The sequence below is a fragment of the Synechococcus sp. W60.3 genome, assembly GCF_047502615.1.
Taxonomy (GTDB): domain Bacteria; phylum Cyanobacteriota; class Cyanobacteriia; order Thermostichales; family Thermostichaceae; genus Thermostichus.
On the sequence record NZ_JANSHJ010000007.1, the window covers coordinates 1 to 55,654 of the forward strand.

Genomic DNA, 55,654 nt, shown 5'->3' on the forward strand with positions numbered 1-55,654 from the left:
GCCAGGCGGAACCAGCGGCGAAAGTGGTGCAAGATCTCGTTGTGGCGTTCGCTGCGCTCCAACTGACGGCGACGGCGGCGCTCTGCCATCAGCGGGTCTGTCCCGGCACAGGCAGGGATCCCGCTGCTGCGAAACTGGGGCGGCTCATCCGGATCCAAAACCACCTTGCCCCCAGCAGGGTGATGCAAGAGGGGGGGCATAGGAGGCAGGAGCTCGGCGGATCCCCACTCCACCTCCGGCTGCGCAGCCAGGGCGAGCAGATGGCGATTGAGAGGGTGCTCAGGGTGGGTGTCAAACAACAGCTTGAGTTGGGAGTGGCTGAACTGAAAATCCAGGCGAAACTGCTCCACCGAAAGGCTGCTGCGCCCCTTTTGCAGAGTCTCCTGGCCAAAGTAGAGCATCACCAGCAGAGGATAGATGGGCAGGGGGCGATGGGGCGGGATCAGCATGGCCCACATCGCGTCAGTCCAGTGGGGGAGCAAAATCTCCGCCTGTTTGCCCTTGCCCACCACCTGCAGCATTTTGGGGTGTCCCGCCTGCCAGCCACAGGGGTGGTCGTCGAAGCCACAGGTTTGCCGCCCCTGATCCACGCTCAAGGGGTAGCGCCCGTCGTAGAGGCGAAAAGGACAGAGATCCCGGTCTTCGGCCAGAAAACGCTCGTCCTGCCACAGATGGGCGGCCAAAGCATGACAACCAATGCCCTCCTGGCTGTTGCAAGCCTTAAGCCAGCGCCGTTCCGCCAATTTGCCGCCCACTTTGCTCGGCGCCAGGGGTTGGACAAGGCCGTTTTCCCCTTGGTTAAACAGGGGCCACACCAAGGGCTCCCCCGTCTCCGGCAGGGTGGGCAGCAGGGGGTGGACTTTGCTGTAAAACGGGTCGCAAATGCGCTGGGCCACCTGCTGCAGAGGCAGGCCATGAGGGGATCCCACCGCCGGCAGAAGAGATCCCGAGCCGGCCTGGGCGCGATGGTACTGGATGGCCAGGGCCACTTCTACTCCTATTGGACGCAGTTCCGGCGTCAACTGCCGGTAACGCTGCAGCAGCCGCGAGGCTTGCACAAACAGGTCGTAGCGCCGAACTGGGACTGCGTCAGCCATAGGGTTGCCGGAGAAATTCCTCGCCGACTTGAGCAAAAGCTGGCTATGGACGAGCTTCTCGGTCTCAAACAGGATCGAGATTGGGTTTGTTGTGTCTGCAAATGCTGATTTGCCGAGCGCAGCGGCAGGAAGGCCCGTTTCGCTTGGCACCAGGTCAGTTGTCAGTGTAGTAGAGAAACCCCGGCGCGGAAAGATTTTGCGACTTGCTCCCGCCAAAACCAGCGGCAACAGGCTAGCAGGGAACGATGCTCCGGCCCTAACTCGGTTACCGAGAGCCGGTGCGGCGGTTTCGCTTTCGGCAATCCCATACCTTTTCCGGGATCCCCGGCTGCCTGGGCTACCATAAAAAGCTGTAGGGCTTTTGCATGAAGCATCACAGGTCATGGCCAATATTCAGCGGGATCCTGAGGTCAACGGGTCGGCGGCCACCGCCCTTTCTTCACAGCCTCAGCCTTCGGCGCCCCCCTTGCCTTTGCTGGTTATGTTTCGCCTGGGCCTATTTCAGATGGGCTTGGGGATGATGTCGCTGCTGACGTTGGGGGTGCTCAACCGGGTCATGATCGACCCGGAGCTGCTGGCCATCCCGGCTACGGTGGTGGGGGGATCCCTGGCCATGCACCAGTTGGTGTCTCCAGCCCGCGTCTGGTTTGGGCAGCTTTCCGATGCCAAGCTTTTGTTGGGGACGCACCGCAGCGGCTATGTGCGCCTGGGATCGGTGTTGTTTGCCCTGTGCATCTTCTTGGCGGTGCAGGTGGTGTGGGGCTTGGGGCAGAGCTTTGCCAACAGCGGCTGGTCGCCGGCTACCTACGGCTGGATTGCTCTGGCTGCCTTGATGTTTGCTCTCTACGGGCTGTGTCTGAGCGCCTGCTCCACGCCCTTTGCGGCGCTGCTGGTGGATGTTTCCGATGAGCACAACCGCTCCCAGTTGGTGGGGATCGTCTGGTCGATGCTGATGGTGGGCATCGCCGGGGGGGCGATTGGCTCGGCGGTGCTGCTGCGCGGCCTGGATCTAGAGAATCTCCAGAGTACGATTAACCGCCTCTTTATCGTCATTCCTGCCGTGGTGATCCTGCTGGGGGTCATCGCTACCTGGGGGGTAGAAAAGCGCTATTCCCGCTATGGATCCCGTTCCACCTTGGCCGGGCGGGAGGATCAGATTACCCTGGGCACGGCCCTCAAGGTGCTCACCGCCAGCCGCCAAACTCTGATCTTCTTTAGCTTTTTGACCCTGATGACCATGGGCCTGTTCATCCAACAGCCGGTTCTCGAGCCCTATGGCGGCGAGGTCTTTGGCATGACGGTAGCCCAGAGCACCCAACTCAACGCCTTTTGGAGTATAGGCGTCTTGGTAGGGATTGTGGTGACTGGCTTTCTCATCGTGCCTAGGCTGGGCAAGCAGACGACTGCCCGCTTGGGCTGCCTGCTGGTGGCCCTTTCTTTTGGGCTGACCATTGCCGCAGGGTTTACAGGCAAGCCGCAGCTGCTGCAGCTATGTATGATCCTGTTCGGCTTAGCCTCAGGGATCACCACCAACGGCGCCATTAGCCTAATGTTGGATTTGACAGCGGCTGAGACTGCCGGCACCTTTATTGGGGCTTGGGGCCTGGCCCAGGCGATGTCGCAGGCGCTTTCTACCCTCATTGGCGGCGCCTTGCTGGATTTGGGGCGGCTCCTCTTCCCCACTTCCTCGGTGCTGGCCTATGCCACCGTCTTTGGGGTGGAGGCGGCGGTGATGCTGCTGGCGGTGTACTTGCTGGGACGGGTGAGCGTGGCCGAGTTCCGGGAAAACACCAACCGCGCCCTGACCGAGGTGCTGGCGCTGGAGCTGGAAAGCTAACGCCCTTTGGCCGGCTCGTAGTGGCGACACCCCTGGCAGGGCCCGCTGGGGTTGACGGCGCAGCGCAACAGGGGCGAGCGGGCGTTGAAGCGGCAGGAGGGATCCCCCAGAAACTGGCCTGCTTCGGGAGGTGGGCTCACCGGGCGAATGAGGGCGCGGATGCCGCAGAGGTGATACTTGCCCTGCCGCAATTGGTAGGAATGACGCTTTTCCAAAATTAGGTAGTGCTGCTCGGCCAGTTGGATGTAGGTACCCGGATGGGGGCTGCTCTCCCAGGGGCATTCCTCCACCACCTCTCCCGAATCCGCATCGATCCACTGAATGGGCAAGGCCGGGTTGACAGAAGACATAAGGTGCCAGGGAGGCCAGCCTGGAGAACAGACCGGCAAACAATAGGATGGACGCGGTTTTGCCTGTACTCGCTCTATTTAGTGTAGAGGATTTTCCTTGGGCGGGCCGCCAATTGGGGGGGAGGGTTGAGTCCTAGGTTCTCGCGCCTGATCTAGATCTCCTTCTTCCGAAGGGAGGTCACCTCCATCTCTCCCGCCTCGAGTAGCCAGAAACCTCATCTCTTGCCGAGGGGGTTACCTTAGACCCTGTTTTCTCACTGTGGCATGATGGGTCAGAAGCAAAAATTGGTAGCCTGGCCGAGGATAGGCCACGGGTGAGCCACATCTGCCTGGAGCGACCGGAGTCCTTATGGTAGGGCAAACCTTGGCTGGCCGCTATCAGATCCTAGAAGAACTGGGATCCAGCGGGCAAACCTACCTGGCCCAAGATGGCCATTGCCCCGAACAGAGCTGGGTGGTGATCAGGCGTTGGCAACCTCGCTCTCCCAAGGGGGAAGAGCCCTCTGCTGCCCGGCAGCGATTTCAACAGGCAATGGCGCTGCGGGAACGCCTGGGATCCCATGACGCTATCCCGCGCCTGCTGGCCTATTTTGAGGAGGAAGGGGGCTTTTACTGGGTGGAAGAGTGGATCCAGGGGCAGACACTGGAACAGGCCCTGCGCCAGACCACGGAGCAAGGGCAGCTTTGGTCAGAGGTGGAGGTGCGGGCCTTTTTGCAAGATGTGTTGCAGACTCTAGCCTTTCTGCAGGGTGAGGGGGTGAGCCACGGCAATTTGCGGCCCTCTTGCTTGCTCTGCCGACAGTCCGATGGCCGTTGGATGGTATTGGGCTTGGGCCAAGCTATGGCCTCTGCCGGTTCTGGATTGGAGGCTTCCTCTGCTGGCGGCGACCTCGATGCCTTGGGCCTCCTCGCCTTGCAAGCCCTCTCAGGGATCCCGACCCACAAGCTGTTTCGCGATCCGTTGACGGGAGAGCTGCGCTGGCACGATCTGGCTCCTACCAGCGCTCCTTTCGCCGCTTTTTTGGATGGCCTGGTGGGTTGCGACCCGCGGCAGCGCTTTGCTTCGGCAGCGGCAGCTCTGGCTGCCTTGCAGGCTTTGTCTCTGGCAGAAGGTGTCTCTCCCGGCGCTGAGATCTTGCCCGACCCTGTTGCCGTCGATCCCTGGCAGGAGCCGACTACGCCGCCGCGCTCTCCCGTATCGTTGCGGGCGCGTTTCTGGATCCCACCGCTTTGGGCGGGGAGCAGCCTGGCGGCTTTGCTGGTTTTGTTCGGAGTTGCTGCCTGGCAACTGGCGGCCAACCTTAGCCGGTGGGGAGAGAAGGCAGTTGTGCCTAGGGACTCTGTCCCGCCCGCGGGAACAATGGCAAATTTGGGATCCGCTGGGCCCAACAGCTTCAGCTTCACAGAGCAGCCGCCCAATCCCTCCAAGACTGGAAGCCCTGCCCTCGACTTGGCAGATTGGGCCAAGTCCTTACGGCTCAAGGCCAAGCTGGAAGGTCCCGCCGCCATCACCGCCCTGGCCATCAGCCCGGATGGAAATCTCCTGGTTGCCGGGGGGGATGACGGCGTCATCCGCTTTTGGGATCCCCAGGCCGGCCAACTACTGCAGAGCTGGACAGGCCACGAAGGCTCGATTGAGACGCTGGCCATCAGCCCGAATGGCACCTTTTTGGTGAGTGGAGGGGCAGACAAGACGGTGCGGGTCTGGGATCTGGCTGCTCTAGGGGATCCCGCCCTGCGGTCGGGGGAGGGGGTGCCACGGCTGCAATTGCAAGGACACACCGACTTGATCAACAGCGTCGCCATCAGCCCCGATGGCCGTTGGATCGCCAGCGGCAGCGCCGACCGCACCATCCGCCTTTGGCAAGCCGAGGACGGCCAGTTGGTGCGCACCATCGACAGCGCCGCCTACCCGGTTACCCAAGGGGCAGGCATTACGGCAGTGGCCTTTGCTCCCTCTGGGTTGGCGGAAGAAGGGAGCTCGCCCTGGATCCTGGTGGCTGCCAATGGGAATCCCGCCGTCTATCTCTGGGATCCCAGGAGTGGAGCGTTGCTGAAAACCCTCGAAGCCGACTACCCCATCGAGCAGGTGCTCCTCAGCCCCGATGGCCGCCACTTGCTCGCCGCCAGCGCTTCCGGCATCTGGATCTGGAACGTGGGCACGGGATCCCGGGAGCGCACCCTGCCCCAGCCCTTATCCGGCTTGGCCACCCTTGCCCTCAGCCCCGATGGTCGCTTGCTGGCCAGCAGCACCGATCACCGCGCCCAGCAGATCAAACTCTGGGATCTGCGCAGCGGCAAAGAGTTGCGCACTCTGGGCGGCCAGACCTGGATGGTGAGCGCTCTGCTGTTCGGCCCCGATGGTCAGACCCTTCTCAGCGGCGGCGCCGATGGCGCCATTCGCATCTGGGGGCCAGAACATCCCGCCTCTGAAGCGGAGAAGGGGACTCAGCCTTGAGGAATCAAGCCAGGTAGAATACTCGACGGAGGAGGGATCCCGGCAGAGCATGGGCAGAGTAGTCATTATCGGGGCGGGGCTGGCCGGCTTGACCTGCGCCAAGGTGCTGGCCCAAGCGGGCCAGAGGGATGTTCTCGTCTTGGAAAAAAGCGATGGCCCTGGGGGGCGGGTGCGTACCGACAAGGTGGATGGCTTTCGCCTGGATCGCGGTTTTCAGGTGCTGTTCACCGCCTATCCCAAAGTGCGACAGCATTTGGATCTGGGCAAGCTCGATCCCCGTCCCTACCGTCCGGGAGCCATGTTGGCCCAACCCGGTCGCTGCTGGCTGTTGGGAGATCCCCTGCGGGATCTGTCCAGTATCTTTCCTTCCCTGCTCAACCCCTTGGCCAGCTTTGGCGACAAGCTCAAGGTGCTGCAGTTGCGGGCAGAGCTGGCGCGGCGCACCCCGGAGCAGGTTTTCCAAGAAGGACTGGGGGGATCCGATTGTTCGGTGCGGGAGTTTCTGGAAAGGTACGGGTTCTCCGCCAAGATCTGCCAGCACTTTTTCTACCCCTTTTTCCGCGGCATTCTTTTGGATCCGGAGCTGGCCAGCAGCGCCCGCCTCTTGGCCTTCTATTTCAAGATGATGGCCGAGGGAGCCATCGTCACCCCGGCCTTGGGTATGGGAGAACTGGCCCGCCAACTGGCCGGCCACCTTGCCCCAGAGCAGATCCGCTACCAAACCCCGGTGGAGCGCATCCTCGTCCAAGAGGGAAAAGTGCGCGGGATCCGCACCGCCGACGGCGAGGAGATCCCTGCCGAGTGGGTGGTCTGCGCCACCGATGCTCCTCAAGCGCGGGCCTGGCAAGCGGAGCTCTGCCCCCACGCCGCTGTACCCATCCCCACCCAGGGACGAGCGGTGACCTGCCTTTACTTCTGCGCCCCCTTTTCCCTAACTCGCGGCCCTTATCTGTACCTCAACGCCGGCGGCCAAGGCTGGATCAACCACTGGGTGCAGCTCACCCACCTCAGCCCGGCGCTGGCTCCTGCTGGCCAGCACCTCTATTCGGTGACGGTGCTGGGAAATCCCCCTCTGGGCGATGAAGAGCTGGCCCAAGCCTGCCGGGCCGAGCTGCAGACCTATTTTCCCAAAGCCCCCTTGGAACAATGGCGCCTGCTGCGGGTGTACCGGATCCCTTTTGCCCAGTTTGTGCAGCCGCCTGGCTTCCAGCAGCATTTGGTTCCCACCCGTAGCGGCCTGCCGGGCCTCCTTTGGGCCGGGGAATACACCCACCAGAGCAGCCTCGAGGGATCCCTGCGCAGCGGCGAACAGGCAGCGGCGTGGATTCTCCAAAAATCGGCGTAAATCTGTACAAAGCAATACAGACTTTCTTAAGCCTATTCCCAGCAACAAAGCCGGGATCCCGTGGTATGAAGGGGGTGAACTTGGTCGCCCACAGGGATCCCTCTGTTATGCAGAATGTTACCCTCAACCCCTTCTCCCTTTTGCAGCGCTCGCTGGAACTGGTAGGCCCTATCTATGGGCCGCTGCTGATCCTGGCTTCTCCTGGCTTTGTCATTCTCATCGTCGCGGAGCTGATCCCACTTCTCGGGGGGATCCTCTTCATTGTTGTTGCACCGATCCTAGGCGGAGCAGCCTTGTGGCTGGTGGATCAGCACCTGAAGCGGCAAGCTCCCCTGCTGGGCAACAGCCTCAACCGAGCGGTCTCGAAGGCAGTGCCTCTAGTTCTGAGCACCCTCTTAGCAGCACTCCTCTCTTGCCTTGCCTCCATCTTTCTGATCATTCCAGGCATTTATGTAGGGGTTAAGCTGGCCCTCACACCTTGTGCCATTGCTCTAGAAAATCAAGGAACTACAGGAGGGCTGCGCTACAGTTGGAATCTCGTCAAAGGTCGTTGGTGGGGCGTGTTTTGGGCCCTTCTGATTGGGGGCTTTATTCTCGGTTTTGGGGTTGGATTGATAGTTGTACTTGTCAGTAGAGTTGTGGCTGATTTTGGCGACTCTGTGGTGAACGTAGTTAGGACTGCCGCTGCCACAGCCGTTGTGCCCATCTTCTGGGTCTATGTGGTTCTCCTGTTCCGATCCCTGCAACGATTGAAGGGGCAAGCAGCCTCCTAGTTTCCGCTTTTGCCCCCATTGGGGATAGCAAAAAGGGTGCTCCCCGTGCCTAGCTTTGAGATGAGAAGGGATCCCTTTTTGGGATTTCGGCTCAACCCAAGATGTCCTAGGTGAGATCCCGTGGTATGAAGGGGGTGGACTGGGCTGCCCACGAGGATCCCTCTGCCATGCAAAGCGCCACCCTTAGCCCGATTCTGCTCTTGCGGCGGTCGTTTGAGTTGGTAGGTCCCATCTACTGGCCGCTGCTGATCCTGACCTCTTCTAGCCATATCGCGTTCTTCGTTGTAGGTCTGACCTCACCTTCCCTCGGGATGATCCTCTCCTTGCTCCTCCTGGCCTATGTCCTAGTCGGCGCGCCCATCTTGACAGGAGCAGCCTTTTGGCTGGTGGATCAGCACTTGAAGCAGCGAACTCCCTTGCTGGGCAATAGCTTGGATCAGGCTTTCTCTAAGGCAGTGCCTCTGATATTCGGCAGCCTCCTGGTGAATCTGATTTCCTCACTAGGGATGCAGCTGTTTGTGTTTCCCGGCATCTATTGCCGGGTAAGGCTAGCTTTCACCCTCTGCGCAATTGCCCTGGAGAACAAGGGTGCCACAGAAGGGTTGGGCTACAGTTGGAACCTGGTCAGGGGCCGTTGGTGGGGGGTGTTTTGGGCATTCCTGGTCGTGGTTTTGATCTTCGGCATCTCAATCCTGCTTTTGCCTTTTGTTGTGGCGATCTTGGGAGCTACCCTAGCTGCAGTTGTAACTGGGGGTAATACCGACATCATAGGACTTGCGCTTCTGGTTTGGGCGCCTGTGGTAGCTCTCTTAGCAGTTGTGGTCGGGTTTGCCGCTTTCACGGCAGTCACGCCTATCTTCAATGTCTACACGGTGCTCCTGTTCCGATCCCTGCAGCAGCTGCAAGCGCAAGCAGCGTAGTTTGGCTTGCCCTCACCCCCAATCCTTCCCCCCTGGCGAGAGGGAAGTTGCAGTTGGCCTAGGGAGAAGGGCGCTCCAGGATCCCTCCCCCCAGCAGGAGATCCCCGTGGTACCAGACGGCGGCTTGGCCAGGAGTGACCCCAAACTGCGGCTCGGCAAACTGCAGCTTTACCCGCTCTGGCGATTCCGGGATCACCATGGCGGGCACTGGGGGGGTACGGTAGCGCACCTGCACTTCTACCGCTAAGGGCTCGTCCGGCGCAGGGGTCGAGACCCAGTTCACCTGCCGCACCCAGGCCTCGGCTTGGGTGGCTTCTTCCCGTTCCCCCACCACCACGCGGTTCATGGCCGCATCGATGCGCACTACATAGAGCGGGCGGGAAGAGGCAATGCCCAGCCCCTTGCGCTGGCCAACAGTGTAGTGGTGAATGCCCTGATGGGATCCCAGCACGCGCCCCTGGGTATCGACAATTTCCCCCGGCCTTTGACCCAGGTGCTGATCCAAAAAGTTGCGCATCGAGCCGTAGGTCTCGATCAAGCACAGATCCTGGCTTTCGGGCTTATTTGCCGTAACCAAGCCGTAGCGCGCGGCAATCTGGCGGGTTTGGGCCTTGGTGTAGTTGCCCAAGGGGAAGAGGCTGTGGGCCAGGTGCTCTTGGCTGAGGTCGTAGAGAAAATAAGACTGATCCTTCTGCCGATCCACCGCCCGCAGCAGTTGATATCGCCCCAGCTCGCTGTTGAAACGTACCCGCGCGTAGTGGCCGGTGGCAATCTGAGAGATGCCCAGGGTCTCGCGGGCATAGGTTAGCAAGGGACCAAACTTCACCAGCTTGTTGCATTGCGAGCAGGGCAGCGGTGTGATCCCGTCCGCATAGCCGGCCACCAGGTAATCGACAATGTTGGCTTGGAACAGCTCGCGGCTATCCACAATATGGTGGGGGATCCCCAATTGCTCACAGATGGAGGCGGCGTCCACCAGGCCGTCGGTGCAGCACTGGCCTTTCCCCCGCATCAGCCAGAGAGTCACCCCCTCCACGGCATAGCCCTGTTCGTGGAGAATGGCCGCCACCGTGGAGCTGTCTACCCCCCCAGAGAGAGCCGCCACAATGCGAGGCCGAGAGGGGGAGCCGGCTATTTCTGGAGCAACGAGAGGATAGGGGCTGGTAGCCATCGCAGAGCAGAGGATCAGGAAAACCAAAGGCCGGCAAATCCTCGACGGAGCCCTCCGAGAACCCCGTCCCTACATCAGGCCGAACCCAGATCTTCAGCTTAGCTTGCTTCTGAATCGGCTGGCCGGGATCCCGGTTCCGGGAAGCCCCTTTGGCGCAGCCGCCGCAGCGAATCCAAAGCCGCCGCGGCAACGCTATCGTGGGGATCTTTGGCCAGATAGTTGAGGGCGGAAACGCTCTTGGGCGAAGGCAGATTTCCCAAGGCCTGGGCCAGCCGCTGCCGCACCAGCCAATCTTCCGACTGGGCAAACCGCAGGATGTGATCCAACGCCCGCAGATCCCCCAGTTCTCCCAGAGCAGCAATGGCCGCCTGCTGCAGCAGCTCTTCCGGCCCCTCCAACGCCCGCAGCAATACGTCGTAGGCTCGGGGATCCTTCAGGTTGCCCAGGGCCACGGCGGCGCTGAAGCGCACCAGCCACTCCACATCTTCATAAAAAGCACGCACCAGCGCCTCAAAAGCCCGCGGATCTTCCAAGTAGCCCAGGGCGCCTGCCGCATCGGCGCGAATGCCGTAGTCCGGGTCTTGGGTGAGAATCTCCAGCAGCTTGGGCAAACAGGCGTCCGTCTGCTTGATCCCCAAGGCAAACACGGCAAAAGAGCGCACCTGCAGGTTTTCGTCGTCGATGACCTGCAAAATCAGCGGCACCGCCTGCTCTGCTGGCACATCCCGCAATTGCGCCAAGGCCACCATGCGATCCGCAGGGCGCGGGCTGCGCAGCCGCTCGGCAATCTCCTCCAGACGAGCGGGGTTGACAGGATCCAAAGCAGAGACAGTCATGGCGTTAACAAATTTTTACAGTCTCTCTTCATTATGGCAAATTGGGCTGCGCTCAGATAGGGGCCGGCTTTGCCTACGCCGGTCGGGATCTCTATTGACAGGGGCTGAGGCTTTGATTGGAAATCCTAGCATTGTTGTCGAAAAAAGCAGCTCGATTGAGCCCCATCCCCAAGATTTTGGCTATTTTGGTGATGCGAGGCTCTCTCCCGGTGGTCTCTATGCTGAAATCTCTACCTGCTCGCCAACTGTTCTCACTTGGGATCCTCTTGTTGTCGGCAGGGGGCCTGGTCTGCTTGTCCCCTCGTTTGTCTTCTGCGTTGGCCAACGAACAAGCGGTTCCCGAAGCGGAGCTGGCGCTGCAGCCCCTCTTGCCCCCGGGATCCCGCATCCTCCGCTCCCGTCGGCTGAGCGACACAGAAGCCGAGATCTGGGTGGAGTCGCGCGGCGGCAGCAGCCCTGTAGTTATGCGGCTCAACGCCTCAGGCCGTTGGGAACAGGATATGAACGCTACTCTGGCCCGCGGAGCCAGCCAGATGCAGGCTCTTGCCCGGCAACAAACGGCGAGCCTGCCTCCAGGTTTTGGCCAGACTGCCCCCGACCAACCTCCGCCCCCGCTTGTGCCCTCCCTCTTGCAAACCACTCAAGCCGCCTCCAGCCTGATCCCACCGGTGGATCGGGAGCAGGAAACCCAGCGGGCCTTGAGTGGGGCGGGACGGGCGGATCCCTTTGTGCCCCAAAACGTGCGTGCCCCTGAGCCAACCCTTAACCTGCCACCTCTACCTCCGCCGCCGGAGCTGCCGCCGCCCGGCAATGGTGGCGAAGTGCCCGTAGCAGTGACCACGCCGCTCCCGACCCCCACTCGTGACCCGGCGGCCTTTGCCCGCAGCGTGCAGGTTTCTGGGATGATCCAGATTGGTGGCGAATCCTTTGCTTTGGTTTCCGGCCCAGGCGTCATTCCTTCTGTGGTGCAGGCCGGGCAAAACTACCAAACTGCCAGGGTGGCCGGAGTGTCGGTGCCGGAGCGACGGGTTGTGCTCTCGGAAGGAGGCGAGACCGTCGTGAAGACAATGCAAGACACCACTGTGATCGTGGGTGCGCCCTAGCCGTGGCTATTCCAGAACACAACGAGACACCAGAGAGACTGGCGGTTTGATGCAGTCTCCTGTCTTTGGGCAAGGGATTTTTCCAAGGTCAAGTCTAACTCCCCTCTCCCTCTGGGAGAGGGGCTGGGGGTGAGGGGGGACTCCCTCTGGGAGAGGGGCCGGGAGCGAGGGAGTCTGGAAAAGTCAAAAACGGGGCTCGCTGTTGAGGCGGGACGGCTGCTGTTTTAAATAGCGCAAGAACTCCCGCAGTTCGGCCTCATTTAGTTGGTGGCGCGACTTTTTTTGGAAGCGACGCTCCAAGAACTCTTGTCCTTCCTTGCGGCCCCAGCCAATACGCTGCATCTCGACATCTGTTTGAGCAATGATGTCGGATAAATCATCTCCATAGGCCCCTGGCTCGCTCAGATTGGGCAACTCTGGGGAAGTCGGCTTCGCCGGGATCCCTATCGACTCAGGAGCTTGAGGGGCAGCAGAAGAGTGGGTGCGCCCATTGGCCAAGTCAGGAGTGGGCAGGTAGGGCATCCTGGCGGCAGCAGAATCCACCCCCAAGCTCAGGGAAGTTGTGGAATGACCGAATCCTGCGTGGTTTAAAGCGCGCTTCAGCGCAGCATCTTCTGCTTCTTCTACTGTGTTGGAGCCGGCAATACCACTGCCCAGAACCGTGTTGTTGACCACCACCTGGGCTTTGACGATGTAGATCCCTTCTTCCACCCGCAACAGATCGGTGAGCAAACTGCCCATAGGGTACCGCTCTCGAAAGTCTTGGATCATGTTGGCGTCAGAACCTGTTGCTGCTGAAGCTCTGACTACAAGTTAGCCCGAAAGTTAACTTGGCATCCAGATCTCAATCCAATCCCACCCTCAATATCGACATTGAATTGATATAAAGCGAGAGATCTCAACAAGAGGGAGCTGTCCGAGCAGATAACATCCCGGCTGGTGAGGGTATGCTATGGCCAAGGAATCCAGTTATATTAAGCAAGCGTCAACCCACGTGGCTGGCTTGGAAAACATGAATTATCAGCAGCTCAGCCTTGACTCTTAGCTCTATTGTCGGCGCCAAGACAGATGGGGGACTATGGCCAGCGATACCATCGGGGTCAGCTCAGCGAGTTTGGGACGGGCAGCCATTCGAGAGCGCAACTACGGCACTGCTTTGCAGTTGCTCCGGCGGGCTTATCGTGCGGATCCCAGCCCAGAGAATGCCCGTTGGCTGGCCACCGCCTACGAAGAAGCGGGGTACCTGCAATTGGCCGCTCTGTACCGAGAATTGGCCCAAGAGCGCAGGGAGACTCCCAAAGCGATTCAATTTCAGGCCCCCAAACCTCCCAGCACCCTTGAGGAGCTGAAGCAGCCATCTCCTGAACCGCCGGATCGCAAGACCATTCCCTTGCCGCAGCCGATCCCACGCCCAACCCCACCCGCATCTCCTCCGGATCAGCCAATTTGGGTTTACAAGCCCACCCCCATTGACCCCAAAAGCATCAGCCGGCAAACGCCCCTTCGACCTCAGGCCGCGGAGCCTGCCCCTTCCCCTCAACAATCGGCGGAGAGGAGTAACTATTTGCCGGTTCAACACGCGCCGGATTTGAAAAACCCGCAGCAGGGATCCCCCTTCCTGCGGCGGCTGAACCAACTGCATCGCCAGTTTAAGGATCGGCCCACGGCGGAGCTGGCTTTGCAACTGGCGGAAGCCTACGACGAGCAAAAGAACTTCAAAGAGGCCCAGCGCTACTACCGAGAAGTGTTGGATCTGGACGATTCCTGGCTGTTGCGACCGATGGTGCAAGAGCGCCTGGAAGAGCTGCGGCAACTGCAGGAGCAGGGCTCTTTGGCGGATCCCTCGGCCCAAAGTTTGCTCAAGCTGGCCGAGAAGTTGGAGCAGGAGGGGGAAATCGCCCGGGCCGAGCAAGTCTACCGCCAGATCCTGAAGATGGATACCACCCTGGACGTCCATGCCAAGGCTCGCAAGGGGCTCAACCGGCTCTATCCCGACGGGAAACGGTGAACGGCAGGCCGCCCCATTGCCTCTACAGCCGGCAAACCAGGAAGCAACTTCTCCTCAGCGAAGATCAGGATCCCGCGGGTCGAGGGCATCTCGCAGGCCATCTCCCAGCAAGTTAAAAGACAGGGAGGTGAGCACCACCATCAGGGTGGGGGCCAGCACCAGCCAGGGCTGCAGAATGATTACCGAAGCGTTGGTGGCCAGCGACAGCATGTTCCCCCACGAGGCATCCGGCTGTTGGATCCCCAGGCCGATCAAGCTCAGCACCGACTCTGCCACGATATAGCCGGGCACCGCCAAGGTTGCCGAGATCACCACGTAGGTGGTGGTCTGGGGCAGGATATGGCGCACCAGCAGATACAGGGATCCGGCCCCGGCCACCCGCGCCGCCTGCACAAAGTCTCGCTCCCGCAAGGACAGCACCTGCCCCCGAATCACCCTGGCCAAGCCCGCCCAACCCACCAAAGAGAGGATGGCCACAATCACCAAAAAGCGCTCGGCATTGCTGAAGGGCACACCGGTCAGCGGGTTCACCTGCAACACCGCCGCCAACGACACCAGCAAATACAGCGTCGGGATCGACATCAACACCTCAGTCAGCCGCATCAGCAGCGTATCCACCCAGCCGCCGAAGTAGCCGGATATGGCCCCCACCAGCAGACCGATGGGAAAAGAGATGCCGATGCCCACCAGGCCAACGAACAGGCTGACGCGCCCACCGTAGACCAGACGGCTGAAGTAGTCGCGGCCTTGATCGTCCGTGCCCAGCAGGTGTAGCCGCGCTACGGGCAGCCCTTCCTCCGTCCGCAGAGGGACAGTGCCGAATAGGTGTCGATCCCAGGGGATCAAACCCAACCAACGGTAAGGGGTGCCGGCCACAAACAGGCGGATCCCGGCGGGACGGCTGGTATCCACCAAAAGCGGACGTTCGCCCGTTTCCAGATCCACCGGCCCCTGGCGAGTTGGATAAACGTGGGGTCCCAGCCAAGCCCCCGACTCGTCCCAAAAGTGAATGGCGGTGGGGGGCAGAAGGGATCCCCCCGGCTGCGATTCCAGCGGGCTGTAGGGGGCGACAAACTCGGCAAAAATGGCGCAAGTATAGAAAACGAGGAGGATGTAGGCTCCTGCTTGAGCCCAGCGATTTTGGCGAAGCCGTTTCCACCACTGCATGAGGCCAGGATCCCGGTTGGGCGAGCTTTCAGGGTAGCGATACCGCGCTTATTTTCCAATCAAATCCAGAGAGCCAGAAGGCCTGATTTCTGTAGTCTAGGTCTCTTACTCCGATCCCGAACAGCCCCAACTCAGGCTCCCCTCTCCCTTCTTCCCCAAGACGGCTCAGCCGGCCAGGGAATAGCTGGGGCTGTAGAGGGGCATCATTTCCATCCGAGCTGCGGCGATTGTCTGCGGCAGCACCCCGACCAGCCGCGCCAAAATGTCATCCGGCAACTGGCTGACCAAATCGGCAGAGAAAAATTCCTCCAAACTAAAAAGCAGCACCCGCGCCCGCTGGGCCGGCAGAGGATTATCGGTGATCTGCTGCAGCCAGCGCATCCAGTGCAGCCGCTTGGCATAGGCATTTTGCCGCTCTTGATAGCCCTGGGGATGCAACAGAGCCACATCCCCAATGGGGAGCACGCCGCTCGAATCCACATCCAAGGGCCCCCCGACCGCAGCCCCCGGCCCGGCAAACTCGGCATGAAACGTCTTGCAGATGATCAGGGCGTTGGGCCGCTGTGGATCCACCATCAGCAATTGGCCACTGCTGAGGCTGCGAATCAGTTGACCTGGCTCAACCCACTGAACCAGGCTATGGCTGTTGGGAGAGGGCTCGTTCATACCCCTTTAAGATATCTCAGCTCCCCTTACCCTTACATGAGATCTTCAACTTTCGCAGCTCTGCTTGACCGAATCTTCATATTGGCAGGAGAGGGCCGAATATAGGCTTCACTCAAGCTACCGGCATCTCGCCGACAACCCGGATGGCGATCCCTTCGCCGGCCTGGCAGCGGCCAATGCGACGGGCGTAAGAGTAGCCGGCGCTGTGGAGCTCTTGCAAAAGCTCTGCGGTGTAGGCGGGATCCACCGCCACCAGCAAGCCGCCGCTGGTTTGCGGATCCGACAAGAGCAACTGCTGCCACTCCGGCAGAGAGTTGGCCTCTACTCCCTCATAGCCCTGCCAGTTGCGCCGGGCTGCGCCGGGGAAGATCCCAGCTTCAGCTAAGGAGAGCGCTTCGGTCAAAAACGGAATGGCAGCCAAATCCAGCTCGGCGCTCACCCCCGAGCCCCGGCAGACTTCCAGCAGATGTCCCAAAAGGCCAAACCCCGTTACATCGGTTAGGGCGCGAACCTGGGCTCGCTGCGCCAGTTGCGGGCCGATGCGGTTGAGCTGAGTCATCACCTGCAAAACTTCCGCGTAGCCTGCCGCGCTGAGCTGGCCCTTTTTCAGGGCGGTGGTCATCACCCCGATCCCCAGCGGCTTGGTGAGGATGAGATCGTCGCCGGGCCGGGCGGTGGCGTTGCGGCGGATGTGCTGCGGGTGGGCCAGCCCTGCCGCCACCAGGCCGAAGATGGGCTCGGGCGAATCGATGGAGTGCCCCCCGGCCAAAGGGATCCCGGCTTCCTGACAGACCTTGATTCCCCCGGCCATGATCTCCCGAATGGCCGACAGGGGCAACCTGTCGACCGGCATGCCCAAAATGGCCAGGGCGAGAATGGGCGTGCCCCCCATCGCGTAAACATCGGAAAGGGCGTTGGCGGCGGCGATGCGGCCAAAATCCACCGGATCGTCCACAATGGGCATGAAAAAGTCGGTGGTCAGGATCAGGGCCTGCTCGTCGTTGAGTTGGTAGACGGCGGCATCGTCGCTGGTCTCGGATCCCACCAGCAGCGCCGGATCCGACCAGAAAAGGGGCAGCTCTTTGAGAATCTGCTGCAGCAGCGCCGGGGCGATTTTACAGCCGCAGCCGCCGCCGTGGGAGTACTGGGTGAGGCGAAGGGGAGTGTCCATTTAGGCAAAAGGAGAAAACACAAGCTTGATTGATCTCACTGTAGCCACACCTGCAGGCAGCCGGGAAATGGGCACACCGAGTTAAGGTAAGAAAGATCCTTCTATCTGTAGCCTTGCCATGGCCTTTGTTCCCTTGCACTTGCACAGCGAGTACAGCCTCTTGGATGGCGCCAGCCAATTGCCGCTTCTGATTGAGCAGGTGGTGGCGATGGGTTTGCCGGGGCTGGCCCTGACGGATCACGGCGTTATGTACGGGGCCATCGAGCTGGTGAAACTGTGTAAAAGCAAAGGGATCAAGCCGATCATCGGCAATGAGATGTATGTTATCAACGGCGATATTCGAGACAAAAGCCGCAAGTACCCCAAGTATCACCAAGTGGTTTTGGCCAAAAATACCCAGGGCTACAAAAACTTGGTCAAGCTGACCACCATTTCCCATCTCCAAGGCGTTCAAGGCAAGGGGATCTTCGCTCGGCCCTGTATCAACAAAGAGTATTTGGCGCAATACAAAGAGGGGTTGATCGTTACCAGCGGCTGCCTGGCCGGGGAGGTGCCCCAGGCCATTTTGCAGGGGCGGCCAGAAATTGCCCGCCAAGTTGCCGCCTGGTATCAGGAAAAGTTTGGAGATGATTACTACATCGAGATTCAGGATCACGGCTATCGAGAAGACCGCTTTGTCAATGTGCAATTGGTGCGCATTGCTCGCGAATTAGGGATCCCGATCATCCTCACCAACGATAGCCACTTCATCTCCTGTTGGGATGTGGAGGCTCATGATGCTTTGCTCTGCATCCAAACAGGCAAATCCCTCACCGAAAAAAACCGCCTTCGCTACAGCGGCACAGAGTACTTGAAAAGCCCGGAGGAGATGCGCCGCCTCTGCCGCGATCACCTGGAGCAGGAGGTGATCGACGAAGCCATTGCCAACACTCTCAAGGTGCTGGAAAAGATCGAGGGCTATGACCTATTTGGGGAAACGCGCATGCCCGACTATCCGGTTCCGCCGGGCCATTCTGCCGATAGCTATCTCACCGAATTGGCCTGGCAGGGCCTGGCGAAACGCTGCGGCGTCGCCTATCCAGATCAGATTCCGGAAAACTATCAGGAGCGCCTGCGCTTTGAGCTGAATATCATCCAACAAAAGGGCTTCTCCAGCTATTTCCTGGTGGTCTGGGACTACGTTCGCTATGCTCGCGAACACGGGATCCCGGTGGGCCCGGGCCGCGGTTCGGCAGCCGGATCCCTGGTGGCCTATGCTTTGCAGATTACCAACATCGATCCCGTCAAATATGGGTTGCTCTTCGAGCGCTTTCTCAACCCAGAACGGCAATCGATGCCGGATATCGATACCGATTTCTGTATCGAGCGGCGGGGAGAGCTGATCGACTATGTAACCCGCAAATACGGCCAGGAGCGAGTGGCCCAGATCATCACCTTCAACCGCATGACTTCTAAGGCCATTCTCAAAGATGTCGGTCGGGTGCTGGATATTCCCTATGCCGAAGCCGACAAAATGGCAAAGCTGATCCCGGTCTCGCGGGGCAAACCGGCAAAATTGGAGGAGATGATCGGCGAGAACACGCCGGCTCCAGAGTTCAAAGAAAAATACGAGAAAGACCCAACCACTCACCGCTGGATCGAGCTGGCCCGCCTGTTGGAAGGCACCAACAAAACCTTTGGGGTTCACGCTGCCGGCGTGGTCATCTCCAAAGATCCTCTAGATGAGATCGTGCCCTTGCAATACAACAACGAAGGCCAAATTATTACTCAGTACTCGATGGAAGATATCGAGTCTCTGGGCCTGTTGAAGATGGACTTTTTGGGGCTGCGCAACCTGACGATGATCCAGCGGGCCGTGGAGCTGATTCGAGAGCACAGAGGGGTCACTATCGACCTGGATAACCTGCCATTGGACGACGAGAAAACTTACCAACTTTTGGAAAAAGGAGAGCTGGAAGGGATCTTCCAACTGGAGTCTTCCGGCATGAAGCAGGTGGTGCGAGAGCTCAAGCCTTCCAACTTGGAAGATATTTCCTCGGTCTTAGCTCTTTACCGGCCAGGGCCATTGGATACGGGCATGATCCCGGACTTTATCGATCGCAAGCATGGCCGCAAGCCGGTAACCTACGCCCACGATCTCCTCAAGCCAATCCTTCAAGATACCTATGGCGCCATTCTCTACCAAGAACAGATCATGCGCATTGCCCAGGACATGGCCGGCTATACCCTGGGCCAGGCTGATCTATTGCGGCGGGCGATGGGAAAAAAGAAAGTTTCCGAGATGGAGAAACACCGGGAGCAATTCGTCCGAGGGGCAGTAGAGCGAGGTGTGGCCAAGGAAGTGGCTACGGAGCTATTTGACCAAATGGTTGCTTTTGCCGAGTATTGCTTCAACAAATCCCACTCTACGGCCTATGGACTGATTACTTTCCAGACAGCCTATCTCAAGGCCAATTATCCAACAGAATACATGGCGGCGCTGCTTTCTTCTGTGGGAGGGGATCAAGACAAGGTCCAGCGCTACATCACCTATTGCCTGTCGATCGGGATCCAAATTGAGCCGCCGGATATCAACCGTTCTGGCCTGGACTTTACCCCTCAGGGATCCAGCATTTTGTTTGGTCTAGGAGCAGTGAAGAATGTGGGCGAGGGGGCGATTCAAAACATTCTGGCTGCCCGCCAGGCCGGAGGCCCCTTCACCTCTTTGGCCGATTTTTGCCAGCGGGTGGATCTGCGCGTGGTCAACCGCCGCGCCATCGAGTCGTTGATCTGTGCGGGCGCTTTTGATGGTATTTCCGGCAACCGCAAACAGCTAATGGCGGATCTGGATCCCATCCTCAATTGGGCAGCGGAGCAGGCTAAGTCCAAAGCCATTGGCCAAGCCAGCCTGTTTGATTTGTTGGGCAACGACCAGGGATTTATTGAAGCTCCGCGGGGGCCTGCAACTGAAGATTTTCCACCGCAAGAAAAGTTAAGGCTAGAACGGGAGCTGTTGGGCTTTTATGTTTCGGATCACCCGCTGCGGCGGATTCAAGAGCAGGCGCGGCTGTTGGCTCCTGTTAACCTCTCCGATTTGAGCGGCTACGCAGCCGATACTTCTGTAGGCATTCTGGCCCTGCTGACCGCCATTAAAACGGTAACCACCAAGAGAGGGGATCGCATGGCCATTTTGCAACTGGAAGATCTCACCGGCAGTTGCGAAGCGGTGATCTTCCCCAAAACTTACGAACGTTTGCGCCATCGTCTGGAGGTGGATCAACGGCTCTTTATCTGGGCCAAGGTGGATCAGCGGGATGAACAGGTGCAATTGATTGTCGAGGACTTACAGCCGATTGAATCGGTGAGTTGGGTTACGGTGGAACTCCCTCTGGACTCGGCTGGGACATTGGAGGATCGATACCGTTTGCAAACATTGCTTGCCCGCCAACGTTCGGAAGCCAAGGAAGAAAATCGCATCCCTGTTGTGGCGGCCATCGTCGCCCCTCCCCACACGCTCTGGGTGAGGCTGGGATCCCAATTTTGGGTTAAAGATGCCGAGGCCACCGTGGCAGCTTTGCGCCAAGCTGGCTATACCGCCCGCAGCGAAGCGCTAGCCTCCCGATAGGCAACCCAACTGTTGTCCCAGCCAGGCGCGCAACTGCGCCGCCGTCAGCCGCGGCGAGGGGCGAGGCAAAAGCCGTTCGGGATCCCCGGCCACCTTCAGCACGGGAACCTCCAGGTGGTAGCGCTCCCACCAGGCGGGGTTGGCGGTGATGTCGCGGATTTCCAGCTCGCCGATTTCGGGGATCTGCCGCAATTTCTCCGCTAGGCCCTCGCAGAGGTGGCATCCGGGCTTGCTGTAGAGAATCAGCGGCGGCCAAGGCATAGGGGATCCCTAGGGAGTAACGGCACAGGCCAGCCGGCGGTGTTGCAGCGAGGGCATCTGCCGCCGGATAAGCTGTAGCCGCTCTGGGGCGATCTCGGCAATGGCCACTCCTGGTTTTTCGCCGCCGGCATCCGCCAGGATCGTCCCCCAGGGATCCACGATCATGGCGTGGCCATGACATTGTCGCCGCTCGTAGTGGGTGCCCACCTGGGCGGGGGCGATCACGTAGCAGGTGTTTTCAATGGCCCGACACTGCAGCAAAACCTGCCAGTGATCCCGACCCGTGTAGGCGGTAAAGGCGGCGGGGATCAACAACACTTCTGCCCCTCGATCCACCAAGGAGCGATATAGCTCAGGAAAGCGCACGTCGTAACAGACCGACAAACCAAGGGTGCCTAGCCGCTCCTCCTGGCAGACAACCACCTCGTTGCCGCTCACCACCGTGTTCGACTCGCGGTAGGTGTTGCCGTCGGGCAGGTTGACGTCGAAGAGGTGGATCTTGCGGTAGCGGGCCAGCTCCTTGCCCTCGGGGCTGTAGAGGGCCGCCGTGTTGTACACCTTGCCCTGTCCATCCGGCACCGGGTATCCCCCGCCCAGCACAAACACCTGGTAGCGCTGGGCCATCTTGGCCAAAAACTCTTCGGCCCGCTGCGCAATCTCCGGCGCAAGGCGGGCTTTTTCTTCCTCCGGCCCCATGAAGGCAAAGTTTTCCGGCAAGGTCACCAGCTCACAGCCCCGGCGCGCCGCAAAGTCAATCCACTCCTCTGCCTGTTGCAAGTTGCCGGCCAGATCGGGGGTGCTGGTCATCTGCAGGGCGGCTGCCAAGTAGGATCGCATAGGAAAACTCCAAGGAGACTCAAGGGATCCAGCCGGCTAGCCCACCAGGTGCCACCAGCCCAGGGCAGGCCCCACAAATCGCACCACCACCCAGACAATGGCCAGGAGAATAATGCCGGCCCAAGCGCCTCGAGTTGTCCAATTGTAGATCGTGCGGGCTTGGGCTTTGGTGAGAGGAATGTCTTTGAGCTGGGGAAAGAGCAGCTCTTGGTCGGGAGTCGGTCTGTTTCGGGTTTTGCGGCGCTTGGCTTCGCCCATAGGGTGGCCTCCAAGTTGGCTTTTGCTGTGCCGGGGTAGTGACCATCATCTTAATGCTGTTACGCTTCCGGTGCGCCCACAACTTTTCCCAACGGCAGGGTGGCTCGGGATCCCTGTTTTGCCGATCCACATCGGCGAGAGTGCTCCGCCAGTCGCTTAAGCAGAGGGATCCTGGCTAGATCCATGTCTTGCCTCCGCCGACGAACCTATGTTGGTTGGCCACTGCTCCCGCTAGCCGGAAATCCACAGAGGGGATCCCTGGTGCTCTTGGGGCCGGCTGCCGTCTTCTTCGGTAATGGCCACTGCCCGCACCCATTCTGTGGATGCGAACACCGGTGGCAAGCGCAGCTCCTGTTCTTGGTTTCCCGCCGCATCCACCCGGAAAGCTGTGGTGAGGATCGCCCCCGCCCTATCTTTGGTGAAGGGCGCTTCCGGCTCCAGCACCACCCAGAGCGCATAGACGCGGCCTTCCGGCAGCGGCGGCAAACCGCGGGCTACCAGCCTCCCCTGCAAGCGCTGCGGATCCACCTCCACCGTAACCGAGCCAGTCACGTTTTCTGCCGTCGGTTGCAATTCATATGCCACCACCTCGACCGGGATCCCTTGCGTCTGGGCCAGTTGCAGCCTGCGCCACAGGTAGAGATTCCCCAGTCCCAAAGCCACGATTAACCCTGCTGCCAATGCCGCCAGGCCCCGCCAGCGAGGGGATCCCTGAATTGTCGTGGAGAGGGGTTTGGGCGCCGGCTCTGTGTAGGCTTGCAGCAGAGAAGCCCGCAGCGCGGGGGGAGGTTGCTTCTCTTCGACGCCGTAGGCCCTTTCCAGGGTCTGTTGCAGGGCTTGCAGCTCCTGCTGCAGCTCCGGGCGCAGCTTGAGCACCGCTTCCAGGCGGTCGGCCTCTTCCGGGGAGAGATCCCCCAGCACGTAGCCGGCCAGCCACAGTTGCAGTTCTTCGGGAGACACAGACTCGGCTTTCATGGGGCGCCTCCCAGCAACTCGCGCAGCCGCAGCAAGCCTCGGCGGGCTCTGGCTTTAACCGTTCCCAAAGGCAGATTCAATTGCTTGGCAATTTCTGTTTGGCTCATGCCTTCGTAATAGGCCATTTTGAGGATTTGGCGTTGATGTTCAGATAGCTGGGCCAAAGCCGTTTGCACCTCGACCGCCTGCTCTGCCCCGGCCAACTGCTCCAGGGCCGGATCCTCGGCGGCATCGCCCTGTAATTCCACTCTGCCCCGTTCCAGGGATCGCTGTCGATTGCGCCAAGAGCGCAGCCGATCCAAACAGCGAGAGCGAGCCAAGATGCTCAGGTAGGTGCGCAGGGATCCCCGTCTGGGATCAAAGGAGGAACGGGCCAAGTTCAAAAAAATATCTTGGGTGAGATCTTCGGCTTCGGCAGTGTTGCCCAGCATTTTGCAGGCAATTCCGTACACCAAGCCGGCATGTCGGTCGTAGAGAATGGCCAGAGCTTGTGACCGGCCTGCTTTTAGGGCTGCAAACACCTCTGCATCGGTTTTTTCCTGCAGGGATCCCTCAGCTTTGTCACCCTCGATCTTCATGAGCGGGAAGAGGAAACGGGATGGAAAAGAGAAAGAAACTGCAGAGGCACAAGCATCGCCCAGAGTAATCCAAGCAGGGCAGCGGCTCTCATAATTTATCGTCTGCATAGGCGGAGGTCAACCCCGAGCTAAGGGGAGATAGAAGGCCCAATCCTGAGCTGGGATCGGGCCGGGTCAAGGATCAACAGCAGCAACGATCTCAAAACGATTCCAACAATTGGTTCCAAATCAATGAATCCAAAACATTGATTAATGTTGATTAACCTTGATTTAGATAGGCAAATGGGAATCGGCTTTCCTAGAGGGCGGCCAAGCCAAAGAACGGCCCACCCGGCAGGGTGCCCAGGGATGTGGCCCGACCGGTGTTGAGGTCAATTCGATACAAGGTGGAGCCGCCGATGGCAAAGCCGGTATCCACTCCATCAGCAGTACGGATGTCAAACCCGCCCACAGGGCCGAAGTTCACCCCCAGGGGGCCAATGGGCACCTGAACCCCATCGTTGGGGGGATTCTGCAACACCAGCAGGTTCCGTTGCCCGTCGATGTTCAGCAGCCGCGTGGATTGGGCACCCGCCACATTGTTGGTGTAGGCGGCGGCGGTGATGGCCGGCTGGGATCCCTGCAGTTCCATTGGGCCAAAGGCCAAAGGTCTATCTTGGATCACTTCGCCCGTGTCCACATTGATGCGGAAGTTCTGGCCGTTGGCTCCCACCAGGCGCAGCCGATCCGGAACGGGGTTGAAATCCATGCCGGACAGCGTACCCGCCGTAAAGGGAACCGACAGGGTACTGGCCACCGTAGCGGCGCCGGTCTGCAAGTTAATGGTGTAGAGGATGTTGGCGTCGGTGAGGCCGTAGAGCAGGCGATTGGCAGGACGCACATCAATACCGATCAAACTACCACTCACCCCCGTCACCGTCAGGGATCCCTGTACCGAGGCATCGGTGGAGCGGATGAAGGTGAGGCGGTTGCCGCTGCCCAGGGCCACCAAATCTGCTTGGGAGGGGATCATCGCCATCGGAGAAGCATTGCTGTTGCTGCAGCCCAGCAGAGCTAAGCTACCGGCTGCCACAGATACGGCCACACACTGCAGGTGCTTGCGCATGGAAAATGCTCCTTAAAAAATTGACAAATTGTCTCAGTCGGTGTCAGGATTGTTGACAACAAAACACCCCTCTGCGCCACAAGACAGGTGGCTACAGATTGCTGCGGCAAGCAGCACTCTCTTTTGCCGCTAGAAAGGCAGGCTAGAGGGATCCCATCCCCCAGCCGAGAATCCGCTTTTGCCCTTCCATTGAGGGGGAAGGCCAATTGTTCTTCCCAAAGGGGAGCGCGTGGGGCGCTTCTGTAGCAATTACTCCCATCCTCCCTGCTTGGATGCTCAGGATGGAGAGGTTTGGACGGAGATTTTAACTAGAGGCGCTGGTGTAAAAGCGCAGGGCAAAGCGCCAGAACAAATGGGATCCCCACAGCAGCCCCGCCGCCAGCAGGGCGGATCCCACAAGCCAGGGCCACTGGATCCGACCCAGCAAGGCTTCTGCCGGCACGGTGGTCAAGAAAGCCACCGGCACGACGAAGGTAAAAAACAACCGATAGGCCACCGGATAGGCCACCAGCGGGAATCGCCCCGCCTCCACCAAGCCCCGCAACACCTCGGTGACGTTGTAGATCTTGACAAACCAGATGCTGGTGGCCCCCAGCATAAACCAGAGGCTGTAGAGGATGACCAACCCCAGCAAAAGGGGCACTAGACCCAGAACATAGGCCCAGGCCGGCAGCCGCAACTGGATCCCGGCGTAGAGAATCAACAACAGGCCACAGCCAATATCCACCAGGCCCCAGGGAGAAAACACCCGAGTTGACAGCCAAAACTGACTGCTGATGGGCTTGAGCAACACAAAATCCAGGGTGCCTTCCTGAACTTGTTGCACGATGCGGTTTAAGTTGACGTTAAAAAGGCTGGCCGACACCCCCTGCAAAATGGTGAACACCCCCAAGACGATGAGCGCCTCCGGCCAGCTCCAGCCCCCCAGGCGGTGCCCCTGCTGGTAGAACAGCGACAGCCCAAACAAAGCTGACCCCAGGCCGCCCAAGCTGCTGAGGCTGGCAAAGACAAAATTGGCCCGGTACTCCATTTCTGCAGCTACAGAAGTGCTCCAAAACAACCACAACACCTGCAAATAGCGCAGCACTTGGGTTTTCTCCCATCTCAGCGTTCATTCCACTTGCGGTAGCAGCGGGCAGTAATCAAATAGGGGTGAAACACTTCTAAGAAATGGCTTTGTAACACCTGAAAGAACTCCTCGATCCGCTGTGAATCGTCGAGATGAAAGGGAAATTCGCCGTTAAACCCCTTGAAAAAATACCAGTTAATCAAGAGCTTACCTGCCGGCTGGAGCCAGTCGTCAAATTGCCGCAACTGCGCCGCCGGATCCGGCAAATGTTCCACCACATCGAAGCAGATGACGGTGTCAAAACGGATCCCTTCCGGGAAGGTGTCTGGACAGTGGATGCGTTCGCTTAGGCCCAGCTTTTCCGCCCGCAGTTGCACAAACTGCCGATGGATGGGGTTGATATCCCAGAAGATCACCTGCTCCACCGCCGGGCAGAGGGCCGCCCCAATGGCGTGGGTGCCGATGCCGCCGCCAAAATCCAACACCCGCCCACGGGCATGGTCGGCCACCAGGCGCAGGGTATCGCCGATGTAGTCGGTGCTGCTCAGGTGCCAAGCTGCCAAGTCCAGCAAATAGGCGGATCCCACCCGATCCCGGTAAAAGATCTCCGCCTGATCCCAGATGAAGTCGCGCCGGCCCAGCTCTGCCAACTGTTGCTGGCCAAGCCGCAGCTTCTCCCGCAGCTCGGCGGCCTTGAGGCCGAGAAAGGATCCCAAGTGAGCTTCCAGGTCGAAGCCATTTTGCCAGTAGCCGCTCAGGGCAGGGGGAGTGGGAGTCACGGGAACCCAAAACTCGGCAGGGGGTTGGATTGAAAACCATTCACGCCATCAAGCGGCGGTGAAGTCGTCGTTCTCTCTGGGCGTCTCTTTCAAGGTTTCTCTCTGGGATCCGGTTGGGGTTACATTGTCGCCGAGGGCCGGCGGCCTCAACAGGGCTGCCAGCGTCTCCGGGCTGAGGCGGTCGGTGCTCTCCACGATGGCGGTTACATTGGGCCCAAACCCTATCTTGTCCAAAAGCTGTAGCCGATGAGACAAAACCCGCTTGCCGTTGACGAGCAAACCATTGGTGCTGCGGCGGGATGCGGAACTGCCGTCAAAGATCATATAGCCGTACCCAGCCCGGTTCTCTTCCGGGATGCGGATGATCAGGGCGTGTTCGCGGGAAACACAAGAGTCGTAGAGGCGGATGTGGTTGCTGGCTGCCCGGCCCACCGAGTAGTAAATCTTGTCTAAGACAACGCCGCGCCGACCCATCCGATCCGTGAAGATCAAGACCAAGTGAGGAGGGCTGGGTTGGGCAGCAGGAGCGCTCATGCTCATCTGTGGATACGCCCGGAGCTGAGGTGGTCAGAAAGGGCAGACTGGGAACAGTCAGGCAATCAAGCCGCAAAATGCGGATCCCCCTCTCTTCTCACCCGCTATAGGCTTGAATCATACACTATCCTAGGTCAACCCATACCGACAGCGCCTCCTACCCCCTCTTTTTCTCAAGGGCAAACAGGCTGAGAAAATGGGTTCGTTGCAAAAACAACAACTGACCCAGAACAACTCGGTCTGACTTCTAATCTGGTTGGGGAACTCTCAAGAAGCGAGAAAGAGCGGGACAATGCCCAGCGCCTGCCGGATGTCGTCATCCAAGCCCTTGGCAAGAGTCAGAATCAAGCGCAGGAGGGATCCGGTTGCAGGTTTGCCCCAGACAGGAGATCATAGAGTCCTATCAAAGCAAAAAGCTCCCATTGACAGCGTGACGGTGGAACCTAAGCAGACTCAGCTAGACCCTCGGCCCGCCGGCCTCACCACAGCTACCGGAACCATCAAAGCCCAGTTGGATTTGCTGTTGCTGGGGCTGGAGTCCCTGAGCGGAGAAATTTCCGAGGCGGTTCTGGCTGCAGCCAAAGCCCTGAACTTGGAAAAGCAGATCGGCGATCGGGTGGCTCTCTGGCGGCTGCGCAACGCCAACCCTCTGCGCCGCAGCAGCGGTGGGCGAAAAGAAGTCGATATCGAAGAGGCGCGCGCCCTGGTGCTGGTGATTGCTCATCTGGCTGCTCAGCAGCAGGCCCGTATCCGCAGCACCTTGGAGCAACTGGAAGCTGCTGTTGAACAGGAGCTCAGCCCTTTCCGTCAGCCACTGGTGGGCGACTATCTAGATGAGTTTATCTCCCACTACCGCAGCCGCATGGTGGATGGGGATGTGCGTGACGAGAACAGCCTCGCCGAGCTGGCTCTGCGCATCTTGATCGAGCTGATGTTTTACAGCAGCCCAAGAGGGGCCCAGCGTCTATGGAAAGCCCTGCTCAACCGCCCTGAGATGGATCTGCCCGCCGGCAGCGACGAAGAAGGGGAGGTAGCCCATAGCTCCGGATCGGATGCTTTGCCCTCTTCCTGAAATAGGCTCCTTGCTTGTGTTGTTTGCCCGCCAGTTGCCATGCCCAGTCTCACCCTTATCAGTCATACCTATCAACAGCCCACCTCGACCCTCACGGTGCGGGGAGAGGCACCTGGCCTGCCCGAAGCTGCCGAGGGTTCCTCAACGCCGCCCCTGCGAGCCATCCAGCAGAACTTCGAGTGTCAGTTGGAAATTCGCCAGGGGGAGACCACCAAAACTCTGCAGGGGGACAGTGTTTGGCTCAGCGATTTGATCGCGGTGATCGACCGCTACGTCGGATCCCAGCTCAGCGGCGCGCCCAAGGGAACCTTCAGCGGTACTGTGGCCATCCGTCCGCTGGATTTTATTTTTCATCGCCTCACGGTGCGCCAAGGGGAGAATCAGATTGCCCAAGTGGATCTGTCGATGACCCAGTTGTACGACCTGTTGGAGAACCTCTCTCAGGTGGCCGATGACATTCCCCAACTGGCCAGCCTGGGAACGCCGGTAACGCGGGCTTGGTATCGACAGCCTGCCGGGATCGCTGCCCTGCTGGTGGGAGGGATCGCCCTGGTGGTCGGGGTCGGGATCTGGGCCAGCCGCACCCCGGAGAAGAGGGCTCCCACTGCTTTCAACTCGGCCCAGGAGCAGCTCACCGCGCCGGAAGCCTCTGGAGATCCTCTGCTGCGGCTGCAAAACACCCTGGCCCAGCAATGGCAGTCTCCTCCCGATTTGCAGGAGAGCTTGATCTATCGAGTAACGGTGGATGCGGCGGGATCCCTGCTGGCTGCCGAGCCGGAGAATGAGCTGGCCCGGGAACGCCGCGCCGAAACTCCTCTTGCCGACCTGCCGGAGTTGCCGCCGGATCCCTTGCCGACGGGTGCCAAACAGTTCCGCATCAGCCTAGGGCCAGAGAGCCGGGTAGAAGTGACCCAGATAGAGCCCCTCTGAAATCCGGGCTGAGGAGAACGTCACTCCAGACAGATGACCGGCCCCTCTGTGCCACACTGCTCGCCGTGCAGCCACTCTTCCTGGGGATCCGATTGAGCCAAAGACATAGCCGCCAGCAGAGCCAAAGCAGCGACTACCCCCGCGAGCCAGATGCTGCGCATGGTTTTCTCCCCATCTGCGATGAGTTCAATCTCTCGCTTTTCCGCCCGTGTCTTGGTGACCGGATGAGAGGTTCGAAGGCGATCCAAATCACAGTCAACGGCTGGCCGCTCGCCCTCTCCCCTTGCCGTCGCGGTAGAGTTTGGCAGTGATCTTAATCTGCAGGGATCCCCACTTTGCCCTCTTTCAGCGCAGATCCCGGCCAAAAGGCAACAAAGACAGGATGACCAGCTTCAGGTGCTGTTTGGCAAAGGGGATCCCAACGACGGTGACGGCCAGGATCACAGCCCAGAAGAGGTGGTTGAGCACCAGGGGCCAGCCGAAGAGCAACAGCCAGATCACGTTGAAGATCAGCAGCAGCGGGCTGTTGGCATCGGGATACTCCACCACTTCTTTGCCGAAGGGGGCAAGCACTGCAAACCCCAGTTTGATGCTCTGCCAGCCAAAAGGAATGCCGATGATGGTCAGGCAAAGGCTTAGCCCCCCCCAAGATATAGCCCAGACTGGTCAGCAACCCCCCGAAGATCAGCCAAATGATGTTGCCAATTAAGCTCATGATTCAGAACCTCTAGCGCTGAGCCCGGACTGCAGGGCAGGTTTCCGCTCCCCGCCCCCTGGACAAGCAGACGGGGCGGACCCCTTTTTATTGTTCCCATCGCCAAAGCACGTTCCCTTGAGCCTCGCCGAACTGCAATACTTCGTCAAGGTTTGCAACGCTTTTGGGGAGCTGTGGTAGGATGCCTGCTGTCTGACGAGCCGATCTACTTGCAGCGAGGAGAGCGCCTTGAGCCTGAGAGTTGCTGTTGTTGGGGGTGGCCCAGCCGGAGCCTCTGCCGCCGAAGTTCTAGCCCAAGCCGGAATCGAGACCTTTTTGTTTGAGCGGAAGCTAGACAACGCCAAGCCCTGCGGGGGCGCTATTCCCCTCTGTATGGTCTCAGAGTTCGACCTCCCTGAGGAGATTATCGACCGCAAAGTGCGCAAGATGAAGATGATCTCCCCTTCCAACTACGAGGTGGATATCGCCCTCGAAAAGGAAAATGAGTATATCGGCATGTGCCGCCGCGAGATCCTGGATGCCTTCTTGCGCAACCGCGCTCGCCAAAAAGGGGCGGAGCTGATCCACGGCAAGGTGATGCATCTGGAAATCCCCCAAAATGGCCGGGATCCCTACATCCTGCACTACAGCGATTTTTCCGACGGCTCAAATCGGGGAGTACCCCGTTCGCTGGCGGTGGATCTGGTGATCGGGGCAGATGGCTTTCACTCCAAGGTGGCAGAAGCCATCGGTGCCGGCGACTACAACTATGCTCTGGCCTTTCAGGAGCGGATTCGGCTCCCGGACGACAAAATGGCCTACTACGAGGAGCGGGCAGAGATGTACGTGGGGGACGATGTTTCTCCGGACTTCTATGCCTGGGTGTTCCCCAAGTGCGACCACGTGGCGGTGGGCACCGGCACCATGAAGGCCAACCAAGCCCAGATCCAAAAGTTGCAGGCCGGGATCCGCGCCCGCGCTGCCGAGCGGATTCGGGGCGGCCAGGTGATCAAGGTGGAAGCCCATCCGATCCCAGAGCATCCGCGTCCGCGCCGTGTGGTGGGTCGGGCAGCCCTGGTGGGAGATGCGGCAGGCTATGTAACCAAGTCCAGCGGCGAGGGGATCTATTTTGCCGCCAAGTCGGGCCGCATGTGCGCCGAGACCATCGTCGAGACCTCCGAGGGCGGGAAGCGCATCCCCAGCGAAGAAGATCTCAAGCTGTACCTCAAGCGCTGGGATCGCCAATACGGCCTAACCTACAAGGTTTTGGACATTTTGCAACGGGTGTTCTACCGTTCCAACGCCACCCGCGAGGCCTTTGTGGAGATGTGCGCTGACCGGGATGTGCAGCGGATGACCTTTGACAGCTACCTCTACAAGACGGTGGTGCCCATGAACCCTTGGGTGCAGTTCAAGATCACGGTTAAGACTCTAGGCAGCCTGCTGCGAGGGAACGCCCTGGCACCTTAGGGATCCCTACTGCCACTGGAAGGTGACGGTGACCCGATCCCAATTGGCATCGGTTTTCAGAACCCTAGCAGAGGCGCGTTGTCCCGGCGGCACGTCGCTGGGTTCAAACGCGACCACCCGCGTCTCCACCACCTCCTCTCCCCGGTAGAACGTGAAGCGAGCACGAGCGTTGAGGACGGTGCGGGTGCTGCGGTTGATCGCCTCTACGCTCAGGCGGCTGCCAGCCCCCACCCGTTCTTCCTGAATCGAGCCCACGATCACGAAATCTCCCGGGTTGGGTGCAGATTCGGCGGCAGCAGTCGGCGTTGGGCTGGCCGTCGGTGGGGCCGTCTCGGCCTGGCCGGGATCGGGCTGCTTCAAGAGCGCCAAGACGCGGGCCAGCTCCTGCTGAAAGAAGACAAAGGCTTCCCGCGATTGGTTGGCCACCTGGGCCAAGATCAGCCGATCCGACTCTTCCAGGGGGATCTCCAGGAGGGGGGCCGGCCCTTTGAGGGCGACCCGAATGCTGGCGACTTCTTGGTTGATGAATTTATCCAAGTAGGGAAAGATGTTGAGAATGCAGTCTTGAAAGGATCCCATTGGCATAACGCGATTGTTCGTCAGCACTAAGTCGGCTCGCTCACAGCTAGTTCGATCCTCCATATCGATTTCCAGCGGCACCCGAAAAGATCCCAGGCTGGTGTTGGTGATGGTGACGTTAATGCCGTCCACTTCCTGCCGCCAGCCGTGGATGATCTCCAGGCTAGGGCTGGTCACTTCCTCGGTGAAATACTCTCCGGCCCAGGCGGGGGATCCCCATAAAGCTAGGGCCGAGAGCAATCCAGGGAGATAGTAAGTCCGTCTCCAATTCACCTCAACTTTCCCTCCTTGAACTCGCAGATGTCGGGGTAGAGCCAAACCGCACCCAGATGTTGCCTGCTGCCCCGAGATGGCAATAGCCTAGCCCCAGGGCTAGCACAAACCAAGAGGAGACAGCGTTGGTTTAACGGCTTTCAACCTTCTCCTTACTCGGCTCGGCAGCCGAGCGCCCATCTTCTGAGAAACTCGCGGTTGTCTCTGCAGCAGCTCCCCAGAGACCCTACTTGGACGCTCCTGCCGCTGCCGTTTTCCGACTTGTCAGGTGAGGGATCCCGTGTGCGATAGGATCAAAAGGTGCCAAAATCCTGAAAGCCTCGGATCGAGTGCGCCCGTGTTCCTCACCCTTTCAGCAGTATGGCCAGATCTCCAGCTTTGTGGCTCAGTCGCCTCGCTGTTCTGCGAGGGCTGATCTTTATCTTGGCGGTGGTGGTTGCTCTCGTCTACTTGGGCTTCAGCCGCGAAGTTCGTCTTGGCCTTGACCTCAAAGGGGGGACGCAGCTCACCCTGCAGGCTTTGCCCACGGAAGAGGTGCCTGAGATTACCTCTGAGGTGATGCAGGGGGTAGAGGCGGTGATCCAGCAGCGGATCAACGGCCTGGGGGTGGCCGAGCCTCTGGTGCAGATCAGCGGCCAAGATCGCCTGTTCGTGCAGCTGCCGGGGGTGGCAGATCCCGATCGGGCCATTGCTCTTTTGGGCGATACGGCCCGGTTGGAGTTTCGCAAGGGCCTGGTGCCGGTCAGTGCCCTGCCCCGCAACGAGCGGGGAGAGATAACGGCGGGGGAGGATCCCGACGCCCTGTTTGAACGGGTCGGCCTCACCGGCGATCTGCTGCGCAACGCCTATCCCCAAGCCCCCCGCCGCGGATCCCAGACTTGGGAAGTGTTGCTGGAGTTTAAGCCGGCAGGGGCAGAGAAGTTTACTCAGCTCACCCGCGAGTTGGCCGGAACAGGGCGCCCGATTGGCATTTTTCTGGACGACGTGCTGATCAGCGCGCCAATTGTGGGGCCGGAGTTTGCCCGCACCGGCATTACCGGCGGGACGGCGGTGATCACGGGCAATTTCACAGTGGAAACCGCCACCGATCTGGCGGTGAAGCTCAAGGCGGGGGCGCTTCCCGTTCCCATTCGCGTCATTGAAAACCGCACCGTCGGGGCCACGTTGGGGGAAGAGAGCGTGCGCCGCAGCCTCTATGCTGGCATTGCCGGCCTGGTGCTGGTTTTCGTCTTCATGGTGGCCTACTACCGCCTGCCGGGGCTTGTTGCCGATATCGCCCTCCTCATCTACGCCCTCTGTACGTTTGCTCTGTTCCAACTGCTGGGGGTGACCATGACCCTGCCCGGGATCGCCGGCTTCATCCTCAGCATCGGCATGGCGGTGGATGCCAATGTGCTGATTTTCGAGCGCATCAAAGAGGAGCTGCGGGCCGGCAAGTCCATCTACAAGTCCATCTCGGAAGGGTTTAACCGCGCCTTCAGCAGCATCCTCGACAGCAATGTCACCACCCTTTTGGTCTGTGGCGTACTTTTCTGGCTGGGGATGGGGCTGGTGAAAGGCTTTGCGGTAACCCTGGCCATTGGCATTTTGGTGAGCTTTTTCACGGCCATCACCTGCACCCGCACGCTGCTTTTGGCGGCAATGGGGATCCCCGCCCTGCGCAAACCTGAGTTTTACGGCGTTCGCATGGAGGCGGCTCAATCATGACAGCTCAAGAGCTATCCCCCACCGATCCGGCGGTGGGATCCCGGCGGTCGCTTGACTACCGCTTCGACATCGTGGGTCGCAGCAGGCTGTGGTTTAGCTTGTCTCTGGCAGTGTTGCTGGTGGGGCTGGTCAGCATGGCTTTTTCCCTGGCCTCTCTGGGAACCCCCCTGCGGCTGGGGCTGGATTTTGCCGGCGGCACCTTGTTGGATCTGCGTTTTGAGCAGCCTGTCACCACCGACGAGCTGCGGCGGGCTCTGCAGGAACATGACCTGGGAACCAGCATCATCCAACTGGACACCCAGACGGGCCAAGAAGCCCTGATCCGCATGCCCCCTTTGACGGAGCAGGAGCGCCTGGCGGTAGAAGCCACGCTGCGGCAACAGATAGGCCCTTTTGAGCGCAAGCTGGTGGAGACGGTAGGCCCGACGGTGGGGCGTCTGCTCTTGCGCTCCGGCCTTGTGGCGGTGCTCATCTCCTTTGGGCTCATTGTGGTGTATCTGGCCCTGCGCTTCCAGTGGGATTACGCAGTGTTTGCCATTGTGGCCTTGCTGCACGATGTGGTGCTGACAACAGGTCTGTTTGCCCTTTTGGGCCTGACGGTGGGCATGGAGGTGGACAGCCTGTTTTTGGTGGCGCTGCTAACCATCATTGGCTTTTCCGTCAACGACACAGTGGTTATCTACGACCGCATCCGGGAAAATCTGCGTCTGGTCAGCCGCAAGGTCAGCTTTGCCGAGGTGGTGAACCTGTCGTTGAACCAGACTTTTGCCCGCTCTTTGAACACCACCCTGACGACGATGCTGCCCCTGGTGGCCATTGCCATTTTTGGGGGAGCCACCCTGAAGGGGTTTGCCATTGCTTTGCTCATCGGCTTCAGCTTGGGGGTTTATTCCAGCATCTTCATCGCCAGCCCCCTGCTGGTGTGGTGGCGGCAGCGGCGCTATGGCGCCAACAGGGATCCCAATCCCCTGCCTTCCGGCGCAGAGGGGTAGGATCTTCCCTAGCCCAGGGGTAAAGCGGCGGCAACGGCCTACCAGTGCAGTCGCTGGCCGTAGGCAACCAGGTAGCGCTGCAAATCGGCCATTTTGCCCTGGGGCACGATCTGGGCTGGGGTCAAGCCGGGATCCTGGCTGCGGAGCCAAGCCACGGTCAGCCCCGCTGCCGAGCCAATGGTCCACTCGCCGTAATGGGTGCGGGTGGCGGCGTTGACAATGTGGCTGGCGGCGATCCCCTTGCCGCCGATGAGCAGGTTATCCACCTTCTGGGGGATCAGGGCCTCTAGGGGGATGACGATGGGGCGGACGGAAAACTCGTTGACCGGCGCTGAGCTGGCCGACAGGGAAGGCTCCCAGTTGCGGTAGCGACAGCCGTGCATGTCGATGGCGTAGTGGGTGATCCCAACTGCTGTGGGGCTAAAGTCCCGTCCCCCGCTGGCGCCGACGCGAATATCCTGCTCCAGCATCAGGAATTCCGCCTGGCCGTAGGCGGCCCGCCCCAGGATACGCCGCCCCTCCCGGATGTAGGGGTAGAGGCTGAGGCCGGAGCGGGTGCCCAGCAAAGACTCTTCGCCAAACAGCAAGGAGAGGGGATAGCCGGCGCGGGACTGGGTTTCCATCAGCCATTCGGCAAACAGCAGGGCGTGGTTCTCCCCATCTTTGATGGCCGAGACATCCAGCCCCCCCAGCCAGTTGTGGCGCTGCCCTGAGGCCAGCAGCCGCTCTTCCGTTAGGATTAGGGGTGGGTTCATGATCCCCCAGTCGTTGCCGCGGTTCCAGTTCACCAGGGTGAGATCGCCGGGAAGCGGGGTGCCGTAAAAGGGATCCGTGCGGCCTTTGCTGACGATGCGGCGGTAGTTGAAAAAGCTCTGGCCGCTGAAGGTGGGAAACCCCTCCAGGTCGAACTGGCGGCGGTGCTCGGCGCGGGAGTAGCCCGGCTGCAACTGGGCCAGCTCGGCGCGGGAGCGCCCGCCGTCGTCGTGGATGGCCAGCACGAAGGGAAAAGTGAAAGCCTGGGTGCACTCCGAGTTGCTGGCCGGGGCGGCGTTGGGCTCCCCGGTTAGATCTCGCCCTTCTGAGCCCAGCCGGTAGGGGATCCCGGCCCAGCCCACCAGCTCGCCGGTGTCGGTGGCGTCGATCACGAACAAGGGGCGGCCCGGCGGCGCCTGCAGCCGCAGCACCCGCTTGGCAAAGACTTCCGTCTCCTGCCAGCTATACCAGCTCACCAATTCCCGCCACAGCCGCCCCGGCGGCACAAAATCGGGATCCCGCGGCTGCCGCTGCACCGCGTAGATGCTCTCGAGGCGGGAGCCGTCGGCGCTGAAGGTGGCCCCCTTAAAAGCGGTCTGGGTGGCCCAGCGACTGTGGGGGGCGCTGCGGGCGGCCTGTTGCAGCCAGGTTTCCACCGCCTGCAAACCAGCCTGGGGCGGAAAACACAGCCCCCCTACCCAGCAACTGTTGATTTCGGAGACACGGGTTCCCGGCGGGATCCCTGTCCAGGCGGGCAGATGCACCGGCTGGCTTTCGATGAGGGCCTTAAACTCCAGCCAGTGGCGGGAAAAATTGCCCCGCTGCCGCATGGGGAGCGACTCGTCGATGGCTGATACCCCCTGGGAGGTGATCTGGCCCCCCAGCCAAGGGGTGAGCTCGATGAGACAGGTTTGCACGCCCCCCCGCATGGCCTGGCCTGCCGCCGCCACGCCCCCCAGGGATCCGCCCACCACCACCAGCTCGCACTCCCAGATCTCGTCCGGCTGGGGCAGGGGATCCAGCAGCGGCCAGCCGTGGGCCGTAAAACGGGGCACCTCCGGCTCTGGAGCGGCGACGGGCGATCCCCCTTCCGGCTGGGAGAGGGCGGCAAACCCCATCCCCGCCACAAAGCCCAGCAGCGACAGGATCCCCAGCCCCAGAGCTTGTTTGCGCCTGAGTTGCTGCCGCGCCGCTGGGATCCCCTTACCGGCCGTCTTCACCTTAGTTTTGCCTCACACCCCAAGCTTTCTTCTGCAATGCTAGCGGGAGAACCCCTCTTGAGAATAGCTGATGAATAAGGCCCCCTTGAATGGCTGCGGGTGGCTCCGGATCCCCCAGATGGAAGTGCCGGACAAGGGGATCCAAGCAGGTGAAATCGGGCATAGGCAACCGTTGAGCCCTGGATGGCAAGGGCTGGGTCGTTGCCTGGCGTTGGATTGGGCTTTTGTTGGTATCCTACGCGATAGCCGGTCTCCGACTGCTGCTCCATGCTGACCTTGCAAACTGTGGCCGACCTGCTGCAAGCCCCTTTGCAGGGAGATCCCCACCTCTTGGGGTTGCCGGTTCAGGCCCTCTGCACCGACAGCCGCCGGTTGCAGCCAGGATCCGTTTTTGTGGCGCTGCGGGGAGAACGCTTCGACGGGCACGATTTTATTCCGCAAGCCCTGAGCAAGGGGGCCGTTGCTGTCATCAGCCAGCGGCCGGTGGAGGGTCCCCACTTCCAGGTTCCCGATACCTTGACTGCCTATCAGCGCATTGCCAGAGCCTGGCGGGAGCAATTTTCCATCCCGGTAGTGGCCATCACCGGCTCAGCAGGCAAAACCACCACCAAGGAAATGCTGGCGGCTGCTCTTTCGCGCTACGGCAGCGTTCTCAAAAGCGAGGCCAACCACAACAACGACATTGGGGTGGCGCAAACGCTGCTGCGGCTACAACCAGAACACCAGTTTGCCGTTCTGGAGATGGCCATGCGCGGCCCTGGTGAGATTCGCCGCCTTGCACAGATGGCTCGCCCCACCCATGCCTTGATTACCCACATCGGCACCGCCCACATCGGCAGGCTGGGATCCCGCGAGGCCATTGCTGCTGCCAAGTGTGAGCTGCTGCAGGAGTTGGGGCAGGGGATAGCTGTGCTCAATGGTGAGGATCCCTTGCTGTTGGCCACTGCCGCCAGCCTGTGGTCGGGAAAAACCCTCACCTATGGCCTCGCCCAAGGGGACTTGCGAGGAGAATGGGATCCCCAAGCCCAAACCGTAACCGTGGAGGGCTTGACCTTGCCGGTGCCCCTGCCAGGAAGGCATCACGCCCTTAACTGGATGGGGGTGCTGGCGGCTGTGCGCAGCTTGGGTCTGAATTGGGAGCGCCTGCAAGAGCCCCTTGACCTACCGCTGCCTCTGGAGGGGCGCAATCGCCATCTCAAGCTGGCTGGGGACGTGGAGATTTGGGATGAGACCTACAACGCCTCGCCGGAAGCGATGATCGCGGCTTTGCACCTGCTGGCTCAGACTGCGGGAAAACGGCGCTGGGCCATCCTCGGCCCAATGCGGGAACTGGGAGAGCATGCCCCACAGCTCTACGCAGAGGTGGGTCGGGCGGCTGCCTCCTTGAGACTGGAGCGGGTCTGGCTTTTGGATCCCGACGGGGAGATGCAGCCACTGGTTGACGAAAAGCCAGCCGCCGAGGTTGAACGCTTTGAGGAAGCTTCTGCCTTAGTGGAGGGTTTGCAGCAGCAGGTGCGGGCAGGGGATCGACTGCTGTTTAAGGCGGCGCGAGCCGTCGAGCTGGAGCGGGTGCTGCACCGCTTTTTGCAGGCTTGGCAGGGATAAGCTAAGCTAAAGGACAGTCGATAAGTGGCGCCCTATCGAGGCCATCGACCCGAAGCTTGCCCACACCTTCTTCACAGCTGCACTTCTTCTGGACAGCATGTACCACAACCCTTCTCTGCGGGAAGAACCTCGCGATCAGCCTCCAGTAGTGCTGCCCCTGCCCGGTAGCATTTCTATCCTCGACTGGTTGCGCCAGGAAGGCCGGCTGATCGAGCAGCCTCTTGAAGTCCCTGAAGCTGTTTTGGAAGAAGACATCGACGACATCGACGATTTGATCGGGGACGACTACGACGAAGACTTCGAGGCGGAAGAAGAGTAGGCATGCCTGCTGAGATCGCCAACTCGTTTACCCCTCTGCCCAGCACCGCAGAGGTGCCCACTTTGGCGATGCCAATGGAACGCTAACTTGAACAAACAATGTAAACAAACGTAACGATCCCTCAGCCTCAAGGGATCCTCATCGGGCGTGTTTTGGATGGTTCACCGCCATCCCGCGATGATTGTTGCAAATCTAACCTCAGCGGAGAGTAGCCTTGTAAGCCTTGTCAAAAAGGTATTTTGGGGTAGTAGAAATATCTTTTTCGGGGACTTTTTGCGATTTTGAGGAACCCGAGCTCTATCCCGTCCGTCACATAGAAATGTGAACCTACTCTTCACGGAGGGTTACATTGCATGATTCGCAATCTCTTCGCTCTCTCCTTGGCTGTTGCCTCGGCCACCACGTTGGTTGCAGCCCCTGCGGTCATTGCCGGCAGCCACGGCGCGACTTCTGAAAGCGTGAAAACCGCTGCCCCTGCCAGCAAAACCATAGTAGATGTTGCTGCCGAGGCCGGCTCTTTCACCACCTTGATCCAAGCCTTGGAAGCTGCCGACTTGGTGAAGGTGCTCTCCGGGGAAGGCCCCTTCACCGTTTTCGCTCCCACCGATGAAGCTTTTGCGGCGCTGCCGCAAGGCACTCTAGAGGAGCTGCTGCAGCCGGAAAACCGCGAGAAATTGACCCGGATTCTCACCTACCATGTGGTGCCCGGCAAAGTCCTCTCCAGCGATCTAAAGGAAGGTGAAGTGACGACGGTCGAAGGATCTTCTGTGAAGATCTCCTTGAGCGACGGAGTCAAGGTCAACGATGCCAAAGTGACGCAAGCAGACATTGAGGCCTCTAACGGCGTCATCCACGTCATCGACAAGGTGATCCTGCCCCCGCAAAGCTAACTTGTCGGTGCTAAGGCTCTAGATCCCAGGGGGGTCTAGTCCGGCCCCTGCCCTCAGGGGTGGGGGCTTTGCGTTGCAACCCAGCCCGGCGACCCTGGCCTTGAGCTCTACAGGTCGATGCCGACGCTGGAAGTGTAGATCGCCTCCACCGACACGCCGGACACCCGCTGCGGACGCACGATCATGTACTCGTTGTCCATTTGCTTGGGCAATGTGATGAACTCGTCCCCACCCACCATCAGTTGGTTGATCAGCTCTGTGTATTCTCTAGCTTCCTTGACCCGTACCTGCATGGTTTGTCCACCTTCGAGCATGATGTGGACAAGGTATCCATCGGGTTTTCTGGCCATGGGTGCTCCTATTGGGTGCAGCGAAGGTCGATAAGGGGCGTTCTCATGAACATTATTCCCCCATCGGAGAGGCCTGGCCAACCCTTGCCCCCGCCAGGAAATCTGGAGTTGCGGCGCGACCAACCGACTTGAGGCAGTTTCCCGGGCGCCTCCCCGGCCCACAGCTCCCCTCCCAAAAAGAGAGGAAAGGCGAAGGAAGGCCAAAGCAAGTGGTTCCCCTGCGATTGGGGATGGCTATAGATTACTAGGATGTGCCTATTTTGGGCTTCCTACCCAACTTGCTCGATCTCCCCGCTGGCTGGGATAGCTGGAGTGACTGGCGCAAACTCCCTTCAACGGCTGGACTGGCGCAACCTCAACACCCTCTGGGGATCCATTTTGGCCGAGACCTTGAGCCGGCTGGGCTGTCGGGTGGCGGTGGTGTGTCCGGGATCCCGCTCTGCCCCCCTCACCTATGCTCTGGCGCAGCACCCTGAGATCGAGGCCATTCCGGTGCTGGATGAGCGGTCGGCGGCCTTCTTTGCCCTTGGCTTGGCCCAGCAGCTGCGGCAGCCCATCCCGCTAGTGTGTACCTCTGGCAGCGCCGGCGCCCATTTTTTCCCCGCTCTCATCGAGGCGGCAGAAAGTGGTTGGCCACTTCTGGTTTTGACGGCGGATCGGCCGCCGGAGCTGCGCCACTGCCGCGCCGGGCAGACCATCGACCAGGTGAAGCTCTACGGCCACTACCCCAACTGGCAGGCGGAGCTAGCCCTGCCCAGCGCCGACCTAGAAGCTCTGGCCTACCTGCGCCAGACCGTCATTCACGCCTGGGAGCGTGCCCTCTACCCTTTCCCGGGTCCAGTGCACCTCAACGTGCCTTTGCGGGAGCCCTTGGCTCCCATTGCTGACAGCAGCACCGCGCCCCTGGCCCGTTGGCAGAAAAATCCGGAGTTTGAGAAGAGCTTTTTTCGGGGGGTTGCTCCGGCCGGATCTTCCTGCCAGGCGCTGCGGGGCAGTCTTCAGATGGAGAGGGCTTCCTTTTGGCAGGAGTGGTGCAGCTGTGAGCGGGGAGTGATCTTGGCAGGGCCGGCCCAACCGGCAGACCCCCAGCGTTATGCAGAGGCGGTGGCCCGCTTGGCGCTGGCCCTGGGCTGGCCGGTGTTGGCGGAGGGACTCTCCCCTTTGCGCAACTACGCTTCCCTTAACCCCTACCTCATCACCACCTACGATTTTCTCCTCCAGGGAGAGCAGCCCCATCTTTGGCCAGAGCAGGTGATCCAACTGGGACCCTTGCCCACCAGCAAGGCCCTGCGGCAAACCCTAGCCCAAGCCCGACCCCGCACCTGGCTGCTCGATCCCCGGGCCCAGAACGCCGATCCCCTCCACAACCCCACCACCCACTTGCCCTTTGTCGTGGAGGAGGTGGCGGCAGGGATCCCGGCAGGCAAGGCCAAAGCAACCGCTTTTCTACAAACCTGGCTGCGGGCGGAAGCCAAAGCTCGGGCTGAGCTGGATCGGCTGCTGGCTGACCTGCCGGAGTGGTTTGAGGGCAAGCTTGCCTGGTGGCTGGCCCACCACCTGCCGCCGGAGACGCCGCTATTTATTGCCAACAGCACGCCGGTGCGGGATGTGGAGTGGTTTTGGCCGCCCAACGATCGCCGCATCCGGCCTTACTTTAACCGCGGCACCAACGGCATCGACGGCATCCTCTCGACTGCCTTTGGGGTGGCCTACCGCCATCGGCCAACAGTGCTGCTGACTGGGGATCTGGCCTTTCTGCACGACTGCGGCGGCCTGCGTCTTGCCCAATGCCTCCAGGGATCCCTGACCATTCTTCTCATCAACAACCAGGGGGGCGGCATCTTCGAGCTGCTGCCCATTGCCGAGGCGGGCCCACCCTTTGAGCCCTACTTTGCGACTCCCCAGGCGGTGGATTTTGCCCTCCTCTGCCAGGCCCATGGCATCCCCCAGCAGCGGATAGAGACCTGGGAGGAGCTGGCCCAGGCTTTGGATCCCTTGCCCGCCCAAGGGGTGCGGGTGTTGGAGATCCTTACGGATCGGCGGGCGGACGCGCGGCGACGGCAGGAGTGGTTCCGGCGCTGGTCTGAGCTGCCATCCACGCCGTAACCCGCTTCCAGATCTGTTCGGGCAGATCCTCGGCCTCGCAGTCCAGCCACTGGATCCCTGGCATGGCCCGAAACCAGGTCATCTGCCGCTTGGCAAACTGGCGGGTGCGCCGCACAATCAGAGGCTGCAGCTCGGCTGCCGGGATCCGCCCTTCCAGGTAAGCGCCGATCTCCGCATAGCCCAAGGTCTGCAAGAGGGGCAGGTCTGGGCCGTAGCGCTGCCGCAGCGTTTTTACCTCCTCAATCCAGCCTGCCGCCAGCATTTCTGCTGTGCGCCGGGCAATGCGTTGTTCCAGACGGGGCATTGGGCAGTGCAACCCCAAGAGCAAAATGGGGTAGTCAGGAGGATGGGCCTGCCGCAGGTAGGAAGCCGGCTTCCCAGTGGTGTAGATGATCTCCAAAGCCCGCAGGGTGCGCACTTCATCATGAGGGTGAATCTGCCCCGCTGCCACAGGATCCAACTGCTGCAGCCAGGCGTAGCGGATCTCGGGCGGCCACGTCTCCAGTTGAGCGCGCAACTGAGGCTGGGGGGGAACTGCCGGGATCCCTAAGCCTGCCGTGATCGACTGAATGTAGAGCCCTGTGCCCCCCACCAGAATAGGAGTCTGTCCCTGCCGATGGGCTGCGGCAATGCGCGCCTGGGCCGCCTGCTGAAACTCGGCCACTGTATAGGTGTGGCGGGGATCCACAAAGTCAATCAACTCGTGGGGCCAGAGGGCCCGCTCGGCGGGAGTGGGCTTGGCAGTGCCGATGTCGAACTCCCGGTACACCTGACGAGAGTCGGCGTTCAACAGGGGGGATCCCAGCCGCTGGGCCAACAGCAGCGCCTGGCGCGACTTGCCGGTGGCCGTGGGGCCAGCGATGACGACAAGCCCCGGCCTTGCAGTCGAGGAGGGGGAGGGAGGTTCTCGACAGTCGCGCCCATTTGGAGACCGGTTTTGATCCATCCGCCGGCAAGAAAGTTCACCCAGGGCAGCAGATTAAAATTTTCAAAGAACCTTAGCGCTGTGGCTAGAATAGAACATCCATAGTCTCTATCGTCTTCCCAGCTCTTCGAATTTCCCCGTGATCTCATCTTATGTCCCTGCTTCCGTTGCCATGTGGGGCGGGGCACGGCCTCGGTTTAAACTGCCCCTTGTCAAACTGCTTTTCCTGTTGCTGCGGGCCTCGGCACGGCTAGGTCTGGCCGGCCTTGGCAGAGCCCTCGGAGCAGGAATCCTGGCGGCGTTGCTGGCGTGGGAACCGCGCCCTGCCTTGGCAGAGGTTTTGGTGCTCAAGCAGGGAGAAGTGCGAACTTTGCCCCTATTGCAAACAAGTGCCCGGCTGCCCCTGCAGATGGAAATGCTCTATTTGGGCATGGTGGAGGAGCGCTTCTTGAGCTACGCCCGCGCCAACAATTGGGAGACTATTTCCAGCGACCGGGAGGATCCCCGCTGGAGCCGCTGGCAACTGCGCCCGGGCGGTGAGGCCCTTTACCTGCCGGATGCCCCTTCGTCGCGGGATCCCTTAGAGCCCCCCCTCTATGCCCGTGGGTTTTATGTGGAGGCCTACTTCATGGGCGGGCGGCTGGCGGGGATGCACCTAATTGACAATCCAGAAGAGCCGGGCTTCAATTTAAGGCAACTGCAAAGGCTTGTTCGCGCCTGGTTCCCCGATAATCGCCTGATGGTGTACTACCAGGTGCTGCCGGAGGATCCGGACCAGCAGGTGCTGGGCGCCTACTGGGGCACTGTCCCTCCCCCTTACCTTGCCACCATTCAGCGCAACAGCCGCCTGCCCTTCTGCCAGACCTTTTTCAGCCCCACTTCGCCCCAGCCCATCACGCCTCCTTCCACACCTCCCCATTGCCTAGTCCAGGCCGCCGGTGAGGACGGTACCGTGCCTTTGGCTGCCCAGAAGAAGACCAACGCTCTGCGCTAGAATTTCGAGCCCATCCTCCCACCAGAAGGGATCCCTGCCGCTGAGCCGTGGCCCTTCCCAATGGGCTGAGGGTGAGGAGCGCCAGGCCTTCTCCCCTCTCTTTTGCGCCTTGGCCTGAGAGGAGTCCAAGGGCAGGGTTTTCCCAGATCAGCTCAAATCAAACCGTTACCAGCTCGGGGCGGCGGCTGTGGCGAATGGCACGAATGGCTTCCCCGTAGTCCTTGGCCTTGAACACGGCTGAGCCAGCCACGATGGCGTTGGCCCCCGCCTCGATCACCTGCCAGGCGTTGCTGGCCTTGATGCCGCCATCTACTTCAATCCAGGGATCCAAGCCGCGCTCGTCGCACAGGGCTCGCAACTGGCGAATCTTGGGCACCACCGCCGGGATGAAGCTCTGCCCGCCAAAGCCAGGGTTGACACTCATGATCAACACCAGATCCACCAGATCCAGCACGTACTGGATCAGCTCCAGGGGGCTGGCGGGGTTGAGCACCACGCCTGCTTGCTTGCCCAGATCCTTGATTTGGCCGAGGGTGCGGTGCAGGTGAATGGTGGAGCTGGACTCGGCGTGAACGGAGATGATATCGGCCCCCGCCTTGGCAAAGTCGGCCACATACTTCTCCGGCTCCACGATCATCAGGTGCACGTCCAGGGGCTTGGCCGTAACCGGGCGCAGGGCTTCTACCACCAGCGGGCCGATGGTGATGTTGGGCACAAAGCGGCCATCCATCACATCCACGTGGATCCAGTCGGCCCCTGCCTCGTCCACCGCCCGCACTTCTTCCCCCAAGCGGCTAAAATCGGCTGAAAGGATGGAGGGGGCGACGACGATCGGCTTTTGCCCAGAGGCTGCGGAGGGCTGAGTCATGGTGAGTATCCAAGTTGTAAACCGCAAAATAGGGGAGCTCGCTCCTCTATGGTACGGAGTTTGATCCCCTTTGCAAACTGCCTCTTGGCTCGGAGCCTAGGGTTGCAGGGGAGAGGTGGAGCCAGCACTGGCCTCGACCCACCGCCATCCCCGGAAAACTTAGGCCAGATGTCCCCAGAGATCCGGTGGCTGCGCGTTGCTCTGAGGCTCTGGAGCAGCCTGCTCTGAGGGAGCCGGGTTCACCTCTTCTTCCAGCCGCAGGGCCAGCTGCTGCAACTGCATATAGATGCTGTTGACAGCCAGCATGGCCAAGACGGTGCCGAAAAACTTGGTGCGGGATCCCATAGACCAACTCCTGGGTAAGAACCAAGATAGGACAAAGGTACGTTCCTCGCCGCTGCCCTAGCTCCAACTTAGCGCACAGGCGGAGCAGGCTCTTCGAGAAAATATGGTTTCCCTCGACAGATGCAAGCACTTTCCCGGAGCAATGTCATGACCGCCTCCCCAAAGCCCGCCTACCAGCACCTGCACACCGCCCTTTGGGTCAGCGATCTGGCCAGGGCCGAGCATTTCTACGGCACGGTGCTCGGGATCCCCAAGGCAGAACGGTTTCCCTTTGACTTTCCCGGCGCCTGGTACCAGGTGGGGTCTTCGCAGATTCACTTGATCGTCACTGAGGAGCCGCTTGACCAGGGGCAGCAAGCCAGTTGGGGCCGCAAGGCGAAGTGGGGGCGCCTTCCCCATGTGGCGCTGGGCGTGGAAGACCTGGAAGCGGTAAAGGCCCGCCTGCTGCAGGCAGGCTATGAGGTGCAGCCAAGCGCTTCCGGGCGGGCGGCTGTGTTTGTCCGCGATCCGGATGGGAATGTAATCGAGCTAAGCGCCATTGGCGCAACTGAGCCATGAACCCTCTCCCCCCAGCGATACCGCCTGTAACACCAGCGCGGCGTGGCGATAGGGATCCCCGCTGCCAGTTCGACCCGGCCACCGCCCTGGTCAGCGCGGCGCAGATGCAGCGCCTTGAGGAGGAGATCTTCGCTGCCGGCATGCCCGTGGCCGCCCTGATGGAAAAGGTAGGGCTGGCCGCTTTTGCCCAGTTGCAACAGGATTTTCCCCAGGCCCAGCGCATCGGCATCCTCTGCGGGACAGGGCACAATGGCGGCGACGGCTTGGTGGTCGGACGAGAGCTGCGGCTGGCCCAAAGGTCGGTGAAGGTGTGGCTGGGCAAGCCAGATCTCAAACCCCTGACCGCCGAGCACGCCCGCTACCTCAGGGCCCTGGGGGCGGAGTTTGTGGAGCGGGTGGAGGCGTTGGCCGACTGCGACCTGCTCATCGACGCCCTCTTTGGCATTGGCCTAAACCGGCCCCTGGGGGATCCCTGGGCGGAGGCGGTGGAGTGGGCCAACGGCAGCGGCATTCCCATCCTCAGCCTGGACCTGCCCTCCGGCCTCAACGACCAGACAGGCGAGATCTGGGGCTGCTGCATCCGCGCCAGCTACACCTATGCCCTGGGCCTCTGGAAGCGGGGCCTGTGGCAGGAGGCGGCTCTGCCTTGGGTGGGACGTCTGCGCCGCCTCGATTTCGGCATTCCCCCTTGGGCCTGGCCGGAGGTGGAAGTTCCCCAGGTGTTGCTGCACCCCTGGCCCCATTTCCCCCCCGATCCGCCTTTGGATACCCACAAATACCGCCAGGGATCCCTGTTGCTGGTGGCGGGATCGACAACCTATGCCGGGGCGGCGGTGTTGGCCGGGCTGGGATCCCGCGCCAGCGGCGTGGGCATGGTAACCCTGGCGGTGCCGGCAGAATTGAAAGGGCTCGTCCACAGCGCTTTGCCGGAAGTCTTGGTTCACGCCTGGGAAGGGATCCCCTCCCTGCTGGCCGAGAAACCCTTTCAGGCGGTGGCGGTGGGGCCGGGCGTGGGAGAAACCCGCCGTCTGCTGCTGGAGATCCTGCTGCAGGATTGGGCCGGGATCCCTTGGGTGATCGACGCCGATGGCCTCAACGCCTTGGCGGAAATAGGGGTGGAGCGCTTGCCAGAACACAGGATCCAAGCCATCCTCACCCCGCACCTGGGGGAGTTTCGCCGGCTTTTTCCGCACCTCCCGCTTTCAGATCGCATGGAGGCAGCCCAGAGAGCAGCAGCCCAGAGCGGGGCAGTAGTGGTCTTGAAGGGGGCGCGGACGGTCATCGCCTCTCCTACGGGGGAATGCTGGGTCAACCCGGAAAGCACACCGGCTTTGGCCCGCGGCGGCAGCGGCGATGTTCTGACCGGCCTGATCGGCGGCCTGGTGGCGCGCAGAAGGGCTCAACTGGGTCAGTCGATGGGGATCGCGGAGCTGCTCAGTTGCGCCTGTGCGGGGGTGTGGTGGCATGCTCAAGCAGCCATCCATTTGGCGGGGGAACGGGGTCTAACGGGCGTGGATCCGGCCCACCTGGCGGAGCACCTGCCGAAAGCGCTGCGGATTCTGCGGCAACAAAAGCCCACTTAAGGTTGCAAAAACCCCAGGGCCAGCCCCAGGAAAATGAACAGGCCAAAACCAATCCGATAGACAATGAACACCCAGGTGCTGCTGCGCTGCAAAAATCGAATTAGCCAGTCGATGGACCCGTAGGAGAAGACAAAGGCCGAGAGCGTCCCCAGGCCCTGCGACAGCAGCGCCTCTGCCCTGAACTCGGCGATAAACTCCGCCACCCCGGCCAAAAAGAGGGCCGGGATCCCCAGCAAAAAGGAGTAGCGGGCGGCAGCCGAGCGCTGCAAATCCAGCAACAGAGCCGCCGTCAGCGTCACACCAGAGCGGGATACCCCTGGGATCAGGGCCAAAGCCTGGGCCAGCCCCACCCAGAGCCCATCCCCAATGCCCAGGCTGTGCAGATCGCGCCGGCGCTTCCCCACCCGTTCTGCCCAGCCCAAAGCCAGGGCCAAGCCGATGGCGGCGGCGGCAACCACCCACAACTGCCGGGGCGGGGATCCCCAGATGGCCTTGACGGCCCAGCCCGCTATGACAATCGGCAGCGTTCCCACCAGGATCCCCATGAGCAGCCGCCAAGACTCCTCCTGGAAATCTCGCTTCTGCCAAGCCTTCCAGGAGCCGAGGAGCAACTGGCGCAGGTCAGAAGCAAAGTAGATCAACACCGCTCCCAGGCTGCCCAATTGGATCACCGCCGCAAAGGAAGCCCCCGCATCCGGCCAGCCCAGCAAAGCTGGAAACACCCGCAGGTGCGCCGTGCTGCTGATGGGCAGAAATTCCGTGATCCCTTGCACCATGCCCAAGACCAGGGCCTGCCACCAGTTGGGATACCAGATATCGGCCAGCACCAAAGAAAGCCTCTCCCAGTACGCCAGGCTACTGTCTGGAGGGGAGTTTCCCTCACCCCCAACCCCTCTCCCTTAGGGAGAGGGGAGATAGAGATGCCGCAGTACCTCACCAGCCTTGCCCTGTCTCTGAAAAGGGCTACGCCCGAAACCCCCTGTTCAGGGATCCACTCTCAAAACTCTCCCCCGCTCGAAGGGAGCTGCCCTTAGAAAGTGAGCCGCTCCGGATCGTCGATGGTGATGAGCCAGTTGCCCACATTGCGGAAGAGGGGGTTGGGCTCTGTCCCCCGTACCCGCGCCTCTACCCGGTAGATGCCGGCAGCGGAAGGATTGCGCACATTGGAGAGCACCAAGCGGATCTCCTGGCCGGCGGCAATGGGCTGACGGGCCACCACCTCCAAAGAGCGAAACTCCTCGTTCCAGTACACTTCCGCCAGCTCCACCGGCTTGCCCTCCACCTCTAGGCGCACGTTCTCCGGGTCGATGACGGCATCGAAATTTCTATCCCCGTTGATCTGCACCTCTGCCACCGCCACGTTCTGAGGCGGGATCGTCAGGCGATAGCGATCCAACCGACCGCGAATGCCGCGAAAATCCAGCCGGTAGCTGAGGACAGGTACCCCTTCGCTGCCGGTGATCACCAGGCCCGACTGCGCCGCTGCCGAAGGGGACAGCACCCCTACCAACAAGCCTGCCAAAATCAGCCTCGTCCCCAGCCGGGCCAAGCGGAGGCTCCACGAACGCTTCACTGCTCTCAACACCCAAACCTCCCAAAAGACATCAGTGTAGGCACAACTTGCCGCTGACCTAGGGAGCAGCAAGGCCATGAGATTAAATTAAATTGCTATCCATCGTAAGGGGTGGGATCCCTTCTACCGAGAGCGCTCAAGGCCCACGCGGGTGCGGAGATGCGCAGTTTTCCCCGCCCCCAGAACCTTGCAGTCGCAACCCTGATGCTCTGCAACGTCCAGGAGCCTGGGGGATGGGCGTCGAAGGATATCACTTAAAGAAACTAAGTACCCCCACCCCGATCACCATCAGCACCCAGAGCAGGGATCCCACCAAAATCACATTCTTGGCCCGGCTCCAGTCGCTGGCCGAGCTGAAGAGCACCGGCACCGCCACCACCAACAGCAAGCTGTAAAGCACCAACACCAACAAAGCAATTTGGAAAATGAGCATCATGGTCTGGATCCCTCACAAAAGTCTTGTCTTGGATAAAAGCTCCCGACAACACCGGGCTGCCCAACCTGATCCGGCTCGCTGCGCACCGGCGGCAGGGTAGATAGGATAACGCTGTAAACTACCCGGCTCCGACCGCCCCCCCTTCCAGCCCCCCAACCCCCCGTATACGGGGGCAGGGGGGCGGGGGGATTGAGGGGGGTACGGAGCGGGCTTTTGGTAGCCCTGCAGCTGGCAAGCCAACCACGAACCCCCCTCTTGTCCCCCCGCATGCGGGGGGATGTAGGGGGGCTGGTTTACAGCGACCCCCAAAAGTGCAATCACGTTGGCACCGTTCAAATCTGCATCCCCTTCCCAACCACAAGCCGGGTTCACACAGCGAAAATGCTTCCCTTCCCGTTGCCCAATCCACAGGCACTGGTGGCAGGTCTGCGAGCTGTAGGCCGGCAAAACCACCACAACCTTCACCCCTGCCCGCATCGCCTTGTAGTGCACAAACTGCCGCAACTGGTAGAACGCCCAACTGTTTGCCCGCCGCCGCTCCGTCTTGCTGCGCGGCTGCCGGTTGACCCGCTCCCGGATCCCGGTCAGGTCTTCCAAGGCAATAAAACGGTGAGTGGCCAGTGCCCTAGCAACAATCGACTTGGAGATGCAGTGGTTCACCCAAGTTTGAAAGCGTCTCTCCCGACCAGACAGCCGTTGCAGCAGTTGCTGACACCGACGTCGTGTACTGCGTGTGCCCTTGCTGGCCTTGCGTTGGAGAACCCCTCTCAAACGGGAGTAGTGGTCTCTGACCTGGTTCAACTGCTGTCCATTCCAGTTATCTCCCTCAGAGGTGTGGGCAATATCTCTCCTACCCAAGTCCACACCAATGGCCTTGACGGCGTGCTCCGGCTCCGGCACCTCAGACTCCACGCCAATCTGGATGGAGTAGGAGCCGCCTTGGCGCTTGACCAACGTGGCTGCTTTGGGATTTGAACCCGCTAGCAGGCCGCGCTGGTAGTGACCTATATCCAGTTCAAAGCGTTCCCGTCCCTCAACGGTGGTCAGCGACACCGTCCAGTCCTTCTCACGGAACGAGAAGATGCGGGCATCGTAGGTAACAAAGCCAGACTTGAACGCCTTGACTGGACGGTTTTTCTGCTGGGCAACCTTGCAGGCACCGGCTAACCTTCTGCACACCTGTTGTGCCAGGTTGCTGGATAGTCCGAAGCGGGTACGAATCTCGCGGTAGCAGAGAGATTGGAGCTTGACGGCGTTGACTATCTTCTCTGGTGTGTTCTCATTCACGCAGTTCAGTGCCTTTGCGAAGGCATCCAGGGTCGCATCCAGCTTGGCGGCTTGCGACACAGACACCTTGAGTTTGCAGGAGATAGTCAGGACTTGGGCCATGTCACGATTATACGTCGTCCGCATTCCTCCCGACCCTGACCGGCACGGCCCCCGGCCCCCCAGTCCCCCCGTATACGGGGGGATATAGGGGGGTACAGGGCGGGGCTCCTGCGGTTTCTAGCTGACTATACCAAAACTGGGATCCCTCTTTTGGCCATATCCGTCGGGGCAGCCATGGACGAATGAACTACCCAGATACGGACTGCATTCGGAAAGGGTTGAAGTCGGTTGCCACGTCAAAGTAGTCTTCCTGTTCTTGCTGCTTCAGCCAGCCGGTGATGACATAGGTCAGGGGCGTACAGACCGCCTCAACGGCACACTTGAACACGTAGTTGGAGACAATGAGGCTCATCAGACCGGGAAACACCCCCCAGAAGGCGATGAGAATAAACAGGCCCGTATCCACCGCCTGGCCCACCAGGGTGGAGCTGATGGTGCGTGTCCACAGCCAGCGTCCCCGCGTCCACACCTTCAGGCGGGCCAGCACATAGGCATTGGCAAAGCTGCCGCTCCAGTAGGCAATTAGGCTGGCCAGTACAATGCGCGGGGTAAGGCCGAGAATCTGTTTGTAGGCTTCCTGGTAGGGCCAGTCGGGGGCTGCCGGCAGGGATCCCACGATCATCAAGGTCGCCGACATCAGGGCCGCCGAGATAAATCCCAGCCAGATCACCCGCCGCGAGCGGGCATAGCCGTAGACCTCCGTGAGGATGTCGCCGAAAATGTAGCTGAGGGGAAAAAGGACGGTGCCGCCATCGAACGTAAACGGCCCCAAGAGCACGATCTTGGTGGAGGCGATGTTGGAGATCAGCAGCACAGCCACAAACAGGGCCGTCACCGCATCCAGGTGCCGATAGGCGCGCTCAAAAACCCTCTCAGACATCAGGATCCCCCTAACAGCTTGCGGATGTGCTTTAGCTCCTTGACGATCAAGGCCAAGCCCTGGCTGTGCCGTTCCACCTCGCTGGTGAGCTTACGGATCTGCTCTTCCAGGTTAGCGCTGTGGGATTCCTGACGCTCCAGGCGCTGGTTGAGATCAGAAAGCCGCGTCACCACTTCCCGCTGGATAAGGTTTTCCGTGCCTTGGATGAGCAGCGTCTCGATGGCGGTGAGCTTGTTCAAGAGCAACTGGGTGTTGGTTTCCGATCCCGGCTCTGCTGCCGCCGCAGGGGCTACTTGCAGGGCCTTTTGAATGCGAGCCAGAAGAGCCTCCGCCTCAAACGGCTTTTCAATAAAATCGAAATCGACAAAAGGCTCAGGGACGCGGGCTGTTACCTGCTCTTTCATCCCCGACATGATGATGACAGGGGTATTCTTCAGGCTCTCTTCCTGCCGGATGGCCTGCAATGTGTCATAGCCGTCCATCTTGGGCATGACAAAATCCAGCAAGATCAGGTCGGGGTGATGTTTTTTGGCAGCCTCCAGGCCCGCTAGGCCGTCTTTGGCCTCCAGCACCTGAAACTGGTCAGCCAAGATGCTGGCCACCATCTTGCGGATCATGATGCTATCGTCAATGACCAACACCGTCTTGGCTGTCATGCTCGGGCGCCCCCTTTTCCCAATCTACTCGACCTGCTCAGCCTCTTCCTCCAGCGCATGAAGCATCAGAGGCGTCCTTCCTGGGACACCAATAGAGTACTCTCCCTCTCAGGGAAGTGGAGTGTTTACAGCTCCAATTTCGCCGACTCTCCCAAGGCCCAGAACTTGCCGGTTTCGCATCGCTGCCTTGCTATAATCTAACGTAAACAAACATTAAGCATTCGCACCTTGCAGGGTTATGAGCTTACAGTTGAGCTCCGAGCTGTCGCTGCCGATCCCATCTCCAGTCGGAGAAGCTGCTTACCGCGCTTTTCAGTGGGGCAAAAATCTCTTTGGCTTTGCCCACAAGGCTCTCTCCACCCAGGCTTTGGAGCTGATGCTCTCTGTGCTCAGGGAGCTGCAAAGTTTTTCCTCTGGGAAGCCCCTACCGCCGCGGGAGCGGGTGAAGGTCAGCCCAGCTACTTTGCAAGAGTTGCGGGCTCGTTACGAACGGCTGCTACAGGTCGATTGGCAAGACGCCGAGGCAGGTTACTACCCTCACGCCCTTCTTTTCGATAACCCCTGGCTGGACTTTGCCCGCTACTACCCGCAGGTATGGCTGGATCTGCCGCAGATCACTCAGCGGGTACACAGCCGGCGCTACCAAGAGTTTTCTCCAGACATCTCCACCGAGGGCTATCCAAAATACTACCTGCAAAATTTTCATTACCAAACCAACGGTTACCTGAGCGACAGCTCGGCTGAGCTCTACGACCTGCAGGTGGAACTGCTGTTTGGTGGCGCGGCAGATGCGATGCGGCGACGGGTGATCCGCCTGCTCAAGGATGGTCTCGATCCTGCTCTATCCGACCCCCACATCCTCGACGTAGCTTGTGGCACCGGGCGCACGCTGCGCCTGCTGCGGGGATCCCTGCCCAAAGCGGCGTTGTACGGCCTGGATCTTTCCCCTGCCTATCTGCGCAAGGCCAACCGGCTGTTGCAGGAGTTGCCCGGGGAGCTGCCCCAGCTCATCCGCGCCAATGCCGAGGCCATGCCCTACGCCGACGCCACCTTTGATGCGGTTGTCAGCGTGTTTCTCTTCCACGAGCTGCCCGGCCCGGCCCGCCAAAATGTCATCAACGAGATGAGCCGGGTGGTGAAGCCGGGGGGCGCCATTGTCATCTGCGACTCGGTGCAACTGCTGGACTCGCCCGAGCTGGAGGAGACGATGGAAGCTTTTGTGCAAACCTTCCACGAACCCTACTACCGGGACTACATCCGCGACGACCTGGGGGTGCGCCTGCAGCAGGCAGGCTGTGAGGTGTTGCGCCGAGAAACCCACTACGTCAGCACTTATATCTTGGCCCGTAAGAGTTGAGCGCCCTTGCCAAAAGCTTAAGAGGGTAAGGAGATTCGCGGTCGCCTGGCCAAAGGCTGTATAGTAGTATCAGACACGAAACCTCGGATAAAAAGCTAGGTCATCAACGCCCTTAAGTGCAAGGCGTCAGAATCTTTTCTATACTTAGGCTCATGTCCCCTCCGTATGGATCCCTTCGTGCCGGCATCACTGCTCTCAAGCAGGAGCGCTACTTAGAGGCCATCAACCTCCTTGAGTCTTTCTGCTACTGCTGCTCGATTCACGAGAGCTCGCCCCGCCAGAAGGAGCGCAACGGTTCCAGGATAAACCCTGAGGAATGCGCTTTGGCGCGGGTAGCCCTGGTCATGGCCTATCAGGGCAGCGGCGACTTGGAGCGCTCGACCGCGCTCTGTCAGGAGCTGTTGGAGCAGGGGGAACCCTCCTCAACAACACCCCTCTGGGCGCAGGAATGGGCAGCTCAAGCTCTGCCCACCCTCAGGCAGGCTTCAGAGCAGTCTATGCCGCCTGAGGAGGTGATGGCGCGGCTGCCCGTCCCCCGGCAGTTGGAAGACTGTCAGACCCTGTGTAGCTCCCGGGATCCCGCCCCGCATTTACTCAAGTCTGCCAACTAATCCTGCCAGTAGGCTGAAGTTGGCAACTCTGGGTGAAGAGCCGACAGGAGAAGTTGTGTTTTCGCCAGGAGCGCGCCTCTAGGTGTTCGAGTCTCACATGTTAATCGTAGAGTATGCCTGCTGCTGAGCCCACCACCTACCACTTTATTGTTGCCAGTCTGTCTTTTTTGCGCTCTGAACCTCTGGAGGAAGTGCTGGAGGAGCGTCGCCGACACTACGAGGAGCACCATCGCTCCATCGATTTCTTTTGGGTGCCCCAGCCGGCTTTCATGGAAGCTCCAGAGCTGCGTCCCCTGCGCCACAAGTTAAAGGAGCCGCTGGGGGCAGTGGTCTCGACCAATGAGGATTTCATCCGTTGGCTGGCGGTGCGCCTCACTTTTGTGGAAAAGGGCAGCTTCGTGGCCCCCAGCGAGTCGATCCCGGATCCCTTGCGCTCCCTGTCCTTGGCAGAGGGTTGATGAGATCCTGCCGGCGCGACCGATGGGAGGTGTCGCCCCCTCCTCGAGACGGGCGCGCAAGTTTGATTGCGGGATGGGCCAAGATTAAGATCAGGGCACCTCTCTCCGTCCAGCAGCAGTGGCGGCACGAGCCGGCATGAAAAGCACCTGTCAGGGCCAAGGCGGGGGAGGGAGAAAGGTTACACGGGGCACTATGACTTTGGAGCGACGAGGGGATTGGCCGGAAGGGGAGGCGGAGGTCTGCCAGCGGACTCCTCATCTTCGGGATCTTCCTCCCACATTTCCTTCAACTGAGGTGCTAAAGTCGGAGGCCCCCCCACTTGAGCCGCCGGCAAGTCCTCCCTCCGGCTCGCTGGCGTGTTCGTCCGGGAATCCCTTGCCGGAGCCGCTCCCTGAGGATCCCAAAGACGACGGCCCAACCGAGAAGCTGAAGCAGGAGGATGCTGCTCTGGCCGGGCCAGGCCTGAGAAATTTCCTGGCCGTGCTGCGCCGACGCAATTTCCTGCTGCTGTGGATAGGGCAGGTGTTTTCCCAGTTGGCCGACAAGGTGTTGTTGGTGCTGCTGATTGGGTTGATCTCGAGGCAGTTTCAGCCGGAAGGGGCCTCCATCAGCGGCTGGGTGGCGGCGATCATGCTGGCTTTTACGCTGCCGGCGGTGTTGTTGGGCAGCCTGGCGGGGGTATTTGTGGATCGCTGGCCCAAGAAGGGGGTGCTGGTGCTCTCCAACGTGGTGCGCGGGATCCTGGTGCTGCTGTTGCCGCCGCTGCTCTGGCTGACGGCGGGGCGCAACCTTTGGCCAGGGATCCCTTTGGGCTTTGGCGGGCTGCTGTTGATTAGCTTTGCCGTGTCTGTTTTGACCCAGTTTTTTGCCCCTGCCGAACAGGCCACTCTGCCCCTGATCCTGCCCAGGCGGGAGCTGTTAGCGGCCAACTCCCTCTACACCACGACGATGATGGCTTCGCTGATCGCCGGCTTTGCCATCGGCGAGCCGCTGCTAACGCTGGCGGATCGTTGGGGGCGTGCGTGGTTGCCCGGCTGGGAGGTGGGGCCAGAGCTGTTGGTGGGGGGAGCCTACCTGTCGGCGGGAGCCCTGCTGCTGCTGTTGCAACCCCACGAGAAGCTGGAGCCCAGACCTTGGGAGGCTCCCCATCTCTGGGAA

Annotated in this window: 55 protein-coding genes and 1 pseudogene (1 of these 56 cut by a window edge); 24 read left to right on the top strand and 32 right to left on the bottom strand. The window is 60.6% G+C overall.

What is annotated here, in order from left to right:
* A partial coding sequence (locus NW846_RS03895; RefSeq protein WP_414515351.1) for a hypothetical protein occupies positions 1-1,097 on the bottom strand: 1,097 nt, incomplete at its 3' end.
* A gap of 382 nt (positions 1,098-1,479) precedes the next feature.
* Here NW846_RS03895 and NW846_RS03900 point away from each other — a divergent pair.
* Positions 1,480-2,934, top strand: a complete 1,455-nt coding sequence (locus NW846_RS03900) for a BCD family MFS transporter (protein ID WP_414348258.1) — start codon at positions 1,480-1,482, stop codon at positions 2,932-2,934.
* Here the strand turns inward: NW846_RS03900 and NW846_RS03905 are convergent.
* Entirely contained in the window at positions 2,931-3,284 is a 354-nt protein-coding gene (locus NW846_RS03905; RefSeq protein ID WP_071813485.1) for a DUF6464 family protein, read from the bottom strand. The two genes, NW846_RS03900 and NW846_RS03905, sit on opposite strands and share 4 nt — an antisense overlap.
* A 349-nt stretch (positions 3,285-3,633) precedes the next feature.
* Here NW846_RS03905 and NW846_RS03910 point away from each other — a divergent pair, with 349 nt between their 5' ends.
* From NW846_RS03910 to NW846_RS03925, 4 genes are all read left to right on the top strand, one after another.
* Positions 3,634-5,742 (top strand): protein kinase domain-containing protein, encoded by a 2,109-nt coding sequence (locus NW846_RS03910; protein ID WP_414515352.1) that lies wholly within the window; start codon positions 3,634-3,636, stop codon positions 5,740-5,742.
* A gap of 49 nt (positions 5,743-5,791) precedes the next feature.
* Positions 5,792-7,087: an FAD-dependent oxidoreductase gene (locus tag NW846_RS03915; RefSeq protein WP_414515355.1), complete on the top strand. Its 1,296-nt coding sequence runs from the start codon at positions 5,792-5,794 to the stop codon at positions 7,085-7,087.
* A 65-nt stretch (positions 7,088-7,152) separates the two neighbouring features.
* Complete coding sequence (locus NW846_RS03920; protein WP_414515357.1) at positions 7,153-7,860, top strand: hypothetical protein; 708 nt, start codon at positions 7,153-7,155, stop codon at positions 7,858-7,860.
* A 125-nt stretch (positions 7,861-7,985) separates the two neighbouring features.
* Positions 7,986-8,780 (top strand): glycerophosphoryl diester phosphodiesterase membrane domain-containing protein, encoded by a 795-nt coding sequence (locus NW846_RS03925; protein WP_414515358.1) that lies wholly within the window; start codon positions 7,986-7,988, stop codon positions 8,778-8,780.
* A gap of 58 nt (positions 8,781-8,838) precedes the next feature.
* On the opposite strand, the gene mnmA is transcribed toward NW846_RS03925, so the two are convergent.
* Positions 8,839-9,951 (bottom strand): tRNA 2-thiouridine(34) synthase MnmA, encoded by a 1,113-nt coding sequence (gene mnmA / locus NW846_RS03930; protein WP_414515360.1) that lies wholly within the window; start codon positions 9,949-9,951, stop codon positions 8,839-8,841.
* Between the two features lie 98 nt (positions 9,952-10,049).
* Positions 10,050-10,787: a HEAT repeat domain-containing protein gene (locus tag NW846_RS03935; RefSeq protein ID WP_099884399.1), complete on the bottom strand. Its 738-nt coding sequence runs from the start codon at positions 10,785-10,787 to the stop codon at positions 10,050-10,052.
* 155 nt (positions 10,788-10,942) lie between these two features.
* Between NW846_RS03935 and NW846_RS03940 the strand changes: the two genes are divergently transcribed.
* Positions 10,943-11,890 carry a hypothetical protein gene (locus NW846_RS03940; protein ID WP_228375382.1) on the top strand — a complete coding sequence of 316 codons (948 nt, stop codon included), beginning with the start codon at positions 10,943-10,945 and terminating at the stop codon, positions 11,888-11,890.
* A 183-nt stretch (positions 11,891-12,073) separates the two neighbouring features.
* On the opposite strand, the gene NW846_RS03945 is transcribed toward NW846_RS03940, so the two are convergent.
* A complete protein-coding gene (locus NW846_RS03945; RefSeq protein ID WP_011428973.1) occupies positions 12,074-12,631 on the bottom strand; it encodes a hypothetical protein in 558 nt (185 codons plus the stop codon).
* Positions 12,632-12,968: 337 nt separating this feature from the next.
* Here NW846_RS03945 and NW846_RS03950 point away from each other — a divergent pair, with 337 nt between their 5' ends.
* Entirely contained in the window at positions 12,969-13,898 is a 930-nt protein-coding gene (locus NW846_RS03950) for a hypothetical protein (protein ID WP_414515363.1), read from the top strand.
* Positions 13,899-13,952: 54 nt separating this feature from the next.
* Here NW846_RS03950 and NW846_RS03955 read toward each other — a convergent pair whose 3' ends face one another.
* From NW846_RS03955 to selD, 3 genes are all read right to left on the bottom strand, one after another.
* Positions 13,953-15,065: an ABC transporter permease gene (locus NW846_RS03955; RefSeq protein ID WP_414347564.1), complete on the bottom strand. Its 1,113-nt coding sequence runs from the start codon at positions 15,063-15,065 to the stop codon at positions 13,953-13,955.
* Between the two features lie 165 nt (positions 15,066-15,230).
* The gene (locus NW846_RS03960; RefSeq protein WP_011428977.1) at positions 15,231-15,731 is read right to left on the bottom strand and encodes a hypothetical protein; all 501 of its coding nucleotides are present in this window, start codon (positions 15,729-15,731) and stop codon (positions 15,231-15,233) included.
* 112 nt (positions 15,732-15,843) lie between these two features.
* On the bottom strand, positions 15,844-16,902 hold the full coding sequence (gene selD, locus NW846_RS03965; protein ID WP_099812628.1) for a selenide, water dikinase SelD: 1,059 nt from the start codon (positions 16,900-16,902) through the stop codon (positions 15,844-15,846).
* Positions 16,903-17,020: 118 nt separating this feature from the next.
* Here selD and NW846_RS03970 point away from each other — a divergent pair, with 118 nt between their 5' ends.
* Positions 17,021-20,506 carry a DNA polymerase III subunit alpha gene (locus NW846_RS03970; RefSeq protein WP_414347568.1) on the top strand — a complete coding sequence of 1,162 codons (3,486 nt, stop codon included), beginning with the start codon at positions 17,021-17,023 and terminating at the stop codon, positions 20,504-20,506.
* Here the strand turns inward: NW846_RS03970 and NW846_RS03975 are convergent.
* From NW846_RS03975 to NW846_RS04015, 9 genes are all read right to left on the bottom strand, one after another.
* On the bottom strand, positions 20,492-20,767 hold the full coding sequence (locus tag NW846_RS03975) for a glutaredoxin family protein (protein WP_011428981.1): 276 nt from the start codon (positions 20,765-20,767) through the stop codon (positions 20,492-20,494). The two genes, NW846_RS03970 and NW846_RS03975, sit on opposite strands and share 15 nt — an antisense overlap.
* Before the next feature lie 9 nt (positions 20,768-20,776).
* Positions 20,777-21,604 carry a carbon-nitrogen hydrolase family protein gene (locus NW846_RS03980; RefSeq protein ID WP_011428982.1) on the bottom strand — a complete coding sequence of 276 codons (828 nt, stop codon included), beginning with the start codon at positions 21,602-21,604 and terminating at the stop codon, positions 20,777-20,779.
* A 36-nt stretch (positions 21,605-21,640) separates the two neighbouring features.
* Positions 21,641-21,862, bottom strand: a complete 222-nt coding sequence (locus NW846_RS03985; RefSeq protein WP_011428983.1) for a DUF2839 domain-containing protein — start codon at positions 21,860-21,862, stop codon at positions 21,641-21,643.
* A gap of 231 nt (positions 21,863-22,093) precedes the next feature.
* Positions 22,094-22,837 (bottom strand): anti-sigma factor domain-containing protein, encoded by a 744-nt coding sequence (locus NW846_RS03990; RefSeq protein WP_414347573.1) that lies wholly within the window; start codon positions 22,835-22,837, stop codon positions 22,094-22,096.
* The gene (locus tag NW846_RS03995; protein WP_414515366.1) at positions 22,834-23,415 is read right to left on the bottom strand and encodes a sigma-70 family RNA polymerase sigma factor; all 582 of its coding nucleotides are present in this window, start codon (positions 23,413-23,415) and stop codon (positions 22,834-22,836) included. The genes NW846_RS03990 and NW846_RS03995 overlap by 4 nt, the downstream gene beginning before the upstream one ends.
* A gap of 298 nt (positions 23,416-23,713) precedes the next feature.
* Positions 23,714-24,520: a DUF4394 domain-containing protein gene (locus NW846_RS04000; RefSeq protein WP_414515368.1), complete on the bottom strand. Its 807-nt coding sequence runs from the start codon at positions 24,518-24,520 to the stop codon at positions 23,714-23,716.
* A 304-nt stretch (positions 24,521-24,824) separates the two neighbouring features.
* A complete protein-coding gene (locus tag NW846_RS04005; protein ID WP_011428988.1) occupies positions 24,825-25,607 on the bottom strand; it encodes an ABC transporter permease in 783 nt (260 codons plus the stop codon).
* 17 nt (positions 25,608-25,624) lie between these two features.
* On the bottom strand, positions 25,625-26,368 hold the full coding sequence (locus tag NW846_RS04010; protein ID WP_099812623.1) for a class I SAM-dependent methyltransferase: 744 nt from the start codon (positions 26,366-26,368) through the stop codon (positions 25,625-25,627).
* A gap of 48 nt (positions 26,369-26,416) precedes the next feature.
* A complete protein-coding gene (locus NW846_RS04015; protein ID WP_414346092.1) occupies positions 26,417-26,908 on the bottom strand; it encodes an FHA domain-containing protein in 492 nt (163 codons plus the stop codon).
* A 430-nt stretch (positions 26,909-27,338) separates the two neighbouring features.
* Here NW846_RS04015 and NW846_RS04020 point away from each other — a divergent pair, with 430 nt between their 5' ends.
* Both NW846_RS04020 and NW846_RS04025 read left to right on the top strand, forming a co-directional pair.
* Positions 27,339-27,974, top strand: a complete 636-nt coding sequence (locus NW846_RS04020; RefSeq protein ID WP_240527768.1) for a DUF3038 domain-containing protein — start codon at positions 27,339-27,341, stop codon at positions 27,972-27,974.
* Between the two features lie 39 nt (positions 27,975-28,013).
* Positions 28,014-28,904, top strand: a complete 891-nt coding sequence (locus tag NW846_RS04025) for a DUF4335 domain-containing protein (protein ID WP_414346088.1) — start codon at positions 28,014-28,016, stop codon at positions 28,902-28,904.
* A 20-nt stretch (positions 28,905-28,924) separates the two neighbouring features.
* Here NW846_RS04025 and NW846_RS04030 read toward each other — a convergent pair whose 3' ends face one another.
* The 3 genes and pseudogenes from NW846_RS04030 to NW846_RS04040 all read right to left on the bottom strand — a co-directional run.
* Positions 28,925-29,065 (bottom strand): hypothetical protein, encoded by a 141-nt coding sequence (locus tag NW846_RS04030; RefSeq protein WP_168173324.1) that lies wholly within the window; start codon positions 29,063-29,065, stop codon positions 28,925-28,927.
* A gap of 184 nt (positions 29,066-29,249) precedes the next feature.
* Positions 29,250-29,477 (bottom strand): YccF domain-containing protein, encoded by a 228-nt coding sequence (locus tag NW846_RS04035; RefSeq protein WP_240531032.1) that lies wholly within the window; start codon positions 29,475-29,477, stop codon positions 29,250-29,252.
* Positions 29,478-29,498: 21 nt separating this feature from the next.
* Positions 29,499-29,558, bottom strand: a pseudogene (locus tag NW846_RS04040) (hypothetical protein); the annotation flags it as partial.
* Between the two features lie 289 nt (positions 29,559-29,847).
* Between NW846_RS04040 and chlP the strand changes: the two are divergent.
* Positions 29,848-31,068, top strand: coding sequence for a geranylgeranyl reductase (chlP, locus tag NW846_RS04045; RefSeq protein WP_099884389.1), 1,221 nt, complete (start codon positions 29,848-29,850; stop codon positions 31,066-31,068).
* A 6-nt stretch (positions 31,069-31,074) separates the two neighbouring features.
* On the opposite strand, the gene NW846_RS04050 is transcribed toward chlP, so the two are convergent.
* Positions 31,075-31,920, bottom strand: coding sequence for a hypothetical protein (locus NW846_RS04050; protein ID WP_011428995.1), 846 nt, complete (start codon positions 31,918-31,920; stop codon positions 31,075-31,077).
* Positions 31,921-32,280: 360 nt separating this feature from the next.
* On the opposite strand from NW846_RS04050, the gene secD reads away from it, so the two are divergent.
* Together secD and secF are read left to right on the top strand one after the other, a co-directional pair.
* The gene (gene secD, locus NW846_RS04055) at positions 32,281-33,627 is read left to right on the top strand and encodes a protein translocase subunit SecD (protein ID WP_099812619.1); all 1,347 of its coding nucleotides are present in this window, start codon (positions 32,281-32,283) and stop codon (positions 33,625-33,627) included.
* Positions 33,624-34,619 (top strand): protein translocase subunit SecF, encoded by a 996-nt coding sequence (gene secF, locus NW846_RS04060; RefSeq protein ID WP_011428997.1) that lies wholly within the window; start codon positions 33,624-33,626, stop codon positions 34,617-34,619. Before secD ends, secF begins: the two co-directional genes overlap by 4 nt.
* 38 nt (positions 34,620-34,657) lie before the next feature.
* Here secF and NW846_RS04065 read toward each other — a convergent pair whose 3' ends face one another.
* Positions 34,658-36,592 carry an FAD-dependent oxidoreductase gene (locus NW846_RS04065; protein WP_414346083.1) on the bottom strand — a complete coding sequence of 645 codons (1,935 nt, stop codon included), beginning with the start codon at positions 36,590-36,592 and terminating at the stop codon, positions 34,658-34,660.
* Positions 36,593-36,859: 267 nt separating this feature from the next.
* Here NW846_RS04065 and NW846_RS04070 point away from each other — a divergent pair, with 267 nt between their 5' ends.
* The 3 genes from NW846_RS04070 to NW846_RS04080 all read left to right on the top strand — a co-directional run bounded on the left by NW846_RS04070 (position 36,860) and on the right by NW846_RS04080 (position 39,406).
* Positions 36,860-38,197, top strand: a complete 1,338-nt coding sequence (locus NW846_RS04070; RefSeq protein ID WP_011428999.1) for a UDP-N-acetylmuramoyl-tripeptide--D-alanyl-D-alanine ligase — start codon at positions 36,860-36,862, stop codon at positions 38,195-38,197.
* 97 nt (positions 38,198-38,294) lie between these two features.
* Entirely contained in the window at positions 38,295-38,516 is a 222-nt protein-coding gene (locus tag NW846_RS04075) for a DUF3134 family protein (RefSeq protein WP_011429000.1), read from the top strand.
* Positions 38,517-38,869: 353 nt separating this feature from the next.
* Complete coding sequence (locus tag NW846_RS04080; RefSeq protein WP_011429001.1) at positions 38,870-39,406, top strand: fasciclin domain-containing protein; 537 nt, start codon at positions 38,870-38,872, stop codon at positions 39,404-39,406.
* Positions 39,407-39,513: 107 nt separating this feature from the next.
* Here NW846_RS04080 and NW846_RS04085 read toward each other — a convergent pair whose 3' ends face one another.
* Entirely contained in the window at positions 39,514-39,756 is a 243-nt protein-coding gene (locus NW846_RS04085) for a hypothetical protein (RefSeq protein ID WP_041438020.1), read from the bottom strand.
* Positions 39,757-40,068: 312 nt separating this feature from the next.
* On the opposite strand from NW846_RS04085, the gene menD reads away from it, so the two are divergent.
* The gene (menD, locus tag NW846_RS04090) at positions 40,069-41,862 is read left to right on the top strand and encodes a 2-succinyl-5-enolpyruvyl-6-hydroxy-3-cyclohexene-1-carboxylic-acid synthase (RefSeq protein WP_414346079.1); all 1,794 of its coding nucleotides are present in this window, start codon (positions 40,069-40,071) and stop codon (positions 41,860-41,862) included.
* On the opposite strand, the gene miaA is transcribed toward menD, so the two are convergent.
* Positions 41,786-42,808, bottom strand: a complete 1,023-nt coding sequence (gene miaA / locus NW846_RS04095) for a tRNA (adenosine(37)-N6)-dimethylallyltransferase MiaA (protein ID WP_011429004.1) — start codon at positions 42,806-42,808, stop codon at positions 41,786-41,788. The two genes, menD and miaA, sit on opposite strands and share 77 nt — an antisense overlap.
* Before the next feature lie 307 nt (positions 42,809-43,115).
* Here miaA and NW846_RS04100 point away from each other — a divergent pair, with 307 nt between their 5' ends.
* Positions 43,116-43,781, top strand: coding sequence for a hypothetical protein (locus tag NW846_RS04100; protein ID WP_240530508.1), 666 nt, complete (start codon positions 43,116-43,118; stop codon positions 43,779-43,781).
* A 157-nt stretch (positions 43,782-43,938) separates the two neighbouring features.
* On the opposite strand, the gene rpe is transcribed toward NW846_RS04100, so the two are convergent.
* Together rpe and NW846_RS04110 are read right to left on the bottom strand one after the other, a co-directional pair.
* On the bottom strand, positions 43,939-44,649 hold the full coding sequence (gene rpe / locus NW846_RS04105) for a ribulose-phosphate 3-epimerase (protein ID WP_011429006.1): 711 nt from the start codon (positions 44,647-44,649) through the stop codon (positions 43,939-43,941).
* Between the two features lie 159 nt (positions 44,650-44,808).
* Positions 44,809-44,994 carry a hypothetical protein gene (locus tag NW846_RS04110; protein WP_011429007.1) on the bottom strand — a complete coding sequence of 62 codons (186 nt, stop codon included), beginning with the start codon at positions 44,992-44,994 and terminating at the stop codon, positions 44,809-44,811.
* A 147-nt stretch (positions 44,995-45,141) separates the two neighbouring features.
* On the opposite strand from NW846_RS04110, the gene NW846_RS04115 reads away from it, so the two are divergent.
* Both NW846_RS04115 and NW846_RS04120 read left to right on the top strand, forming a co-directional pair.
* Positions 45,142-45,552, top strand: coding sequence for a VOC family protein (locus tag NW846_RS04115; protein WP_414346075.1), 411 nt, complete (start codon positions 45,142-45,144; stop codon positions 45,550-45,552).
* Positions 45,549-47,135, top strand: a complete 1,587-nt coding sequence (locus tag NW846_RS04120) for a bifunctional ADP-dependent NAD(P)H-hydrate dehydratase/NAD(P)H-hydrate epimerase (RefSeq protein WP_011429009.1) — start codon at positions 45,549-45,551, stop codon at positions 47,133-47,135. Before NW846_RS04115 ends, NW846_RS04120 begins: the two co-directional genes overlap by 4 nt.
* Here NW846_RS04120 and NW846_RS04125 read toward each other — a convergent pair.
* The 6 genes from NW846_RS04125 to NW846_RS04150 all read right to left on the bottom strand — a co-directional run bounded on the left by NW846_RS04125 (position 47,132) and on the right by NW846_RS04150 (position 52,069).
* Positions 47,132-47,962 carry an undecaprenyl-diphosphate phosphatase gene (locus NW846_RS04125; RefSeq protein ID WP_011429010.1) on the bottom strand — a complete coding sequence of 277 codons (831 nt, stop codon included), beginning with the start codon at positions 47,960-47,962 and terminating at the stop codon, positions 47,132-47,134. The two genes, NW846_RS04120 and NW846_RS04125, sit on opposite strands and share 4 nt — an antisense overlap.
* Before the next feature lie 203 nt (positions 47,963-48,165).
* Positions 48,166-48,720 (bottom strand): DUF2808 domain-containing protein, encoded by a 555-nt coding sequence (locus NW846_RS04130; protein WP_228375387.1) that lies wholly within the window; start codon positions 48,718-48,720, stop codon positions 48,166-48,168.
* 238 nt (positions 48,721-48,958) lie between these two features.
* On the bottom strand, positions 48,959-49,144 hold the full coding sequence (psbZ, locus tag NW846_RS04135) for a photosystem II reaction center protein PsbZ (RefSeq protein ID WP_011429012.1): 186 nt from the start codon (positions 49,142-49,144) through the stop codon (positions 48,959-48,961).
* A gap of 12 nt (positions 49,145-49,156) precedes the next feature.
* Positions 49,157-50,533, bottom strand: coding sequence for an RNA-guided endonuclease InsQ/TnpB family protein (locus tag NW846_RS04140; protein ID WP_414515386.1), 1,377 nt, complete (start codon positions 50,531-50,533; stop codon positions 49,157-49,159).
* A 187-nt stretch (positions 50,534-50,720) separates the two neighbouring features.
* Positions 50,721-51,413 carry a queuosine precursor transporter gene (locus tag NW846_RS04145; RefSeq protein ID WP_011429014.1) on the bottom strand — a complete coding sequence of 231 codons (693 nt, stop codon included), beginning with the start codon at positions 51,411-51,413 and terminating at the stop codon, positions 50,721-50,723.
* On the bottom strand, positions 51,413-52,069 hold the full coding sequence (locus tag NW846_RS04150) for a response regulator (protein WP_011429015.1): 657 nt from the start codon (positions 52,067-52,069) through the stop codon (positions 51,413-51,415). Before NW846_RS04150 ends, NW846_RS04145 begins: the two co-directional genes overlap by 1 nt.
* A gap of 238 nt (positions 52,070-52,307) precedes the next feature.
* Here NW846_RS04150 and NW846_RS04155 point away from each other — a divergent pair, with 238 nt between their 5' ends.
* From NW846_RS04155 to NW846_RS04170, 4 genes are all read left to right on the top strand, one after another.
* Entirely contained in the window at positions 52,308-53,426 is a 1,119-nt protein-coding gene (locus NW846_RS04155) for a class I SAM-dependent methyltransferase (RefSeq protein ID WP_011429016.1), read from the top strand.
* A 152-nt stretch (positions 53,427-53,578) separates the two neighbouring features.
* On the top strand, positions 53,579-54,037 hold the full coding sequence (locus NW846_RS04160) for a hypothetical protein (protein WP_049749696.1): 459 nt from the start codon (positions 53,579-53,581) through the stop codon (positions 54,035-54,037).
* 113 nt (positions 54,038-54,150) lie between these two features.
* The gene (locus tag NW846_RS04165; protein ID WP_011429018.1) at positions 54,151-54,495 is read left to right on the top strand and encodes an MgPME-cyclase complex family protein; all 345 of its coding nucleotides are present in this window, start codon (positions 54,151-54,153) and stop codon (positions 54,493-54,495) included.
* Between the two features lie 376 nt (positions 54,496-54,871).
* On the top strand, positions 54,872-55,654 hold the 5' portion of the coding sequence (locus NW846_RS04170) for an MFS transporter (RefSeq protein ID WP_240527765.1). 591 nt of this gene lie beyond the right edge of the window; 783 of the gene's 1,374 nt are visible here — the first part of the coding sequence; the start codon lies at positions 54,872-54,874; its stop codon lies off the right edge, out of view.

What these genes read in the sequence shown, in the direction of transcription:
- NW846_RS03910 (WP_414515352.1), top strand. Translation starts at nt 3,634, where the DNA reads ATGGTAGGGCAAACCTTGGCTGGCCGCTATCAGATCCTAGAAGAACTG.
- NW846_RS04075 (WP_011429000.1), top strand. Translation starts at nt 38,295, where the DNA reads ATGTACCACAACCCTTCTCTGCGGGAAGAACCTCGCGATCAGCCTCCA.
- selD (WP_099812628.1), bottom strand. Translation starts at nt 16,902, where the DNA reads ATGGACACTCCCCTTCGCCTCACCCAGTACTCCCACGGCGGCGGCTGC.
- NW846_RS03970 (WP_414347568.1), top strand. Translation starts at nt 17,021, where the DNA reads ATGGCCTTTGTTCCCTTGCACTTGCACAGCGAGTACAGCCTCTTGGAT.
- NW846_RS04085 (WP_041438020.1), bottom strand. Translation starts at nt 39,756, where the DNA reads ATGGCCAGAAAACCCGATGGATACCTTGTCCACATCATGCTCGAAGGT.
- NW846_RS04115 (WP_414346075.1), top strand. Translation starts at nt 45,142, where the DNA reads ATGACCGCCTCCCCAAAGCCCGCCTACCAGCACCTGCACACCGCCCTT.
- NW846_RS03915 (WP_414515355.1), top strand. Translation starts at nt 5,792, where the DNA reads ATGGGCAGAGTAGTCATTATCGGGGCGGGGCTGGCCGGCTTGACCTGC.
- NW846_RS04165 (WP_011429018.1), top strand. Translation starts at nt 54,151, where the DNA reads ATGCCTGCTGCTGAGCCCACCACCTACCACTTTATTGTTGCCAGTCTG.
- NW846_RS04155 (WP_011429016.1), top strand. Translation starts at nt 52,308, where the DNA reads ATGAGCTTACAGTTGAGCTCCGAGCTGTCGCTGCCGATCCCATCTCCA.
- NW846_RS03995 (WP_414515366.1), bottom strand. Translation starts at nt 23,415, where the DNA reads ATGAAGATCGAGGGTGACAAAGCTGAGGGATCCCTGCAGGAAAAAACC.
- secF (WP_011428997.1), top strand. Translation starts at nt 33,624, where the DNA reads ATGACAGCTCAAGAGCTATCCCCCACCGATCCGGCGGTGGGATCCCGG.
- NW846_RS03905 (WP_071813485.1), bottom strand. Translation starts at nt 3,284, where the DNA reads ATGTCTTCTGTCAACCCGGCCTTGCCCATTCAGTGGATCGATGCGGAT.
- NW846_RS04110 (WP_011429007.1), bottom strand. Translation starts at nt 44,994, where the DNA reads ATGGGATCCCGCACCAAGTTTTTCGGCACCGTCTTGGCCATGCTGGCT.
- NW846_RS04140 (WP_414515386.1), bottom strand. Translation starts at nt 50,533, where the DNA reads ATGGCCCAAGTCCTGACTATCTCCTGCAAACTCAAGGTGTCTGTGTCG.
- NW846_RS03955 (WP_414347564.1), bottom strand. Translation starts at nt 15,065, where the DNA reads ATGCAGTGGTGGAAACGGCTTCGCCAAAATCGCTGGGCTCAAGCAGGA.
- psbZ (WP_011429012.1), bottom strand. Translation starts at nt 49,144, where the DNA reads ATGATGCTCATTTTCCAAATTGCTTTGTTGGTGTTGGTGCTTTACAGC.
- NW846_RS04030 (WP_168173324.1), bottom strand. Translation starts at nt 29,065, where the DNA reads ATGCGCAGCATCTGGCTCGCGGGGGTAGTCGCTGCTTTGGCTCTGCTG.
- NW846_RS04025 (WP_414346088.1), top strand. Translation starts at nt 28,014, where the DNA reads ATGCCCAGTCTCACCCTTATCAGTCATACCTATCAACAGCCCACCTCG.
- NW846_RS04000 (WP_414515368.1), bottom strand. Translation starts at nt 24,520, where the DNA reads ATGCGCAAGCACCTGCAGTGTGTGGCCGTATCTGTGGCAGCCGGTAGC.
- mnmA (WP_414515360.1), bottom strand. Translation starts at nt 9,951, where the DNA reads ATGGCTACCAGCCCCTATCCTCTCGTTGCTCCAGAAATAGCCGGCTCC.
- NW846_RS03925 (WP_414515358.1), top strand. Translation starts at nt 7,986, where the DNA reads ATGAAGGGGGTGGACTGGGCTGCCCACGAGGATCCCTCTGCCATGCAA.
- miaA (WP_011429004.1), bottom strand. Translation starts at nt 42,808, where the DNA reads ATGGATCAAAACCGGTCTCCAAATGGGCGCGACTGTCGAGAACCTCCC.
- NW846_RS03975 (WP_011428981.1), bottom strand. Translation starts at nt 20,767, where the DNA reads ATGCCTTGGCCGCCGCTGATTCTCTACAGCAAGCCCGGATGCCACCTC.
- NW846_RS03945 (WP_011428973.1), bottom strand. Translation starts at nt 12,631, where the DNA reads ATGGGCAGTTTGCTCACCGATCTGTTGCGGGTGGAAGAAGGGATCTAC.
- NW846_RS04145 (WP_011429014.1), bottom strand. Translation starts at nt 51,413, where the DNA reads ATGTCTGAGAGGGTTTTTGAGCGCGCCTATCGGCACCTGGATGCGGTG.
- NW846_RS04120 (WP_011429009.1), top strand. Translation starts at nt 45,549, where the DNA reads ATGAACCCTCTCCCCCCAGCGATACCGCCTGTAACACCAGCGCGGCGT.
- NW846_RS03935 (WP_099884399.1), bottom strand. Translation starts at nt 10,787, where the DNA reads ATGACTGTCTCTGCTTTGGATCCTGTCAACCCCGCTCGTCTGGAGGAG.
- NW846_RS03950 (WP_414515363.1), top strand. Translation starts at nt 12,969, where the DNA reads ATGGCCAGCGATACCATCGGGGTCAGCTCAGCGAGTTTGGGACGGGCA.
- NW846_RS03920 (WP_414515357.1), top strand. Translation starts at nt 7,153, where the DNA reads ATGAAGGGGGTGAACTTGGTCGCCCACAGGGATCCCTCTGTTATGCAG.
- NW846_RS03985 (WP_011428983.1), bottom strand. Translation starts at nt 21,862, where the DNA reads ATGGGCGAAGCCAAGCGCCGCAAAACCCGAAACAGACCGACTCCCGAC.
- NW846_RS03990 (WP_414347573.1), bottom strand. Translation starts at nt 22,837, where the DNA reads ATGAAAGCCGAGTCTGTGTCTCCCGAAGAACTGCAACTGTGGCTGGCC.
- NW846_RS03900 (WP_414348258.1), top strand. Translation starts at nt 1,480, where the DNA reads ATGGCCAATATTCAGCGGGATCCTGAGGTCAACGGGTCGGCGGCCACC.
- NW846_RS04150 (WP_011429015.1), bottom strand. Translation starts at nt 52,069, where the DNA reads ATGACAGCCAAGACGGTGTTGGTCATTGACGATAGCATCATGATCCGC.
- NW846_RS04160 (WP_049749696.1), top strand. Translation starts at nt 53,579, where the DNA reads ATGTCCCCTCCGTATGGATCCCTTCGTGCCGGCATCACTGCTCTCAAG.
- NW846_RS04015 (WP_414346092.1), bottom strand. Translation starts at nt 26,908, where the DNA reads ATGAGCATGAGCGCTCCTGCTGCCCAACCCAGCCCTCCTCACTTGGTC.
- NW846_RS04080 (WP_011429001.1), top strand. Translation starts at nt 38,870, where the DNA reads ATGATTCGCAATCTCTTCGCTCTCTCCTTGGCTGTTGCCTCGGCCACC.
- NW846_RS04070 (WP_011428999.1), top strand. Translation starts at nt 36,860, where the DNA reads ATGCTGACCTTGCAAACTGTGGCCGACCTGCTGCAAGCCCCTTTGCAG.
- rpe (WP_011429006.1), bottom strand. Translation starts at nt 44,649, where the DNA reads ATGACTCAGCCCTCCGCAGCCTCTGGGCAAAAGCCGATCGTCGTCGCC.
- NW846_RS03980 (WP_011428982.1), bottom strand. Translation starts at nt 21,604, where the DNA reads ATGCGATCCTACTTGGCAGCCGCCCTGCAGATGACCAGCACCCCCGAT.
- secD (WP_099812619.1), top strand. Translation starts at nt 32,281, where the DNA reads ATGGCCAGATCTCCAGCTTTGTGGCTCAGTCGCCTCGCTGTTCTGCGA.
- NW846_RS03960 (WP_011428977.1), bottom strand. Translation starts at nt 15,731, where the DNA reads ATGAACGAGCCCTCTCCCAACAGCCATAGCCTGGTTCAGTGGGTTGAG.